The organism is Pseudarthrobacter sulfonivorans (genome assembly GCF_031454915.1).
Taxonomy (GTDB): Bacteria; Actinomycetota; Actinomycetes; order Actinomycetales; family Micrococcaceae; genus Arthrobacter; species Arthrobacter sulfonivorans_C.
The window spans coordinates 115,343-171,826 of sequence record NZ_JAVDRS010000006.1 but is presented as its reverse complement, the minus strand read 5'-3'; the positions used below and the strand labels follow the sequence as shown (position 1 = coordinate 171,826).

General features: G+C 65.4%; 53 protein-coding genes, 3 tRNA genes, 1 pseudogene and 1 riboswitch (2 of these 58 only partly in view). Of the genes and pseudogenes, 17 read left to right on the top strand and 40 right to left on the bottom strand.

Translation table 11 applies throughout. The features are described from left to right. On the top strand, positions 1-100 hold the 3' end of the coding sequence (locus J2808_RS14685) for a sodium/solute symporter (RefSeq protein WP_309817982.1). It extends 1,367 nt beyond the left edge of the window; 100 of the gene's 1,467 nt are visible here — the last part of the coding sequence; the start codon falls outside the window, past its left edge; the stop codon is at positions 98-100. 22 nt (positions 101-122) lie between these two features. Here the strand turns inward: J2808_RS14685 and J2808_RS14680 are convergent, their stop codons facing one another. The 6 genes from J2808_RS14680 to rpsB form a co-directional block, all read right to left on the bottom strand. Then, complete coding sequence (locus J2808_RS14680) at positions 123-707, bottom strand: DivIVA domain-containing protein (RefSeq protein ID WP_309817980.1); 585 nt, start codon at positions 705-707, stop codon at positions 123-125. A 93-nt stretch (positions 708-800) separates the two neighbouring features. Then, positions 801-1,724 (bottom strand): phosphatidate cytidylyltransferase, encoded by a 924-nt coding sequence (locus J2808_RS14675; protein ID WP_309817978.1) that lies wholly within the window; start codon positions 1,722-1,724, stop codon positions 801-803. Beyond that, a complete protein-coding gene (gene frr, locus J2808_RS14670) occupies positions 1,724-2,281 on the bottom strand; it encodes a ribosome recycling factor (protein WP_190988619.1) in 558 nt (185 codons plus the stop codon). The genes J2808_RS14675 and frr overlap by 1 nt, the downstream gene beginning before the upstream one ends. Positions 2,282-2,408: 127 nt before the next feature. Then, positions 2,409-3,146 carry a UMP kinase gene (gene pyrH, locus J2808_RS14665; RefSeq protein WP_309817975.1) on the bottom strand — a complete coding sequence of 246 codons (738 nt, stop codon included), beginning with the start codon at positions 3,144-3,146 and terminating at the stop codon, positions 2,409-2,411. Positions 3,147-3,273: 127 nt separating this feature from the next. Next, positions 3,274-4,110 (bottom strand): translation elongation factor Ts, encoded by an 837-nt coding sequence (tsf, locus tag J2808_RS14660; RefSeq protein ID WP_309817972.1) that lies wholly within the window; start codon positions 4,108-4,110, stop codon positions 3,274-3,276. 128 nt (positions 4,111-4,238) lie between these two features. Then, positions 4,239-5,132: a 30S ribosomal protein S2 gene (gene rpsB / locus J2808_RS14655; RefSeq protein ID WP_309817970.1), complete on the bottom strand. Its 894-nt coding sequence runs from the start codon at positions 5,130-5,132 to the stop codon at positions 4,239-4,241. A 405-nt stretch (positions 5,133-5,537) separates the two neighbouring features. Between rpsB and J2808_RS14650 the strand changes: the two genes are divergently transcribed. Further along, entirely contained in the window at positions 5,538-6,053 is a 516-nt protein-coding gene (locus J2808_RS14650; protein ID WP_309817968.1) for a M23 family metallopeptidase, read from the top strand. On the opposite strand, the gene J2808_RS14645 is transcribed toward J2808_RS14650, so the two are convergent. The 6 genes from J2808_RS14645 to J2808_RS14620 all read right to left on the bottom strand — a co-directional run bounded on the left by J2808_RS14645 (position 6,039) and on the right by J2808_RS14620 (position 11,406). Beyond that, positions 6,039-7,229, bottom strand: a complete 1,191-nt coding sequence (locus J2808_RS14645; RefSeq protein WP_309817965.1) for an acyl-CoA dehydrogenase family protein — start codon at positions 7,227-7,229, stop codon at positions 6,039-6,041. The genes J2808_RS14650 and J2808_RS14645 overlap by 15 nt on opposite strands. Positions 7,230-7,384: 155 nt before the next feature. Further along, a tRNA-Ile gene (locus J2808_RS14640) sits at positions 7,385-7,458 on the bottom strand. Positions 7,459-7,599: 141 nt separating this feature from the next. Continuing rightward, positions 7,600-8,796 (bottom strand): glycosyltransferase, encoded by a 1,197-nt coding sequence (locus tag J2808_RS14635; protein WP_309817962.1) that lies wholly within the window; start codon positions 8,794-8,796, stop codon positions 7,600-7,602. A 140-nt stretch (positions 8,797-8,936) separates the two neighbouring features. After that, positions 8,937-9,845, bottom strand: coding sequence for a DMT family transporter (locus tag J2808_RS14630; protein WP_309817960.1), 909 nt, complete (start codon positions 9,843-9,845; stop codon positions 8,937-8,939). Further along, positions 9,845-10,495 (bottom strand): CDP-alcohol phosphatidyltransferase family protein, encoded by a 651-nt coding sequence (locus J2808_RS14625; RefSeq protein ID WP_309817957.1) that lies wholly within the window; start codon positions 10,493-10,495, stop codon positions 9,845-9,847. Before J2808_RS14625 ends, J2808_RS14630 begins: the two co-directional genes overlap by 1 nt. 56 nt (positions 10,496-10,551) lie before the next feature. Next, complete coding sequence (locus tag J2808_RS14620; RefSeq protein WP_309817954.1) at positions 10,552-11,406, bottom strand: phage holin family protein; 855 nt, start codon at positions 11,404-11,406, stop codon at positions 10,552-10,554. A 188-nt stretch (positions 11,407-11,594) separates the two neighbouring features. On the opposite strand from J2808_RS14620, the gene J2808_RS14615 reads away from it, so the two are divergent. The 3 genes from J2808_RS14615 to J2808_RS14605 all read left to right on the top strand — a co-directional run bounded on the left by J2808_RS14615 (position 11,595) and on the right by J2808_RS14605 (position 13,620). Further along, complete coding sequence (locus tag J2808_RS14615) at positions 11,595-12,818, top strand: multidrug effflux MFS transporter (RefSeq protein ID WP_309817951.1); 1,224 nt, start codon at positions 11,595-11,597, stop codon at positions 12,816-12,818. Positions 12,819-12,912: 94 nt separating this feature from the next. Continuing rightward, entirely contained in the window at positions 12,913-13,092 is a 180-nt protein-coding gene (locus tag J2808_RS14610) for a hypothetical protein (RefSeq protein ID WP_309817949.1), read from the top strand. A 120-nt stretch (positions 13,093-13,212) separates the two neighbouring features. After that, positions 13,213-13,620 carry a hypothetical protein gene (locus J2808_RS14605; protein WP_309817946.1) on the top strand — a complete coding sequence of 136 codons (408 nt, stop codon included), beginning with the start codon at positions 13,213-13,215 and terminating at the stop codon, positions 13,618-13,620. A 51-nt stretch (positions 13,621-13,671) separates the two neighbouring features. Here J2808_RS14605 and J2808_RS14600 read toward each other — a convergent pair. The 6 genes from J2808_RS14600 to J2808_RS14575 form a co-directional block, all read right to left on the bottom strand. Next, a tRNA-Asn gene (locus J2808_RS14600) sits at positions 13,672-13,747 on the bottom strand. Between the two features lie 125 nt (positions 13,748-13,872). Continuing rightward, positions 13,873-13,945: transfer RNA gene (locus J2808_RS14595), tRNA-Asn, on the bottom strand. Between the two features lie 67 nt (positions 13,946-14,012). Continuing rightward, positions 14,013-15,965 (bottom strand): DNA primase, encoded by a 1,953-nt coding sequence (gene dnaG / locus J2808_RS14590; RefSeq protein ID WP_309817944.1) that lies wholly within the window; start codon positions 15,963-15,965, stop codon positions 14,013-14,015. A gap of 52 nt (positions 15,966-16,017) precedes the next feature. After that, entirely contained in the window at positions 16,018-17,316 is a 1,299-nt protein-coding gene (locus tag J2808_RS14585; protein ID WP_309817941.1) for a deoxyguanosinetriphosphate triphosphohydrolase, read from the bottom strand. After that, positions 17,300-18,478 carry a tRNA dihydrouridine synthase DusB gene (dusB, locus tag J2808_RS14580; protein ID WP_309817938.1) on the bottom strand — a complete coding sequence of 393 codons (1,179 nt, stop codon included), beginning with the start codon at positions 18,476-18,478 and terminating at the stop codon, positions 17,300-17,302. Before dusB ends, J2808_RS14585 begins: the two co-directional genes overlap by 17 nt. A 53-nt stretch (positions 18,479-18,531) precedes the next feature. Further along, a complete protein-coding gene (locus tag J2808_RS14575; protein WP_309817936.1) occupies positions 18,532-19,995 on the bottom strand; it encodes a YibE/F family protein in 1,464 nt (487 codons plus the stop codon). A 113-nt stretch (positions 19,996-20,108) separates the two neighbouring features. Here J2808_RS14575 and J2808_RS14570 point away from each other — a divergent pair, with 113 nt between their 5' ends. The 3 genes from J2808_RS14570 (at position 20,109) to J2808_RS14560 (ending at position 23,245) form a co-directional block, all read left to right on the top strand. Then, the gene (locus J2808_RS14570; RefSeq protein WP_309818319.1) at positions 20,109-20,840 is read left to right on the top strand and encodes an alpha/beta hydrolase; all 732 of its coding nucleotides are present in this window, start codon (positions 20,109-20,111) and stop codon (positions 20,838-20,840) included. Beyond that, positions 20,837-21,661 (top strand): DUF1295 domain-containing protein, encoded by an 825-nt coding sequence (locus tag J2808_RS14565; RefSeq protein WP_309817933.1) that lies wholly within the window; start codon positions 20,837-20,839, stop codon positions 21,659-21,661. The genes J2808_RS14570 and J2808_RS14565 overlap by 4 nt, the downstream gene beginning before the upstream one ends. 129 nt (positions 21,662-21,790) lie before the next feature. Next, positions 21,791-23,245, top strand: a complete 1,455-nt coding sequence (locus tag J2808_RS14560) for a short-chain fatty acid transporter (protein ID WP_309817930.1) — start codon at positions 21,791-21,793, stop codon at positions 23,243-23,245. 102 nt (positions 23,246-23,347) lie between these two features. Here J2808_RS14560 and J2808_RS14555 read toward each other — a convergent pair whose 3' ends face one another. The 3 genes from J2808_RS14555 to J2808_RS14545 form a co-directional block, all read right to left on the bottom strand. Then, entirely contained in the window at positions 23,348-24,376 is a 1,029-nt protein-coding gene (locus J2808_RS14555) for a GNAT family protein (protein WP_309817927.1), read from the bottom strand. A gap of 2 nt (positions 24,377-24,378) precedes the next feature. Continuing rightward, complete coding sequence (locus J2808_RS14550) at positions 24,379-25,764, bottom strand: glycine--tRNA ligase (RefSeq protein ID WP_309817924.1); 1,386 nt, start codon at positions 25,762-25,764, stop codon at positions 24,379-24,381. 224 nt (positions 25,765-25,988) lie between these two features. Continuing rightward, complete coding sequence (locus J2808_RS14545; protein WP_309817922.1) at positions 25,989-26,954, bottom strand: DMT family transporter; 966 nt, start codon at positions 26,952-26,954, stop codon at positions 25,989-25,991. Between the two features lie 33 nt (positions 26,955-26,987). Here J2808_RS14545 and J2808_RS14540 point away from each other — a divergent pair, with 33 nt between their 5' ends. Continuing rightward, entirely contained in the window at positions 26,988-27,221 is a 234-nt protein-coding gene (locus tag J2808_RS14540; RefSeq protein WP_164201264.1) for an RNA-binding S4 domain-containing protein, read from the top strand. A 106-nt stretch (positions 27,222-27,327) separates the two neighbouring features. Here the strand turns inward: J2808_RS14540 and J2808_RS14535 are convergent, their stop codons facing one another. Next, a complete protein-coding gene (locus tag J2808_RS14535; protein WP_309817915.1) occupies positions 27,328-27,978 on the bottom strand; it encodes an alpha/beta hydrolase in 651 nt (216 codons plus the stop codon). A 149-nt stretch (positions 27,979-28,127) separates the two neighbouring features. Between J2808_RS14535 and J2808_RS14530 the strand changes: the two genes are divergently transcribed. Genes J2808_RS14530 through J2808_RS14520 form a run of 3 tightly spaced genes read left to right on the top strand, consistent with a single transcriptional unit; the run spans position 28,128 to position 30,754 of the window. Continuing rightward, a complete protein-coding gene (locus J2808_RS14530) occupies positions 28,128-28,922 on the top strand; it encodes an SGNH/GDSL hydrolase family protein (protein WP_397428068.1) in 795 nt (264 codons plus the stop codon). 11 nt (positions 28,923-28,933) lie between these two features. Beyond that, positions 28,934-30,154, top strand: a complete 1,221-nt coding sequence (locus J2808_RS14525) for a winged helix DNA-binding domain-containing protein (RefSeq protein WP_309817909.1) — start codon at positions 28,934-28,936, stop codon at positions 30,152-30,154. Positions 30,155-30,202: 48 nt separating this feature from the next. After that, positions 30,203-30,754 (top strand): hypothetical protein, encoded by a 552-nt coding sequence (locus J2808_RS14520; RefSeq protein ID WP_309817906.1) that lies wholly within the window; start codon positions 30,203-30,205, stop codon positions 30,752-30,754. Between the two features lie 33 nt (positions 30,755-30,787). Here J2808_RS14520 and metX read toward each other — a convergent pair whose 3' ends face one another. Further along, on the bottom strand, positions 30,788-31,903 hold the full coding sequence (gene metX / locus J2808_RS14515) for a homoserine O-acetyltransferase MetX (protein WP_309817904.1): 1,116 nt from the start codon (positions 31,901-31,903) through the stop codon (positions 30,788-30,790). A 13-nt stretch (positions 31,904-31,916) separates the two neighbouring features. Continuing rightward, positions 31,917-32,031, bottom strand: a riboswitch (SAM riboswitch). A gap of 66 nt (positions 32,032-32,097) precedes the next feature. Then, positions 32,098-33,435, bottom strand: a complete 1,338-nt coding sequence (locus tag J2808_RS14510; RefSeq protein ID WP_309817902.1) for a bifunctional o-acetylhomoserine/o-acetylserine sulfhydrylase — start codon at positions 33,433-33,435, stop codon at positions 32,098-32,100. Positions 33,436-33,640: 205 nt separating this feature from the next. Between J2808_RS14510 and J2808_RS14505 the strand changes: the two genes are divergently transcribed. Beyond that, positions 33,641-34,279 carry a VOC family protein gene (locus J2808_RS14505; RefSeq protein WP_309817899.1) on the top strand — a complete coding sequence of 213 codons (639 nt, stop codon included), beginning with the start codon at positions 33,641-33,643 and terminating at the stop codon, positions 34,277-34,279. 217 nt (positions 34,280-34,496) lie between these two features. Here the strand turns inward: J2808_RS14505 and J2808_RS14500 are convergent, their stop codons facing one another. Beyond that, complete coding sequence (locus J2808_RS14500) at positions 34,497-35,270, bottom strand: CPBP family intramembrane glutamic endopeptidase (protein WP_309817897.1); 774 nt, start codon at positions 35,268-35,270, stop codon at positions 34,497-34,499. Positions 35,271-35,364: 94 nt separating this feature from the next. Here J2808_RS14500 and J2808_RS14495 point away from each other — a divergent pair, with 94 nt between their 5' ends. Next, positions 35,365-36,045, top strand: coding sequence for a histidine phosphatase family protein (locus J2808_RS14495; protein WP_309817892.1), 681 nt, complete (start codon positions 35,365-35,367; stop codon positions 36,043-36,045). Between the two features lie 18 nt (positions 36,046-36,063). Here J2808_RS14495 and J2808_RS14490 read toward each other — a convergent pair whose 3' ends face one another. The 5 genes from J2808_RS14490 to tdh all read right to left on the bottom strand — a co-directional run bounded on the left by J2808_RS14490 (position 36,064) and on the right by tdh (position 41,608). Further along, positions 36,064-36,852: a DeoR/GlpR family DNA-binding transcription regulator gene (locus tag J2808_RS14490; RefSeq protein WP_309817889.1), complete on the bottom strand. Its 789-nt coding sequence runs from the start codon at positions 36,850-36,852 to the stop codon at positions 36,064-36,066. Positions 36,853-36,962: 110 nt separating this feature from the next. Beyond that, a complete protein-coding gene (gene hutI, locus J2808_RS14485) occupies positions 36,963-38,174 on the bottom strand; it encodes an imidazolonepropionase (protein ID WP_309817887.1) in 1,212 nt (403 codons plus the stop codon). An 11-nt stretch (positions 38,175-38,185) separates the two neighbouring features. Next, positions 38,186-39,304 carry an NAD(P)/FAD-dependent oxidoreductase gene (locus tag J2808_RS14480; RefSeq protein WP_309817885.1) on the bottom strand — a complete coding sequence of 373 codons (1,119 nt, stop codon included), beginning with the start codon at positions 39,302-39,304 and terminating at the stop codon, positions 38,186-38,188. Positions 39,305-39,344: 40 nt separating this feature from the next. Beyond that, positions 39,345-40,553 carry a glycine C-acetyltransferase gene (locus J2808_RS14475; protein ID WP_309817881.1) on the bottom strand — a complete coding sequence of 403 codons (1,209 nt, stop codon included), beginning with the start codon at positions 40,551-40,553 and terminating at the stop codon, positions 39,345-39,347. 8 nt (positions 40,554-40,561) lie between these two features. After that, positions 40,562-41,608, bottom strand: coding sequence for an L-threonine 3-dehydrogenase (gene tdh / locus J2808_RS14470; RefSeq protein WP_309817879.1), 1,047 nt, complete (start codon positions 41,606-41,608; stop codon positions 40,562-40,564). A gap of 139 nt (positions 41,609-41,747) precedes the next feature. Between tdh and J2808_RS14465 the strand changes: the two genes are divergently transcribed. Continuing rightward, positions 41,748-42,659 (top strand): LysR family transcriptional regulator, encoded by a 912-nt coding sequence (locus J2808_RS14465; protein WP_309817878.1) that lies wholly within the window; start codon positions 41,748-41,750, stop codon positions 42,657-42,659. A gap of 12 nt (positions 42,660-42,671) precedes the next feature. Here J2808_RS14465 and J2808_RS14460 read toward each other — a convergent pair whose 3' ends face one another. The 5 genes from J2808_RS14460 to J2808_RS14440 form a co-directional block, all read right to left on the bottom strand. Next, positions 42,672-43,298 carry a hypothetical protein gene (locus J2808_RS14460; RefSeq protein WP_309817876.1) on the bottom strand — a complete coding sequence of 209 codons (627 nt, stop codon included), beginning with the start codon at positions 43,296-43,298 and terminating at the stop codon, positions 42,672-42,674. Positions 43,299-43,488: 190 nt separating this feature from the next. Beyond that, positions 43,489-44,997 (bottom strand): Asp-tRNA(Asn)/Glu-tRNA(Gln) amidotransferase subunit GatB, encoded by a 1,509-nt coding sequence (gatB, locus tag J2808_RS14455; protein WP_309817873.1) that lies wholly within the window; start codon positions 44,995-44,997, stop codon positions 43,489-43,491. Further along, positions 44,997-46,553 (bottom strand): Asp-tRNA(Asn)/Glu-tRNA(Gln) amidotransferase subunit GatA, encoded by a 1,557-nt coding sequence (gene gatA / locus J2808_RS14450; protein ID WP_309817872.1) that lies wholly within the window; start codon positions 46,551-46,553, stop codon positions 44,997-44,999. Before gatA ends, gatB begins: the two co-directional genes overlap by 1 nt. Positions 46,554-46,555: 2 nt before the next feature. After that, a complete protein-coding gene (gene gatC, locus J2808_RS14445; protein WP_056348187.1) occupies positions 46,556-46,852 on the bottom strand; it encodes an Asp-tRNA(Asn)/Glu-tRNA(Gln) amidotransferase subunit GatC in 297 nt (98 codons plus the stop codon). Between the two features lie 145 nt (positions 46,853-46,997). After that, complete coding sequence (locus J2808_RS14440; RefSeq protein WP_309817864.1) at positions 46,998-48,512, bottom strand: CitMHS family transporter; 1,515 nt, start codon at positions 48,510-48,512, stop codon at positions 46,998-47,000. Positions 48,513-48,676: 164 nt separating this feature from the next. Here J2808_RS14440 and J2808_RS14435 point away from each other — a divergent pair, with 164 nt between their 5' ends. Next, the gene (locus J2808_RS14435; RefSeq protein WP_309817861.1) at positions 48,677-50,461 is read left to right on the top strand and encodes a sensor histidine kinase; all 1,785 of its coding nucleotides are present in this window, start codon (positions 48,677-48,679) and stop codon (positions 50,459-50,461) included. Beyond that, entirely contained in the window at positions 50,454-51,116 is a 663-nt protein-coding gene (locus J2808_RS14430) for a response regulator (protein ID WP_309817856.1), read from the top strand. The genes J2808_RS14435 and J2808_RS14430 overlap by 8 nt, the downstream gene beginning before the upstream one ends. Before the next feature lie 20 nt (positions 51,117-51,136). Here J2808_RS14430 and J2808_RS14425 read toward each other — a convergent pair. From J2808_RS14425 to ligA, 5 genes and pseudogenes are all read right to left on the bottom strand, one after another. Then, positions 51,137-52,512, bottom strand: a pseudogene (locus tag J2808_RS14425) (HNH endonuclease signature motif containing protein). 89 nt (positions 52,513-52,601) lie between these two features. Then, complete coding sequence (locus J2808_RS14420; protein WP_309817853.1) at positions 52,602-52,985, bottom strand: RidA family protein; 384 nt, start codon at positions 52,983-52,985, stop codon at positions 52,602-52,604. Between the two features lie 47 nt (positions 52,986-53,032). Then, positions 53,033-53,536, bottom strand: a complete 504-nt coding sequence (locus J2808_RS14415) for a GNAT family N-acetyltransferase (RefSeq protein WP_309817851.1) — start codon at positions 53,534-53,536, stop codon at positions 53,033-53,035. Positions 53,537-53,562: 26 nt separating this feature from the next. Then, a complete protein-coding gene (locus tag J2808_RS14410; RefSeq protein ID WP_309817849.1) occupies positions 53,563-54,381 on the bottom strand; it encodes an inositol monophosphatase family protein in 819 nt (272 codons plus the stop codon). Then, positions 54,378-56,484, bottom strand: the 3' portion of a protein-coding gene (gene ligA, locus J2808_RS14405) for an NAD-dependent DNA ligase LigA (RefSeq protein WP_309818317.1). The gene runs 152 nt beyond the window's last position; only the last 2,107 of its 2,259 coding nucleotides appear in the window; its start codon lies off the right edge, out of view — the gene reads right to left on this strand; it ends in the stop codon at positions 54,378-54,380. Before ligA ends, J2808_RS14410 begins: the two co-directional genes overlap by 4 nt.

Sequence of the window (56,484 nt, the reverse complement as noted above, 5' to 3'; positions counted from 1 at the left end):
GTTGGTCTCCCGCGGGACGAAAGACCGGATTCCCAAGACCATGACCCGGGTCATGACGAGGCTGCACACGCCTGAACGGCCGTTGGTCACCGAACGCTGAGAAATGCCGCGCCGGAAAACTGTCAGTCGATGGCTGCCATGAGTTCCACCACGCGGTCCAGGAAGGCGTCAACCTGCGTTTCCTCGTAACCCTCCTGGCCCTCCGCCGGGCGGAAGACGGCGCGGCGTACACTGTCCACGCTGAGCGGCTTGTCCTCTTCGAGGTAGCCGATCAGGTCATAGCAAAGTTTGTCCACGTCCGGGATGTTGTAGCTGCGGGCCTTCTTTTTGGCGGGCCGGCGGAACCGTTCGCCGTCCGGCCGGTGCAGGCGGCCACGGAGGATACCGGACAGGTTGCCGATCTCCCGCAGCCAGGCCTCTTCGCCGCGCGCTGCAATCAGTTCATCCCGTTCGCGGCGGGCAAACGCGTCCTCCAGACGGTCCAGCGCTGCGTCCACCACGGCGGCGGCGTAGCCGCCCTTAACCGGATCAAAGGAGACGGCACGGACATCGGCACTGCTGACGGGAGAAATGGCGGCTTCGGGCGTCTCGAGCGCTACCTTGGCGCGCTCGAGAAACTGGTCCACCTGCCTGGCGTTGTAACCAAACTCGTTGCCCCGCACGCGCTCAAACGACGCGGGAATTTTCCGTTGAAAATCCAATGCCACTGTTGTTCCTTTGTTGCTCTTCAGCTGGGTCAGGTTATGCACCAGTCTATTGGCGCTGCCGGCGTGCCGGCGGAGTGGTTCAGTCGAGGGTGCTCAGGCCCCCGAGACCATCGCGAAGAGGACAAACGCCACGGGTGAGGCAAAAACGATGGAGTCCAGCCGGTCCATCACACCGCCATGCCCGGGAAGGATACTGCTCATATCCTTGATGCCGAGTTCACGTTTGACCATCGACTCAGCCAGGTCTCCCGCAGTGGACGCCGCGACGAGGCCCACGGCCAGGATCACGCCCACCCACCAGGGTTTGTCCAAAATGAAGATGCAGGCCAGGATTCCGATCAGCATTGCCCCGGCGATTGATCCGGCGAACCCTTCCCAGGATTTTTTCGGGCTGATCTTCGGGGCCATAGGATGCTTGCCCAGGGAAGCGCCCACAAGGTAGCCGAAGGTATCATTCGAGACCACCAGCAGGAGCATCACTGCAACCTGCCAGGCTCCGGCCGGAATTGTCCCGCCCGGCCAGAGTCCCACCGGGGTGGCGATACCGGTGGCATGCAGCGGCAGGGCGGCGAAGCTGATGAAAAACGGCACCCAACCGAGCGCGAACACGCCCGCGAAAATGCTGTTCGCTGAGCCGGCAGGGCCTTCAACCGATCGCCACAGGAGCACCGCAACGCAGCTCAGGAGCATGGTGAAAAGCAGGCTTTCCACGCCGCCGAAATACGCGGCGAAAGGCATTGCGACAGTCCCCACCATGACCGGGACAATAGGCATCCTGGTCCCGTTGGCCTCCAGGGCGCGGAAGATTTCCCACACGCCGAAGACGGCGAACCCAGTGGTGACGGCAACGAACCCGAGCGGCAGGAAGAGCAGGCCCCCGAGCACGCCGATCAGCATGGCCAGCCCCACCACGATGGCTGCCGGAAGATTCCGGCCGGCTTTGGGGGTCGGATTGCTCCGCGGCTGCTTTACCTTAGTGCGCGCCCGTTGTGCGGGTGCCTGCTCTGCCTGGCCCATCAGACTTCGAGCAGCTCTGCTTCCTTGCGCTTGAGCAGCTCGTCGATGCCGTCCACATGTGACTTGGTCAGCGCATCGAGTTCCTTTTCCGCACGGCTGCCTTCGTCCTCGCCGGCTTCGCCGTCCTTGACCAGCTTGTCCAGAGTTTCCTTCGCCTTGCGCCGGATGTTCCGGATGGAGATCTTCGCGTCCTCGCCCTTGGTCTTGACGATCTTGACGTATTCCTTGCGGCGTTCCTGGGTCAGGTCCGGAATGGTGATCCTGATGACGTTGCCGTCGTTGGAGGGGTTGGCGCCCACCTCGGAGTCACTCAGGGCGCGCTCGATATCGCGCAGAGCGGTCTTGTCGAACGGGGTGATGAGAATGGTGCGCGCGTCCGGGATGGCGAAGGATGCGAGCTGCTGCAGCGGAGTGGGTGAGCCGTAGTAGTCCACCAGCACTTTGTTGTAGAGGCCCGGGTTTGCCCGGCCGGTGCGGATCGACGCGAAGTCTTCCTTGGCTACCTCTACTGCCTTGTCCATCTTCTCTTCGGCTTCGAGCAAGGTTTCTTCGATCACGGTCTCTCCTCAGAATTCAGTGCAGTCCGGCTGCCGGTTCCATGCACAATCTTGGTTCAGTGTTCCTGGTTCCATCAGTGTCCCCACCAGCGGGGATGGAACCGTGCTGAAATCATCCTAGCCGTAGCTAGGGGGTCACCAGGGTACCCAGCTTTTCGCCCAGGATGGCGCGGGTAACGTTCCCTTCGCCTTCCATCCCGAAGACCACCATGGACAGGTTGTTGTCCTTGCACATGGTCATGGCGGTCTGGTCCATGACCCGGATGTCACGGCGCAGGGCGTCGTCGTAGCTCAGGGTGTCCAGACGCTCGGCACCGGGATCCTTTTTCGGGTCGGCGGTGTAGACGGCGTCCACGCCGCTCTTGGCCATCAGGACAACGTCTGCATGGACTTCCAGGGCCCGCTGGGCCGCGACGGTATCGGTGGAGAAATATGGCAATCCAGCACCCGCGCCAAAGATGACAACGCGGCCTTTTTCCATGTGGCGGATGGCACGGCGCGGGATGTAGGCCTCGGCAACCTGGCCCATGGTGATGGCGCTCTGGACCCGGGTTTCAACCCCGGCCTGCTCCAGGAAATCCTGCAGGGCCAGGCAGTTCATGACCGTGCCAAGCATGCCCATGTAGTCCGCGCGCGAGCGGTCCATGCCGCTTTGGGACAGCTCGGCCCCGCGGAAGAAGTTTCCGCCACCAACCACGATGGCAACTTCGACGTCGGGAACGGCGGCGGCAATCTGCTTTGCGACGCCGCGGACAGTATCAGGATCAACGCCCAGTTTTCCGCCGCCGAAGACCTCACCTGAGAGCTTCAGGAGGACGCGGCGCCGGTTCTTTTCTGGCTGGCTTGAAGTATTGACGGCTTCCATGGGTGCCTTCCCGTTGTTGAACTCTGAAAAAGGTTATCGTGCTGGGTGGCCAAAGGTCTCATCGGCCCTTGCCGGGTGCATGCAAAAGGGGCGGCCACCGAAGTGGCCACCCCTTTAGCGGATTCGACTAGGAGCCGACGCGGAAACGTGCGAAGGACGTGCCCTTGACGCCGGCCTCTTCGAGGACCTGCGCCACAGACTTCTTGGCGTCCTTGGCGAATGCCTGGTCAACCAGGACCTCGCCCTTGTAGAAGCCCGTGACACGGCCTTCCACAATCTTCGTCATGGCGGCTTCAGGCTTGCCCTCAGCCTTGGCAGTCTCTTCAGCGATACGGCGCTCAGACTCGACCAGGTCGGCCGGAACGTCTTCGCGGGTCAGGTAGTTCGGGGACATCGCTGCGATGTGAACTGCAACGTCGTGTGCGGCGGTGGCGGCGGCGTCGCCTTCACCTTCGACAGCGAACAGGACGCCGACCTGGGCCGGAAGATCCTTGGAGGTCTTGTGCAGGTAAGCATCAACAGTGCCACCCTCGATGCGGGAGATCCTGCGGACAACAACCTTTTCGCCCAGGATTGCGCCCTCTTCGACGACAACCTCGGACAGCGGCTTGCCATCGACTTCGGTGGCCAGGAGGGTGTCGAGGTCGGCAGCGCCGGACTCCACAGCCACGGCCAGGACCTTGTCGGCCAGCTGGATGAACTTGTCAGCCTTGGCAACGAAGTCGGTCTCGCAGTTGACCTCGATCATGACGCCGACGCCGTTGCTGACCTTTGCGGCCACCAGGCCTTCAGCGGTGGAGCGGCCTTCGCGCTTGGTAGCGCCCTTGAGGCCCTTGATGCGGATGATCTCGATGGCCTTCTCGGCGTCGCCGTTGGCTTCGTCGAGAGCCTTCTTGACATCCATCATGCCGGCGCCGGTGCGCTCGCGCAGAGCCTTGATATCAGCGGCAGTGTAGTTCGCCATGTGAACCCCTCTGTCTAGAAAATTTATGTGGTGTACGGACCGACAGGACAGCGGCTCACCGGGTGAGCCGCCATCCTGTCAGTGGTCCGGCGCTGCGGGCAGCGCCGGAGAATCCGGATTTACTTGTCTTACTTGTCCGCGTCGGCGGCGGGAGCCTCGGCAGCTGCCGGTGCTTCCTCTGCAGCCGGAGCAGCAGCTTCCTCTGCAGCCGGAGCGGCTTCTTCTGCTGCCGGAGCTGCAACAGCGGCTTCGGCCTTGCTGCCTTCGAGGAGTTCGCGCTCCCACTCAGCCAGCGGCTCTTCCGGAGCCTCGGTGGTGCCGGTTGCACGCTGGTTGCGGGCGATGAGGCCCTCGGCAACGGCGTCGGCGACAACGCGGGTCAACAGGTTTACGGAGCGGATGGCGTCGTCGTTGCCCGGGATCGGGAAGTCGACTTCGTCAGGATCGCAGTTGGTGTCCAGGATGGCCACAACCGGGATGTTCAGCTTCTTGGCCTCGTCAACAGCGAGGTGTTCCTTCTTGGTGTCCACGATCCAGAGCACGGAAGGTGCCTTGGTCAGGTTGCGGATACCGCCAAGGTTGGTTTCCAGCTTGGTGAGTTCACGGCGAAGGAGCAGCAGTTCCTTCTTGGTGTACGCGGAACCGGCGACGTCGTCGAAGTCGATCTCTTCCAGTTCCTTCATGCGCTGGATGCGCTTGGAAACGGTCTGGAAGTTGGTCAGCATACCGCCGAGCCAGCGCTGGTTCACGTAGGGCTGGCCAACGCGGGTAGCCTGCTCAGCAATTGCTTCCTGGGCCTGCTTCTTGGTGCCGACGAAGAGAACGGTGCCGCCGTGTGCAACGGTGGCCTTCACGAACTCGTAGGCGCGGTCGATGTAGGACAGCGACTGCTGAAGGTCAATGATGTAGATGCCGTTGCGCTCCGTGAAGATGAATCGCTTCATCTTCGGGTTCCAACGGCGGGTCTGATGTCCAAAGTGGACGCCGCTGTCAAGCAGCTGGCGCATAGTTACGACGGGCATGCCGACGCTCCTTCCGGCAGGTCATTCATGAGAAAGCCTTCCGGCCCTCTTACCCTGCCAATAGTTGACGGTTGATTAGCTTGGCCCAAGGCGGGCCGCGCTCCTGGCATCCATTGCGACTCTCATCAGGACCGCGAAGGCCCTGACCGCGAGAGGCACAATCCTCCTCAAACAAAGCCGGGGCTTTAGATTTGGAGGTCTGGATGCGCGTAGTCAGTTGCTGCTCCCCCGCATTCCTGAATGAGGCGTGCCGACGCAAATGCGTTGAGGGCACAGCAAACTGCTCCACCAAGTGTACTACAGGCGCCGATAATCGCCGGACAACATCGGGGCCTCCGGGGCACGTTTTCCACATGGCCGGAGCGGGCACTCCCGGTGGCCGGTTCGGACCGGAATGCTGGGCTGATGAAAGCAGTCGCAGTGCTTGCCGCAATCCTCCTGCTACCGGCCGCCGCGGCTCCCCAGGCGACGGCTCCGCACCCCGCCTGGGACTGGCCCCTCTCCCCCAGGCCCGCGGTGATGCGGGCGTTCGACCCGCCGGACAAGCCGTGGATGAGCGGTCATCGCGGCGTGGACCTTGAGGCAACGCACGACGGCGCCCCGGTCACCTCGCCCGCGTCCGGCACGGTGAGTTTTGTGGGCATGGTGGTGGACCGCCCCGTAATCACCATCAATCACGGGGGCGGACTGCGCAGCAGCTTTGAGCCCGTAGCGAGCCCCCTGAAAGCCGGAGCGGTGGTGGCCAAAGGCGACATCATTGGGACGCTGAAGCCCGGTCACTGCGGAGCACTGCACTGCGTCCACTGGGGCCTCAGGAGGGCAGATGACTACGTCAATCCGCTGGAGTTCGTGACGGACCTGCGGCCGTCCATCCTGCTGCCGGTCACCGGAGCGGCTCCGGCAGCCCTAGACGATGGCTGAGATCCCGGTGATGGCCCGGCCTGTCACCAGGGTGTTGATCTCGTGAGTTCCTTCGTATGAGTAGATGGCTTCCGCATCGGCGAAGATCTTGGCCATTTCGAAGTCGGTCACGATTCCGTTGCCACCAAGGAGACTGCGGCCGATCGCCACGCTTTCACGCATCCGCGCAGTGGTGAATGCCTTGGCCAAGGCGGACTGTTCATCCCTGGCCTGGCCGGCGTCCTCCAACTGGGAAAGCCGGACCATCATGCCCATCGAACTGACGGCGTTGCCCAGGATCTGCACCAGCTGGCTCTGGACCAGCTGGAACGATGCCAGGGGGCGGCCGAACTGGTGGCGTTCCACGGCGTAGCGGCGGGCCACATCGAAGGCGGCGAGCTGCTGGCCCACCGCCTGCCAGGCCACGGCCAGCCGGGTGACCTTGAGGACCTTGTTGGTGTCGCGGAAGCTGTTGGCGCCCGCGAGCTTGAAGAAGTCGGGAACCACCACGTTGTCCAGGACGATGTCCGCGTTTTGAACGGTCCGGAGGGAGATCTTGTTTTCAATCTTGGTGGCACTGAAGCCGGGCAGCGTTGTATCAACGAGAAAGCCCTTGACCTGGTTGTCGCCAAGGTCCCTGGCGTAGATGACCACCCAGTCAGAGAAGGTGGCGTTGCCGATCCACCGCTTGGCGCCGTTGAGGATCCAGCTGTCGCCGTCGCGCTGCGCCGTGGTGCGGGTGCCGCCGGCCACGTCGGAGCCGCCCAGGGGTTCAGTGAGTCCGAAAGCGCCGATCTTCTTCAATGAATAAATGTCCGGGAGCCAGGCTTCCTGCTGTTCCTGGGAGGCAAGGGCCTCGATGGAGCCGGTGAAGAGTCCGTCGTGAACACCCAGGAAGGTGGCAATGGAGGTGTCGGCACGCGTGGCCTCGGCGTGGACCAGGCCGGCAAACAGGTTGGAATAGCCCTGGCGCCGCACAGGACTGACCAGGTCGATTTCGGCCAGCTTAGGAATGAGGTCCAAAGGGAATTCGCCGCGGTTCCAGCAGTCCACGGCGATGGGCCGGACTTCGCGGGACAGAAATCCCCGGATCTCGGCCAGGCGGTCCTGCTCCTTGCCCGTGAGCAGCTGCTCGAAGGCAAAGAAATCGCCATCGGCGTACGGAAGGTTGTTGATATCAACAGGGGCTTTGGACATGTGGTTCCCTCGCAAAGATCAGCATTAGCGGTAAGTTACTGGTGAGTAACATATCGCAGTTTCCGGCGGAACAAAAGAAACCGCGGCCGACGGTCAACGTCAGCCGCGGTTTCGCGGTTCTTGTGTTGTGATGCTTTCGTGCTTTGGCGCTTCGGTAGGGCTACTCGGACTTGAACCGAGGACCTTAGGATTATGAGTCCCGCGCTCTAACCAGCTGAGCTATAGCCCCAAGCCCCGTGAGGCCGTGGTCCACGGAGGACTTCGGTTTCAGCAGGGCAAAAACACTCTAGCAAACCGGGGCGCGTCCTCAGACCACAGTTTCTGCCAATCGGGCCGCGGCAGCCACTGCCGGCTGCCGGGTCAGCGGACTTCAGACCACTTTGTCTTCGAAGCTTGCCCCGCGGTAGAGGTCCTCGAAGGTCTGCAGTGTGCCCTCGATGCTGTGCGGTTCCACCATGCGCCGGCTGGCCTGGCCCATGGCCGCCCGCTCCGTAGGAGGCAGCTGCAGGATCCGGGTGATCTTCGCTGCGAGGTCGTCGCTGTCGTTGGGAGTGAACAGGTAACCATTCTCACCGTCACGAACGAGGTGCGGGAGGGCCATAGCGTCCGCGAGCAAAACGGGCGTCGAGGCAGACATGGCTTCCAGGGTTACCAGGGACTGCAGCTCGGCGGTACCTGGCATGCAGAACAGGTCCGCCCTGATGTAGGTCTCCCGGAGGTCGTCATCACTGGCCAGGCCCAGGAACTTCACCCGGTCCTCGAGTCCAAGCCGTTTCGCCTGCGCTTCAAGGGCATGGCGGACTTCACCGCCGCCTACAACCTCCAGATGGACATTCAGCTCCGCCGGGGTCTTGGCGACAGCGTTGATGAGCACGTCCACGTGCTTTTCCTCCGCCAGCCGGCCCACAAAGACCACCGTCGGGTTGGCGTTCGGCTCGATGACCTCACCGGGCTGCAGCTCGTAGGCAGCAGCATCGATGCCATTGGAAAGCGGCAGCACCTTGCGCAGGAAGGCGTGCTGGTGCATGGCCTTTGCGGCCAGGGGCGTGGGTGTGGTGACAACGTGGGCCTGGCCCATGACCTTGCCCATGTCCTTCCAGGAGATCTTGCCGATGATGTCCTTGAACCACTGCGGGAACGGCAGGAAAGGGTTCAGGTTCTCGGGCATGAAGTGGTTGGTGGCCACAATCCTGATCCCGCGCTTTACGGCCTCGTACAGGACGTGCTCGCCGATCATGTAGTGGCTCTGGATGTGCACCACGTCAGGCTTGACCCGGTCGAAGAGGAGGCTGATCTCTTTTTTGATTTCCCAGGGAAAGCAGATGCGGAAATACTCGTGGGTGAACACGCCATGCGAGCGGAGCCGGTGCACCGTGGCCTCGGAACGGAACTCGGTAAAGCTCGCGCCGTTGTCCGCACGGCAGGCCAGCACATTCACGTGATGGCCGCGGCCGGTCATGCCCTTCGCGAGCCGGTAGCTGAACTGGGCGGCCCCATTGATGTGGGGCGGATAAGTATCCGCGGCGATCAGGATCGTCAGGGGGCGCTGGTCAGAGGGCGTTGTCACGTGGAGAGCTCCTGAAGGTCACGGTGCGCAGCTGACGCTGATGCACCGGGTGGCCGCGTCGCGATAGCGCGGGGCCTCTTAGAATCGGCTGAATGAAAAATCGGCTGGTGAGTGGAAGTGGGTAGTCGGTGGAAGCATGGCTAGTGGGACGCCCTGCCCGCCGCCTTCCGCGCATCTTTCTTGCGCTTGGTGACCTCGGGGTGGTGCCTGGAAAGGGCGATCACCCCCACGATAGCAAGGGAAGCCGCAGTAGCCATGGCAATCGCCATCACGGCGTGGACGTCAGGGCGCAGCTCGCCCAGGATTACGATGCCGATAGCGATTCCGACGATCGGATCAATAACTGTCAGACCGGCAATGACCAGGTCCGGCGGGCCGCCTGAGTAGGCGCTTTGGACAAACCAGGACCCGAGCCCGCCGGCCGCCGCTATGGCCACCACCGAGTACCACTGCACATTGAGCAGGACCAGCCCGTTCGGATCCAGCAGGTGTTTGCCGATGATGCGGGTCAGCACCGCCACAAAGCCGAAGAGAACACCGGCACCGAGGATGTAGACGAAGGCACTCATGCGGTGCCGGAACATCACCGCCAGGGTGCCGAACACCCCGACTGCCAGAGCCAGCAGCAACACGATGGTGAGCTCGTCTTCCTGGCTTACGTGGTGGTTTTCCTGCGTCACGTTCACGGCCAGGAGGACGAACAGCGCGGAGCCGGTCACACACGCCGCAATGGACACCATGGTGGCCCGGTTGATGGTGATGTCCTGGTCGCGGGCATTCACCACGGTGGTGATGACCAGGGCGATCGCCCCGATCGGCTGCACCACTGTCAGCGGTGCGGACACCAGCGCCACCGCGTTCATTGCCATCCCAAGGCACAGCAGGAGCAGCCCGAACACCCACCGCGGATTGCGGAGCAGCCGCAGGAAACCATTGGAACTCAGCGCGAGCCCGCCAGTATCGGCTTTGACCGCACTCCCCTGTTTTTGCGCTCCCAGGGCCAGGCAGAACGCCCCAAGCACCGCCAGCAGGACCGCCACCCATACCATCAGGCGCTACCGCCGTCGTGCTGTGCGCCATTGTGGTGAGCGCCGTTGTGTGACTGCATTCTGCCTTTTCGCAGAATGGCCCAGAAATAGTTGTAGGCGGCAACCCAGTGCCCTGCGAGTCCGAGTCCCAGCACGATCCAGGCGGCAATGAACAGCGGCCCTTCGAAGGGAGTATCCAGTCGCGACAGGACCAGCAGGGGTGTACCCAGAAGCAGGAGCCCGGTGCGGACCTTGCCTACCCTGCTCACTGGGAGGTCAGGATGGCCGCGGAAATAGAAGAGGGTCAGGACCAGGAGCACGGCGTCGGGCACCAGGAGCGCTGCCAGGTAGAGCCAATGGACGACGCCGGCGATCACCAGGGTGACTGCCACCGTGATCAGAGCAAGCCTGTCAGCAAGCGGGTCCATGACCCGGCCGAGTTTGGACGCCTGGTCGAAACGGCGTGCCACGTAGCCGTCAATCCAGTCGGTGCCCGCCATGACCGCCAGGACAACAACGGCGATGCCGTACTCCTTCTGCGCGAGGACAAGCCAGATGAAGAGCGGCACGCCCATGAAGCGCAGCACCGTCAGGGCATTGGGGATGGTGAAGACGCGGTCGTGGTCGATCTGGGGGCGGCCGGGACGCGCGCCAGCGCCGATGAACCTCACTCCGCTCCCCTCCTTACAGCACAGCCCTAACAGAACAGCGTGAACGTGTCGGTTGGTTATGGATTCCGTAGAAGCCTGCGCAGCAGCACTACGAAGACGGTGGCTGAAGCAGCGAGGGCGGCAAGGGGCTTCCAGCGGACACCGGCACCCTCAGTGGAATCCGAGAACGCTGCGAATTTTTGCCCGGCCGCGTTCTTGCCGTGCTCGAGAACGGCCTTGCCCTCGTCGAGCTTTTCCCTGGCCGCGCCCACGAGGAACCTGACCTGGGGTTTGATATCGAGCTCGGTGTCCAGTTCGTCACGGACTTCGGCGAGGTGCCGCCGGCGCTGCTCCAGCCTGCGGTGAAGCTCGGGCTCGGACGCGTGCGGGAATTCCACCTTGTGAGCCTCTTCCTTGGCTGCCTTCTCTGCCTTGGCCTTCGCCGCGGCTTCGTCCTTGGCTGCCTTGGCGGCTTTGGCCTCAGGACTGGCCGGATCAAGGAGGGCGGCGTTGAAGTCTGAGCCTTCCTTGGCAATCCCGAGATCGTACTTGATACCCCGGATGGTCTCCTCCGGCAGCAGTGGCATTGCCTTCTTGAATTTGCGGAGGCCGATCAGCCCACCGATGAGCGCGATGACCAGGAACACGGCGCAGACGATCAGCGCGGCCAGCCAGGCCGGCATGATGGTGGCCAGGCCCATGATGGCAGCAACAATGAGGCCGACCACCAGGAACGCTACGAAGACCAGCGCGACGGCGAAGAAGGCTGCCGCTACCCCTACCTGGACACCCTTGCGCTTGAGCTCTACCTTGGCGAAGGCGATTTCGTCGTTGAGTTGGCGGGGCGCCAGGCGAAAGAGTAGTTTCAGCGTCTTGGGCAGTGCGGTGATACGCAATCCCTGGCTGGTCCGCCCGGTGTGACGTCCGCTCATCGGTTCCCGCCTTACTTGTTGCTGGTCTGCTGGTTGGTCGATCCGGCTTGGTGTTCTGCGGGAGAGTGCGCCAGCACGGTCCCGCCCCCAAAGCTATCATTCAGGTTCAGGCCAAACTTCCGTGCTGGCCGTGCGGCGCGCCTGCAGCACCCCAAAAGAGTGACTTGCCGGGCCTAGGATTGGTCTCCGTGACCACTCACTCTAATCCGGGCGATTCGCTGAGCCGCCGCCGGAAATTGCTGTACATCTTCCTCCTCGGTGCCCTCACCGCTTTGGGACCCTTCACGATCGATCTGTACCTGCCGGCGTTCCCGGCCCTTGAAGCCAGCCTGGGGGTGTCAGAAGCACAGGTCCAGCTGACCCTGGCGGGTACCACGGTGGGTTTTGCCCTGGGGCAGCTGGTGGTGGGCCCTCTCAGTGACAGGTTTGGCCGGCGCCTGCCGCTGATCCTGGCCACCGCTCTGCACATTGCTTCTTCCCTGGGGGCGGCCCTGTCCACCGATATCGCCACCCTGGGTTTCTTCCGCGTGCTGATGGGCGTAGGCGCCGCCGGCGGCGGCGTGGTGGCCATGGCAATGGTGCGCGATCTGTTCTCCGGCTATGCCATGGTGCGGATGTTCTCACGGATGGCACTGGTCAATGGCCTGGCACCGATCCTCGCGCCGGTCATCGGATCGCAGCTGCTCCTGGTGATGCCCTGGCCCGGCATCTTCGTGTTCCTGGCCTGTTACGGCACCGTGGTGATCGTTGCCGCGCTTTTCCTGGTCCGGGAAACCCTGCCGCCGGAAAAACGCGGCCAGTCCGGCATGACTGCCGGGCAGCGCTACAAAGTCCTCTTCACTGACCGGATTTTCGTGGGGCTTCTGGTGGTGGGCGGGATGAATTTCGCCGGCCTCTTCACCTACCTGTCGGCCTCGCCCTTCCTGTTCCAGGACATTTTCGGTTTTTCGCCGCAGGAGTATGGCCTGCTCTTCGGGATCAATTCCCTGGGCATCGTGGCCGGCGTACAGATCAGTTCCCGGCTCATCAGGCACGTCCCGCCGCAGTGGATCCTGGCCTGTTCCACGGCCTGGATGTTCCTCATGGCCCTGCTGATCGTAATTTTCGACCAGGCTGGCCTGGGCCTCTGGGGCGTGTTGGTCCCGCTCTGGTTTTACATCATGGGTACGGGCTTCACCTTCCCGTGTGTCCAGGTCCTGGCACTGTCCAGCCACGGAGCCCAGGCCGGTACGGCTGCCTCCCTCCTGGGGGCCGCGACGTTCATGATGGCCGGCCTCATCTCCCCGGTGGTGGGGTGGCTGGGGATCACCAGCTCCTCTCCCATGGGCGCCGTGCAGGCAGCATGTATCTTGGTGGCGATAGCGGGTCTTTGGCTTATCGTGAGGCCACGCACAGTCCCGCCTATCCAGTGAGCAGGATCACGTACGCGGAGAATCCAGTGAATGGGGTCAGACCGGTCAGCCACCTCCGCGCACTAAGTCCCGAACCCGGCCGAAGGGCGACCCCATGAAACGCAAACCGCACCGCAACCCCCGGGGACTGTTCCTCGGGGCGGTGCTCGGCGCCGTCGCCGGCTATTTCGCCGGCCGGATGTTCGGCAGCCCTGCCGTGGGGATTATCCTCGGCGCCCTGGCAGGTTCAGCGCTGCTGTATCGGGTGAACCCCGGGCCGTGGAACCGGAAATAGGTTAACCCGCAGGGCTGGGCGCAACAGGGCTCGGGCAGGGCGCAGACAGAGCCGCAAACGGGCGGCGGCACTGCCCGCCTGCCACTGCCGTGGCGCACCCTCCCGCGATAAAATAAATCCGTGCCCAGCTGGCAGTACTCCTCGCCACTCCCGGCCACCTGGCAACGTTGCGACTCCGGCATCCTGCCACTGTGGTGGGAAAGGCTGTGCGCCCAGACGGGCCAGCAGTCCGCGGCCCTCTATGCCGCCGGGCTTTTCACGGAAGACCGACGCCGCCCAATCGCCCAGTGGTACAACCCCGGCTTCAGCGCAGCCCTCCTCGTAGCCCCGGAGACGTCCCCCGAATGGCCGGTGCAGCGCTTCGGCATCTTCTACGCGCCGCCGGGCGCGGGCTTCGCCCGGGTGCATTCAGCACCGCATGAATGGCACCCCCGCGAACCCCGCAAGTCCCCCACAGAGCACGAGGCCTTCCTCGCAGCCATCGCAGAGGCCGAGCGTTTCCTGCAAGTGGAAATGGACTTTGTCTGAAATCACCAAAAAATCCCCGCCCTCACACGGAGAACGGGGATTTTTTGGTGTTGGCTCCTCCTGCTGGACTTGAACCAGCAACCCTTCGATTAACAGTCGAATGCTCTGCCAATTGAGCTAAGGAGGAATGAAGCAGGTATGACATTAGCAAAGGTTTCCCGGCTATGGGAAATCGGCGCCGCTGCGGGCGGAAATACCCTCCCCGGGTATGAAAAAATCCCCGTTCCGGAGACCCGGAACGGGGATTGTGCGCTCCTCCTGCTGGACTTGAACCAGCAACCCTTCGATTAACAGTCGAATGCTCTGCCAATTGAGCTAAGGAGGAATGAAGCGGGTATTAGCCTAGCAAAGACCCCGCTGGGAAGTGAAATCGAGAGCGAGACCAGAACTATTTACGCGTCCGAGCGCAGTGCACGGCGTTCCATTTCCAGCATCATCAGCTCACGGTTGAGCCGTTGGTAGTCCTCGGGATTGGCCGCCGGGTCCAGCCGCTGCAACTGGCCCATCTTGTCCGCCTTCACCCGCGTGATCTGGAGCTCGAACAGCCGCGACAGGATGTCCCGGCAATATTTCTGCACGGCTTCGGCGGTGCTGGCCGGCAGCGGCACCACGGCGAGTTCGGACACCAACGGACGCAACGGTTCGGGGACCTCGTTCATGACCTGCTCCACCCAGCGCACGGGATCGCCGATCAATCCGGGACCCGAGGCGCGCATGGCGTCGTGAACGGCCTGGAATGCGGGCGTCACGAACCGCGCAGCCGAGAAGCGCTCCCAGATGCCGCCGCCCAGGAGTGCGGGCTCCTGCAGCGCCACCTCCAGCGCCTGCCGCTCCATGGACGCCACCGGATCGCGTGGATCGGGACGGTGATAGGAAGGAACTGCGCCCGACGCCGGTCCGGCAGCGACGCCGGGTCCGCCGGCCTGGGCGGAACGAGCAAGGCCGTGGGCACCGGCCGGAGCCTGCGCCCCTGGCTGTGTTCCCGCCTGTGTCCCGGCCGCCTGTGGTCCGGCAGCAGCGCGTTTCATAGCAACGGCCACTGCCTGGCTGACCTCTTCAACGGACATGCCAAGCCAGCCAGCCAGTTCCCGCGCATAGGCAGGCCTGATGGCGGCGTCGCGGATCTGGGCCACCACGGGAGCAGATTCGCGCAGCGCGGCCACCCGGCCTTCCACGGTGTCCAGGTTGTGGCGCTTCAGTGTCGCCTTGATGGCGAATTCAAACAGCGGACGGCGGCTGTTGATCAGGTCCCGGACGGCGGCGTCGCCCTTGGTCTGGCGAAGGTCGCAGGGATCTGCGCCGGTGGGGTCCACGGCCACATAATTCTGGGCCACGAACCGCTGGTCCTCCTCGAAGGCCCGCAGCGCAGCCTTCTGACCTGCGGCGTCACCGTCGAAGGTGAAGATGACCTCTCCCCCGGTGCCGTCGTCGGACAGGAGGCGCCGGGCGATCTTGATGTGCTCGGCGCCGAACGCCGTGCCGCAGGTTGCCACCGCCGTCGGGATTCCCGCAAGGTGGCAGGCCATCACGTCCGTGTAGCCCTCCACCACCACCAGCTGGCGGTCCTTGGCGACGTGTTTCTTGGCGAGGTCGATCCCGTAGAGCACCTGGGATTTTTTGTAGAGCGTGGTTTCGGGGGTGTTGAGGTACTTGGGACCTTGATCGTCCTCGTAGAGTTTGCGTGCGCCGAAGCCGATGGTGTCCCCGGCAATGTCGCGGATCGGCCAGATCAGGCGGCCACGGAAGCGGTCGTAGATTCCCCTGTTGCCTTCGGAGAACATCCCCGTCAGTTTCAGTTCAGCGTCCGTAAAACCGCGCCCGCGCATGTGCTTCAGGAGCGCGTCCCAGCCCTGCGGCGCGTAGCCCACACCGAACTGTTCCGAGGCGGTCCGGTCGAAGCCGCGGTTGTAAAGGAAGTTCCGGCCTTCTGCGGCGCCGGGCGTCAGCAGCTGGGCGCGGAAGAACTCATCGGCGATCTTGTGGGCGTCCAGGAGCCGCTGGCGCTTGCCCACTTCCTCACGGTTGGGGCCGGTGCCGCCGTCCTCATAACGCAGCTCGTAGCCGATGCGGGCGGCCAGCTTTTCGACTGCCTCGTGGAAGGATGTGTGGTCCTGTTTCTGGACAAACGCGATAACGTCGCCGTCTTCGCCGCAGCCGAAGCAGTGGTACCTGCCCACCTGCGGGCGGACGGTGAACGACGGCGAGCGTTCGTCGTGGAAAGGGCACAAACCCTTATAGGTCCCCAGGCCGGCACCCTTGAGCGTGACGTAGCCGTCAACCACTTCCTTGATGTCCGTGCGCTGGCGAACTTCGTCAATATCTTCACGTTTGATCAGGCCAGCCACAAAGCCATCCTAGTCCCGGGATACGACGGCGGAAGGCGCCTCGTGGCGTTCCTCACCAAAGCGACGGCAGGCTGCCCACAAGCCGCTCGTACATGGCCAGCGCCGACCCATCGGTCAGCGACGCCACCTGGTCGATAACTACCCTCAGCCGGGCGCCGTCGTCGGCCGCGTCCCGCCAGTCAGCCGCGAACATCGGCTCCAGGTGGCGGTCACCCGTGGCGTTGAGGGCGGTGACCAGGGCATGCAGGACTTCGCGCTGGCGCTCATAGATGGGCTGGCGGTGTTCGGTGGTCATCACGAATGTGGTGGCAAGACCCTTCATCACCGCGATCTCCATGACCGTCTCATCCGGGACCATCAGCTCCGCGTTGTACCGGGTCAGGTTCTCCGGGCCGTAAAGGGCACGGGTGGTTTCCAGGGCGCTCTGGCAGAACCGCCCGATCAGCTGGCTGGTCATGTTCTTCAGGGCGGCCATGGACTTGCGGCTGCCGTCGGCCTCCCGGACCCACACATCGGTGGCCTCCAGCCGGGCCAGGGCGGCGTCGATCGCGGCGGGATCATTGTGTGGGAGGTACCACTGCTTGGCGTAGCCCACCACGCGGGCGCGGTGGTCAGGGTTGTCCATCCAGCGCAGCTGGAAGTGCCCGGCCACGATCGCGTCCTCGACGTCGTGCACGGAGTAGGAAATATCATCGGCCAGGTCCATGACCTGGGCCTCGAGGCAGGACCGGCGCGCCGGAGCGCCTTCCCGGAGCCAGTTGAAGATGGGCAGGTCGTCCTCGTAGGCGCCGAACTTGCTGGTGCGCTGCCCGTGGATCACCGGCGCGTCCAACGCCGACCAGGGGTATTTCGACGCCGCGTCAAGGCTGGCGCGCGTGAGGTTCAGTCCTGCCGGGCGGCCGTCGGTGGCCAGCACTTTGGGTTCGAGCCGGGTGAGCAGGCGAAGGGTCTGGGCGTTGCCTTCGAATCCGCCGATGGCGTGGGCCACCTCGTTGAGGGCGGACTCACCGTTGTGCCCGAAGGGCGGGTGGCCCAGGTCATGGCTCAGGCACGCCGTGTCCACCACGTCCGGATCACAGCCCAGGGCACGGCCGAGTTCCCGGCCCACCTGGGCCACTTCGAGGCTGTGGGTCAGGCGGGTCCGGACGAAGTCGTCCGTGTCCGGCGCCACCACCTGGGTCTTGGCGCCGAGCCTGCGCAGGGCTGAGGAATGCAATACCCGGGCACGGTCCCGCTCGAAATCGGACCGGTAGGTGTTCTTGGGCGGTTCCTCCACCCAGCGGGCAGAATCCTGTGCCTCGTAGCCGGGCAGGGCCGGTGCCGTGGTGCGCGTTTCAGCCACCGGAAACATCCAGCTCCGCGGCGGAAATGTCCTGGGACTGTGCGGCGTTCAGTGCTCGGGATTCCAGCCAGTCCTTGGGCAGCGCCGGAGTTTTCGGCGACCCGGCGCGGCCGCGGGGGCCCTCGGCGTCAATGCCGGGGTACGGCGACGCGGAGTCCAGTTCGTCCAAAGCAGCCCGCAGTTCCTCAAGGCTATTCACCAGCGTCATCCGGGTGCGGAGCTCACCACCCACCACGTAGCCCTTGAAGTACCACGCGATATGCTTGCGGATCTCACGCAGGGCCTTGCCTTCGTCGCCGAAGGTTTCCACCATCAACTCGGCATGCCGGTAGACGCTCTCGGCCACCTTGCCCAGGTCCGGTTTGTGGCGGACGTCGCTTCCCTCGAAGGCAGCCATCAGGTCACCGAACAGCCATGGGCGTCCCTGGCAGCCGCGGCCCACCACCACGCCGTCCACGCCGGTGTCCCGGACCATCCGGACGGCGTCTTCCGCGGACCAGATATCCCCATTGCCCAGGACAGGAATGTCGGGCAAGGCTTCGCGCAGGCGGGCGATCGCTGTCCAGTCGGCCTGGCCGGAGTAGAACTGCGCGGCCGTGCGGCCGTGGAGTGCGACGGCGGCGACACCGGCATCGCGGGCGATCCGGCCAGCGTCGAGGTACGTCAGGTGGTCATCGTCGATGCCCTTGCGCATCTTGATGGTGAGGGGGACGTTGCCCTTGGACGCTTCCTTGACGGCGGTCTGGACGATCGAGGTGAAGAGGTCGGTCTTCCAGGGCAGGGCGGACCCGCCGCCGCGCCGGGTCACTTTGGGGACGGGGCAGCCGAAATTCAGGTCGATATGGTCCGCGCGGTCCTCTTCAACCAGCATCCGCACTGCCTGGCCCACGGTAACCGGGTCCACGCCGTACAGCTGGACGGAGCGGACTTTTTCGTCGTCGTCGTGCGAGATGATGCGCAGCGATTCGGGCGTGCGTTCCACGAGGGCACGCGAGGTGACCATCTCCGCCACGTACAGGCCGCCGCCGTACTCACGGCAGAGTCTGCGGAAGGCGGAGTTGGTGATGCCCGCCATGGGAGCCAGGATCACGGGGGTGTCCACCGTGATGTTGCCCAGCTTCAGGGGCGGGAGTTCCAGCTTGGGGGCAGGAGGCGTTGCGGTAACAGTCACCTGTCCATTGTCGCAAAGGCGGGCAAATCGACGGGACTGGCACCGGTGCAGCGTCAGCCGCGGTCCGCGCGGCGGCCTCTGCGGGTTTCAGGTGCCCCTGGACTGGCCCCGCTCTCCGCCTCATCCGGTGCGGCATCCTCCAGCGCGGCGCGGCGCGACCGGGTGCTGGCGACTGCCGCTGCGAGCGCACCCGTATCTCCGACGTCGTCGGGGTTTACCGGGGCCGTCCCGTCGGCACCAACCGGCGCACCCGCCGTCCGGATGCCGGTGGCCTTGACCACCAGCACGGCGATAAGGGTGGTCACCGGAATGGCCAGCACCAGCCCAACGGAGCCCACAAGCGTCCGGATGACTTCCTCGGAAAGCTCGGCGCTGGTCAGGGTGTCCCCCAGCGGACGGTTGTAGAGCATCACGATGATCAGGATGGGCAGGGCTGCGCCCGCATAGGCGAACGCGATGGTGTACACAGTGGAGGCGATGTGGTCCCGGCCGATCCGCATCGCGGAGCTGAACAGCTTGCGGGCGCTGGTGCCGGGTGCCAGCTCGTAAAGCTCCCAGACGGCGGACGACTGCGTGATGGTGACGTCATTGAGCACACCCAGCCCCGAAATGATCAGGCCGCACAGGATCACCCCGGAAATGGAGATGTTGGCCGAGGTATTAATCAAGGTGGTGGCATCGTGGCTGCCTACCCCGGCGAGGTTGGCAGCGTCCGTGGCCCAGGCAGCCAACAGCGCCGTGATTCCGAGCCCGAACATAGTCCCCAGCAGCGCCGTCGAGGTCCGGGCCGAGAAGCCGTGGGCAAAATACAGGACCCCGATCATGATCACCGTGGATCCCACCAGGGCCAGCAGTAACGGAGGCTTCCCTTCCACCAGCGCGGGCAGCATAAAGCTGGCCAGGACGAAGTACGCACCCACCAGCCCCAGGAGTGCCCGGAGTCCCCGCCAGCGTGCCACGGCAATCACTACCAGGGCGTACAGGAGCGCCAGCATCACGATGGGCAGCGTCCGTACGAAGTCAACAAAAATGTAGGCTGGCGACCCCTGCGACGCTGCGGCGCCCTGCGCATTGGACAGGTTCAGGTACCTGATCTGGTCCCCCGGCCGCACCCCGTGGGATTTTGCCACCTCGGGGTTGATCACCACTTTGACGGGGCTGCCGCCTTGGTCCGGCTGGGTGAAGGCAAACATGCACTCTGAACTCTCCGGGGCGGGCTGGCCGGTGGCGTCCGGGGACGGGCCCGCCGCGGTGGAGCCCTGCATACAGCTTTCCTCCACCACGCTCTGGATCTTGCCGGTATCAAAAGTGACACCGGGCGCGGCCGAGTATGGACTGGCGAGGGAGATGCCCTCCTTGGACCCGGACGGCCACAGCATCGCCATTCCTGCCAGGGTCAGAAGCGTCAGCGGCACCAGCACGGCGGCAAGTATCCGGTTCGCCTTCCGGCGGGCGGCAATCGCTTCTGCTGTTGGCTCCGAATGACCTGTGGAAGCGTGGGAGTGACCGGATCCCATCAGCAGCTAATCCTCATACCTTGAACTCTACGTCCGGCACCTTAGGGTTGATAAATGGTAGGGAGCGGGAGGAACCAGACGTGACGGACCGCAAGACCGAGGAGCACCGCAATATCCCTGGCAACGCAGGCGGAAATGCACGGCGAAGCAGGCAGCAGGCATCGATCACCGTCCTGGCAGCCAGCGGCACCACAAGGGGCGTGGCCCTGGTGCTGCACGGCGGCAGGGCGCACAGCTACGAGCCGGTGGAGCCCCGGCAGCTTAGCCCCCTGCGGATGATCCCCTTCGCCCGCCACCTGCACCGGGCCGGGAACGACTACGGGCTCGCGGTCTGGTCGTTGCGGAACAGTGTGCGCGGCTGGAACGGGCAGGACATGTCCGCGCTGCACGACGCCCGCTGGGCCCTCCAGAAGATCAACGCCCAGCACCCCGGTATTCCCGTGTATCTCGTGGGCCACTCCATGGGCGGCCTCACCGCCGTCTGCGCGGCCGATAATCCGCAGGTTGATGCCGTGGTGGCACTGGCCCCGTGGCTAAGTCCGGAGACGCCGGCAGCCCGGGTGGCCGGGCGCAAGGTCCTGATCGTCCACGGCACCGGAGACCGGATGACCAGCCCGGCGCAGTCCTTGAAATTTGCCCGCCGCGCCGCAGGTCCGGCGGCGTCGATGCAGTACGTTTCGCTCCAGGGCGCCGGACACTTCATGATCCGGAGGGTCCGCATGTGGCACTCTCTGGCCACAGGGTTTGTGATGAAGGCCTTCGCCGAGCGCACCGGCTTCACGTATAAGGCGTCCGGCACGCTGGACAAACTTCTGCCGCCTTCCGCCACGCAGGTAAACCTGTGAGTCCGTTTCCCTGGCAGGAGTTTGCCGCTTCGCTGCCGTGGACGGCGTTGGCTGTTGTTTTGGTGCTGGCGGTGACTTTCGCCGTGGCCGTCAGGCAGGGCAGGCACTCGGTGATGGACGTCGCCTGGGGGCCCGGTTTCGTTGTGGTGGCCGTGGTTTCGTGGTTTCTCTCCGCCGGCCCGGGCGACGACACCCGGCGCCTGCTGCTGGTCCTCCTGACTGCTCTCTGGGGGCTTCGGCTCGGAATCCACATCGGCTGGCGGGCCCGGGACGGGCATGAAGACCCGCGCTACACAAACATGTTGAAGACGGCTCCGGGGTCCCGGAACACTTATGCGCTCCGCCGTGTCTACCTGCCGCAGGGCGTGGTGATGTTTTTTGTGTCCCTGACGCTGCAGGTGGGGATGTTCGCCACCGGCACCCTGGGCTGGGTGGCCGTCCTGGGCATCCTGCTGTGGGTGACCGGGTTCGTGTTCGAAACCGTGGGCGACTGGCAGCTGGCCCGGTTCAAAAAGGACCCGGGCCGCCGCGGGACCGTCCTCAACACCGGGTTGTGGCGGTACACCCGGCACCCCAACTACTTCGGCGATGCCGCCCTGTGGACCGGCCTCTTCCTCATTGCCGCAGATTCCTGGCCGGGCGTCCTCACCATCCTGTCGCCGGCCCTGATGATCTGGACCCTCGCGGCCAAGACCGGGAAACCCCTGGCCGAGAAGGCGATGTCAGGCCGGCCCGGGTACCAGGAGTACCTTGAGTCGACGTCGGGGTTCCTGCCGTGGCCACCGCGCCGGCGCGCAGCGGGCGGATCCGGATCCCAGTAGGAGACGCCGCGTAGGCGGCGGCCAGGAGGCCCCGCCTAGTAAGGCGCCACCCAGCAGGCGGCGGATAATCAGTCCGCCGCATGGCTAGACTCCTTGAGGTATTAGTCAACTCAATGGAGAGGTATTACTGTGGCAGACGCAGTCCTGACCAACCGCGGGCTTGAAGAACGTGGGCTTGCCCGGGTAGCGCAGCGGATGGCCGGGTGGACCGAGAAATGGTTCCCGGACGCTTACATCTTCGCCCTGGCCGGCGTTGTCCTCATTGCCGTCGCGGCGCTGGCCATCGGCGCTTCGCCCCAGTCCATCGCCGATTCCTTCGGCAACGGCTTCTGGGACCTGACCGCCTTCACACTGCAGATGGCGATGGTTGTCCTCACCGGCTACGTCGTGGCAACATCCCCGCCCGTGGCCAAACTCATCAACCGGCTCGCCCTGATGCCCGCAACAGCCCGCTCGGCCGTGAGCTTCGTGGCGCTGATGTCGATGTCCGTCTCCTTCCTCAACTGGGGCCTCAGCCTGATCTTCGGCGGCCTGCTGGCACGGGCCATTGCCAGGCGCAGGGACCTGACCGTTGACTACCGTGCCCTCGGTGCAGCCGCATTCATGGGCCTCGGCGCCGTGTGGGCCTTGGGCCTATCCTCCTCGGCCGCGCAGCTGCAGGCGACGGCGGCCTCCCTGCCGCCGGCGCTGCTGAAAATCACCGGCGTGCTTGACTTCGGCGCCACCATCTTCACTTGGCAGTCCCTGGTGACTCTGGCGATCCTGGTGGCACTCACAACGGTGATCGCGCACTTCTCGGCACCCCAGGGCGGTGCCATCCGCACTGCCGAGGATCTCGGCGTCGACCTCGACGACGAGCCTGCGCCGGCGGCGCCGCGCTCCCGCCCGGGCGAATGGCTTGAGTACAGCATGATCCTGCCGATCCTGGCCGGACTCCTGACCTTGGGCTGGCTGATATCGCAGTTCCTGACCAAGCCGTTCCTGACGGTGGTCAGCAGCCTCAACGGCTACCTGCTGGTTTTCCTGATCCTCGGCCTCGTGTTGCACGGGACTCCGCGGAACTTCCTGCAGGCCGTCAACAAGGCCGTTCCCGCAACCGCCGGCATCCTGGTCCAGTTCCCGCTCTATGCCGCAATGGCAGCCATCCTCACCAGGGCCACCGGCCACGGCGATATGACCCTGTCCTCACACTTGGCCGGGTTCTTCTCGGACATCGGCGGCGGCGGCGCGTTCGCCGTCGTCATCGCCCTGTACACGGCCCTGCTGGGCCTGTTCGTTCCCTCGGGCGGCGGCAAATGGCTCGTCGAGGCGCCGTACGTGATGCAGTCCGCCACCGACGTCCAGATGAACCTCGGCTGGACCGTCCAGATCTACAACATCGCCGAGGCGCTGCCCAACCTGATCAACCCGTTCTTTATGCTGCCGCTGCTGGCAGTGCTGCGGCTGCGTGCCCGTGATCTGGTGGGGTTCACGTTCCTGCAGTTTGTGTTCCACCTGCCGGTGGTGCTGCTGCTGGTCTGGCTGCTCGGGATGACGTTTGAGTTCGTCCCGCCGGTGTTCCCGCCAGGAACAACCGTCCCATAAGAACCTGCGGCAGTCTGTTAACTGAGTAGCGCCAGTGCCGTTGTGAGCATTCACAGCGGCACTGGCGCTACGTGGTTCAGGGCCTAATAACGCCGGGACAGGTCAGTCTGAGACCACCAGCGTGTCGGTCCCCTGCTGGTGCGCCTTGCCGCTTTCCAGCAGGGGCTCGACGGCGGCGCGCAGCGCTGTCATCGAATCGTCCAGTTCCAGCATGACCGGGTGCTGGTAGGCGAGGAGCGCGAGCAGGTCGCGGACCGCCGCCGCGGCGTCGTCGGCATCCAATGCGGGTTCGTGGCCCACAAAAACGTCAGTCGCCTGGTTTTCCTGGGCGGGGGCTGCCGCCGTCGGGTCCTGGGCCGGCTCGGCGTAGCTGACGGCAAAGGCCCGGATGCGGCCCTTTTTGCTGGGGGCAACCCCGGCACCGAAGGCGGATGCCGGCTCGGCGCGCAGCACAATTGCACCGTGGGCTCCGGTGAGGTCGTCCAGGAACAGCTTCTGCACCTGGCCTACCGACAGCACGCCGGGCGAATCCCAGCCGTGGATGGACGTGTAGTACCGCCCCACCACGTCAGTCAGCTCAACCGAACCGGTGGCGAGGTCCATGACCACATCGGAGCCGGCGTTTTCGTCATTTGCCGGCCGCCCGCCGTCGTCCTTGGCCGGGAACACCGGCAGTTTGAGGGCGCCGGGCTCCACCACGACCAGCCGCGAGCGCTGGATGGGCTTCAGCCCGAACTCCTCCGCGAACGCGGCCCCGGGGCTGCCGGGCTGCACCTTGGCGCGCAGCTTGAAGACGCCCGACGGCGCCTGCTCGGCTTCGCGGCGCAGCATGGTCAGGAGCGTGGCACCGATGCCGGCTCGCCGGTGGTCCCGCGCCACTTCGATGTAGACCCACAGCCGCTCGGGGTGCAGCGATGCCTCGTAGACCACACCGGCCGCGACGGGGATTCCGACGCCGTCAATGACGTCCTCGGCCACGACGCAGCGGCGCCACGGGGTACCGTCCTTGCCCGTGGAAGACACAGCCAGGGCGCCGCGGAACTGCCGGGCCTGTTCGGTCTCCGGGCCGCCCCAGATTTCGAGCAGCGTCAGGTCATCGCCCTCACGCCATTCACGGTATTCGATGGCCATGCTCAGGCGCCGATCAGGCGGGCGGCCAGGTAGCCTTCCACCTTGTCCAGGGAAACACGTTCCTGGCTCATGGTGTCCCGCTCACGGATGGTCACGGCCTGGTCCTCGAGGGTGTCGAAGTCCACGGTGATGCAGAACGGGGTGCCGATCTCATCCTGGCGGCGGTAGCGGCGGCCGATCGCGCCGGCGTCGTCGAAGTCGATGTTCCAGTTCTTACGCAGCTGGGTGCCCAGGGCCTTGGCTTTGGGCGAGAGGTCCTCGTTGCGGCTCAGCGGCAGCACGGCCGCCTTGACCGGGGCGAGGCGCGGGTCAAGGCGGAGGACCGTGCGGACGTCGACACCGCCCTTGGCGTTGGGTGCTTCGTCTTCGGTGTACGCATCCACCAGGAAGGCCATGAACGAACGGGTCAGGCCGGCGGCCGGCTCGATCACGTACGGGGTGTAGCGCTCGTTGGTGGCCTGGTTGAAGTAGCTCAGGTCCTGGCCGGACGCCTTGGAGTGCGTGGAGAGGTCAAAGTCGGTGCGGTTGGCGATGCCCTCGAGCTCGCCCCATTCCGAGCCCTGGAAACCGAAGCGGTATTCGATGTCCGTGGTGCCCTTGGAGTAGTGGCTGAGCTTTTCCAGCGGGTGCTCGAAGAAGCGCAGGTTCTCCTCGCGGATGCCCAGGCCGGTGTACCAGGACATGCGCTCCTTCATCCAGTACTGGTGCCACTCTTCGTCCGTGCCGGGCTCAACGAAGAACTCCATTTCCATCTGCTCGAACTCGCGGGTGCGGAAGATGAAGTTGCCCGGGGTGATCTCGTTCCGGAAGGACTTGCCGATCTGGCCGATGCCGAAGGGCGGCTTCTTGCGGGACGTGGTGAGCACGTTGCTGAAGTTCACGAAGATGCCTTGGGCCGTTTCCGGGCGCAGGTAGTGCATGCCTTCCTCGTTGGCCACCGGGCCGAGGAAGGTCTTGAGGAGGCCGGAGAATTCCTGCGGTTCGGTCCATTCGCCACGGGTGCCGCAGTTGGCGCAGGCGATGTCCTTCAGGCCGTTCTCGGCGGGGCGGCCCTTCTTTTCCTCGTACTCTTCCTCGAGGTGGTCGGCGCGGTAGCGCTTGTGGCAGGAGAGGCACTCCACCAGCGGATCGGAAAAGACCTCAACGTGGCCGGAGGCTTCCCATACCTGGCGGGGCAGGATGACCGAAGAGTCCAGGCCCACCACGTCCTCACGGCCGCGGACCATGGACTGCCACCACTGGCGCTTGATGTTTTCCTTCAGCTCGGCACCGAGGGGTCCGTAGTCCCAGGCAGAACGCGAACCACCGTAGATCTCACCGGCCTGGAACACGAATCCCCTCCGCTTGGAGAGGGAAATGACCTGGTCGAGGACGGACTTTGGTGCCATGGTGGAACTCCAATTTCTACAGGGCCGCTGGGTGCGGTCCGCGGTTTAGCTTGGCCCCGGCGCACAGGGGTGCGATCCCGCTGGGTGCGGACGGGGCAGACGAAGGAAACAAGGTGCAGAGGACTGCGTGTCCTAGCCTACCGGCCGCGGCCCCGCGACGGCGCTTCACCGGCTGAAGGTGGTGGGCCCGCCCTGGCTTCGGCGCGCCCGTCGCTGCGTGCGCGCTACCGCCGGAAGGAGCCGCGGGGCCAGGGAAGGGTGGCCACCAGGATGGCGGCGAGGGTCAGGATGGTCCCCAGGACGGTGGGCAGCGCCACCACGGAGCCTGGTGCGGGAATCACGACGTCAAGGACCAGGGAACCCACCAGTTGGCCGGCAATCATGCCCAGGCCCGTGACCAGGACTCCCAGGCCCCGGACCAGCACGGCGGCCAGCCCAATGAAGATACAACCCATGGGCCCGCCAAGGTAGTACCACCACTCTCCCGGCAGCGGATTGCCCGCACCCGCGACAGCAACTTTGATGCCCCACACAATCCACAGGAGGATGCCGCCGGCAACAAAGTTCACCAGCGTCGCCGCGATGGGCGTGCCGTAGTGGAGGGTTGCGGTCCCGTTCATGGCTTGCTGGAAACTCATCAGGAATCCCGCTGCCAGCGGCAGCATTATTGGCAGCAGCAGCAACCCGACGTCGGCGGCGCTGCCAAAGCGCGGGGACACGGCCCAGGCCACGGAAATGATGGTCAGCACGCTGCCGATGATGCGGACTCCCGTGATGCCGCGCTTGCCGCCCGGACCGATCCCGAGCCGGTCCACGAGGAGGCCACTGAGGGTCTGTCCGGTGACGGTGGCCACGGTGAACAGCGCAACGCCGAGCAGGCCCACTGTGGTGGACTGGGCAAAGACGAAGAAGGCACCCACACCGCCGGCGAGGACGTAAAACCGGGGAAAGCTGCGTTTCCTGAGCGCAGGGACAATGCGCACCAGCCCGGCCCGGCCCTTGGGCAGCAGCAGCGCGATGGCCGCGATCAGGATCAGACCTGTACTGAAGCTCACTACCGCTGCGGCGATGCCGTCGTCCAGCCGGACCCCGAGGGCCCCGTTGATGCGCCCCTGGACGGGAATTGCCAGCCCCGCACCGACTGCCAGCGGAAGGCCGGCCAGCAACGGCAGCCGTGGGGTGTGGGTCATTGAATTCACCTTACGTCAGGCATTATTGCTTGTATGAGCAACCAGGACATTGAAGAGATCCCCATCCGTGACAGCATGATCCGCCTTGGCCAGCTCCTGAAGCTCGCCAGCCTGGTGGAAGACGGGGTGGAAGCCGCCGAGCTCATCAAGAACGGACTCGTCAAGGTCAACGGCGAGATCGACGAACGGCGCGGCCGCCAGCTGCACAACGGCGATACCGTCACCGTGAACGGGCAGACCGTGAAAGTCGTCGCACCGGAAGCCTGATCAACCGGAGCCTGATCAACCCGGGCACAGGCATGCAGGAATTACACCGGACGGCACCACAAACGCGGCCAGCGGCAGTTAGCCGCCGGCCGCCGTCGTACGTTCCTTACTTGTTCAGCACCTCGTGGGTCAGGAACTCGGAGACGTGACCGATCTCCTGCTGGTTGATGCCGTGCCACATGCCCGTGTAGAGCACCTTGGTGAGGTGGACGTGCTTGCGGACCCAGTCCATGGTGTATTCGATCTTGTCCGGCGTGATCACCGGGTCCTGCTGGTCGCGGCCCCAGAACAGCGGCACCGATCCGTCCAGTTCCTTGTCCCGGAAGGCGGGATCGCCGTCGGCGTTGATCACAAAACCGGAAAGCCCGACGACGGCGGCGTAGTCTGCGGGCCGGTACCGGAGCAGCGTGGTGGCCATGGCCATTCCCATGGAGAAGCCGAGCAGCGTCACCGACGGGTGGCCGGCCTTGACGGAGTCGATCCACTCCTGCACGTAACCGGCGGCTTCTTTCACGGCGTCGAGGGAGTACTCGACCGACGCGGTCAGCGGGAACCACATAAACCCCGGCCCGGTGGGCAGCGGCGCCCTGAGCGAGGCAACAACAAATTCTTCGGGCAGCATATCCGCCAGGCTCAGCAGGTCCTGTTCGTTGGCGCCATAGCCGTGGAGCAGCACCAGCAGCGGCCGTCCGGAGCGCTGGTCCTCGGGGCGGGACCACATAACAACAGGGGCGGGAAATACTTGGGCGTCAGTCATGGTTCCCATTCTTACAGTTACCCGCCGGTAACTACCTACGGTGGCGTAGCTTACGAACGAACAGGCAGGATAGGACCGTGACTGACTCGAAAGCCCTGCAGAACCCGGACACGGCCGCGGAATCCCACCCGTGGAGCCGCTATGTAGCCATGGGAGATTCGTTTACGGAAGGCATCGGGGACCCGGAACCTTCGAGCCCCGGCGGCTACCGTGGCTGGGCGGACCGCGTGGCCGAGGAGCTGGGCCGCGGCCAGGACGATTTTGCCTATGCCAACCTGGCCGTCCGCGGGCGGCTCCTGCAGCAGATCGTGGACCAGCAGCTCGCCCCGTGCCTGGCGCTCAAGCCGGATCTCGTAACACTCTCGGCCGGCGGTAACGACCTCATCAGGCCCGGCGGCGACCCCGATGCCCTCGCTGAAAAACTCGATTCGGTGGTCCAGATCCTGGCAATGGGCGGCGCCACGGTGGTGCTGTTCAACGGTCCGGACACGGGTTCCTCCGTCCTTGGCCGGATCCGCAGCAAGGTGGCCATCTACAACGAGAACCTCCGCACCGTTGCGGCACGCCACGACGCCATCATCGCCGACATGTGGTCGCTCAAACAGCTGAATGACCCGCAGATGTGGGACGAGGACCGCCTCCACTTTTCGCCGCTGGGCCACCACACCATTGCTGCCATGGTGCTCGATTCGCTCAATGTGAACCACACCCTGGAGCCGCTGCTGCCCAAGCCCGTGCCGCAGCGCACCTGGCGCGAGGCCCGCACCGGGGATCTGGTGTGGGCCCGCACGCACTTTGTCCCGTGGGTGGTGCGCCGGCTCCGCAACCGCTCCTCAGGCGACGGCATCACGGCAAAACGCCCGACGCCGGGCCCGGTGTTCGGTCCGGGCGTCCCCTTGGGTTCCGGCGAAGGTCCGCTGGGTACCGCTGACGCGCGCCGCTAGCCGGCCGGACGGTGAATGTTGATGAAGCAGTACCACGCAGGCTGACCGCCCAGTTGCTGCGCGGGCCCGGGGTGCGGTCCCCTGAGGACGCCGTCCGCCACCTCCTCGCCATCCAGGCCCAGGAATTCCCGTACGCCCGGTGGAGCCTGGCCCAGCGCACCCGCCGGGACTCACCTCGCCATGTGCTTCTTCCGCCGGCGTCCACTGCAGCAGACGCCGCCACCGATCCCGTCTCCGATCCAGTCACCGCCACCGCAGCGGAGGTGGAGCAGGCGGTATCCGACGGTCGCATCCTGCGCACGCACATCCTGAGGCCCACATGGCACTTTGTGCACCGGGACGACCTTCGCTGGCTGATGGAGTTGTCTGCGCCGCGGCTTCAGCGGTTCAACGCCGGCACCTACCGGCGCACCGGGATCGACGCAGCCAGGGCCGACCTGAGCGGGCAAGTGCTGGCCAACGCCGTTGCCGGCGGAGTCCACCTCACGCGCGACCAATTGGCAGAGCAGCTGCAGGCCGCCGGGTTCGCAGCCTCCGGACTGGAACTTGCCTACGTGATCATGCATGCCGAAATCAGCCGGGTCCTGACCAGCGGTTCGCCCGTGCGGAGCCCCGGCGGCGCCCTCAAGCAGACCTATGCCCGCTTTGATGAGCGCGTCCCGGCAGGTCCGGCTGAGCCGATGACCCGGGAACAGGCCCTCGGCGAGCTGGCCCGGCGCTACTTCACCAGCCGGGGTCCGGCCACCGTCAAGGACTGCGCCGACTGGTCCGGACTCACCATGACCGAGGTCCGTCGCGGCGTGGCGCTCCTGGAAAGCGCACCGGCGGCACTGGAGACCGCGGTGAATGACGGCGTCGTGCACTATTTTTCGGCGGGTACGGGTGGTGGGGGTGGTAGTAGCCCAGACACCGCTCCCCGGATCGATCTGATCCAGTGCTACGACGAATACGTGATGGGCTATTCCGCCACCCGGCACTACTTTGGCGGCAGCGCCCCGACGTTCCCCCTGGCCGGCGCGCCGATGCATGTGGTGCTGCTGGACGGGCGGATGGCCGGCTCCTGGCGGCATACCCTGTTCCCCGGCCGCTGCGAGCTGGAGATCCGGCTGTTCGATGCGCCGAACGCGGGCCCGGTAAGGGGCGAGGCTGTGAAGCGGGCAGTGCAATGCGCCGTGGAGCGGTACGGGACCTTCCTGGGAATTCCGGCCGTCTGGGTGAATCCGGGGACTTAGGCCGGCCGGGGCTTAAGCTGGAGTGACACATATGAGAGGCGCTACACCGTGAACAGCTTGTTTTTCTGGATCATCATTCTGTCGTTCCTGATACCGATGGCGATGCGGATGTACCGGAAGTCTGTCAACAAACGGAACCAGGGCCAGGGGTTCCCCGGCGGCTACCCCGGGCAGTTCCCCGGCAACGGTTTCCCCGGACACGGCCAAAACCCCGGACAGCAGAACCGGCAGCCCCGCGACGGCTACACGCAGCAGGATTACATGAACGGCGGCTTCCGCCAGATCATGAGCCCGCAGCCCCTGCCGCCGAGCCAGCCGCTGCCTCCCATGCAACCCGTTCCGCCCATGGATCAGCAGTACCCCGGGCAGCAATTCCCCGGCCAGCAGTTCCCGCCGTACGGGCAGCCGCAGCAGTACGGGCAGCCGGACCAGCACGCAGAAGCACCCAAGGCTCCCGCTGCCCCGGCAACTCCCCCGCCGCCGTCGGCCCCGCAGGGTTTCCGCGCCCGGAAGCTCGCCGAACTGGACCAGCAGTACAGCAATGGTGAGCTGGCCATGGAGGAATACATGAAGCGCCGCTCCGAGATCATGAACGGCTAAGAACCGCCCGGAACGTAGAACCGTGTCCAGAGCCTAAATCAGGAAGGTGCTCCGCAGCTGGCTGCCGAGCTGGCCGATTTCGGTCAGGAAGCCGTCGTGGCCGATCGGGGCCTCGATGACGTGGACATCCACCTCGCCGGGGAGCGCGTCGGCCAATTCGCGTGACTGCGACGGGAAATAGAGGCGGTCACTGTCTACTGCCGCCACGAAGAACCTGGCGGTGGTACGGCTGAGCGCTTCGTCCAGCGAACCCCGCCCGCGGCTGACATCGTGGCTCATCAAAGCATCGGTGAGCGCGATGTAACTGTTGGCGTCGAAGCGGCTGACGAGCTTTTTGCCCTGGTGATCCAGGTAGCTTTCCACCTGGTAGCGGCCGCGCTCCCCCAGCGCTGCAGCCCGAAGCGGCGATTCCGGGAGCTGGGCCGAGCGCCCGAAGCGGCCGTCGAGTTCCTCCGCCGAGCGGTACGTGATGTGGGCGATGCGCCTGGCCAGTGCGAGGCCGTCCTCGGGCAAAGGTCCGCCGTAGTAGTCGCCGTCGTTGAAATTAATGTCCTGGCGGATGGCGAGAGTTTGTGCCTGGGCAAACGCGATCTGTTCGGCCGTGCTCGCCGCCCCGACGGAAATGACGGCGCAGCGCTGCACGCGTTCCGGGAAGCTGACCGCCCACTCCAAGGCGCGCGCGCCGCCCATGGAGCCGCCCAGCACGGCGAACCAGCTGTGGACGCCCAGCTGGTCAGCCAGCCGCGCCTCAGCCGCCGTCGTGTCGCGCAGCGTCACCAGCGGAAAACGGGAGCCCCACGGCGCTCCATCCGGGGCTTCCGCCGACGGCCCGGTGGAGCCGTAGCAGCCGCCCAGAATGTTGATGGAGACCACAAAGAACCGGTCAGTGTCCACTGGCGCACCGGGCCCCGCCAGCTGCTCCCACCAGCCGGGCTCGTCACTGTCGCCGCGTGTCACATGGGTGCTGCCGGTCAGGGCATGCTCGATCAGGACAGCGTTGGAGCCGTCCGCGTTCAGCGTTCCCCACGTTTCGTACGCAAGGGTGACATCGGGCAGGTAACCGCCGGCTTCGAGCTGCAGGCTGCCGATGCTGGCGTAGCGGACCACGCCGTTTCCGGGAGCTGCTGTTCGGGAGATGGTGATCGTCATGGAAAGGACCTCTTCTACGCGCTTGCCTGCCGTCAATTGACCGGCAGGCCAGGTCCTCACCCGGGGCACCCCGCCACGGAAGAGGGTTGCCGGCCAGCAAGCCGGGGCTGTCGCTGGCACTCATGACCTGCTTCGAGTGTACGAAACAGCCCCGGCGTATGGCTAAGCGTGTGACTGGGTGTGACTTCGCGTGATTACTCCCGGGCAGCGCCCTCGGCGGCACCCTTGGCCGCCCGAAACCCGGCTTCGAGATCGGCGATGATGTCATCAATATGTTCGATGCCCACCGACAGGCGGACCAGCCCCGGCGTCACACCGGCGATGCCCTGCTGCTCGGCCGAGAGCTGGCTGTGCGTGGTGGACGCCGGGTGGATGACCAGCGAGCGGACGTCCCCGATGTTGGCCACATGCGAGTGGAGCTCCAGGGCGTCCACGAAGCGCTTGCCTGCTTCCGCCCCGCCGGCCAGGTTGAACCCGACCACCGCGCCGGTGCCCCTGGGGCCGTATTTGCGGCCCCGCTCGTACCACGGGCTGGACGGCAGGCCGGCGTAGGCGACCGATTCGACGTCGTCCCTTGCCTCAAGCCACCGCGCAACCTCCACGGCGTTGGACACGTGCCGTTCCACCCGCAGGCTCAGCGTCTCCAGCCCCTGGGCAATCAGGAAGGCGTTGAACGGGGACACCGCTGAGCCGAGGTCGCGAAGCAACTGGACGCGCGCCTTCAGAATGTAGGACAGGTTGGCGCCTAGCGCCCCTCCGGCGCCAAGATCCCGGGCATAGACGAGCCCGTTGTACGTCGGATCCGGGGTGTTGAAGCCGGGGAACCGTTCGGGGTCCTTGCCGAAGTCGAAGTTTCCAGAGTCCACAATCACGCCGGCGATGGCCGAGCCGTGCCCACCCAGGTACTTGGTGGCTGAATGGACCACAACGTCGGCGCCCCATTCGAGCGGGCGGATCAGGTACGGCGTGGACAGGGTGTTATCCACGATCAGCGGCACACCGGCATCGTGGGCAGCCTGAGACACGCCTTCGATGTCCAGCACGTCCTGGCGCGGGTTGGAGACCACCTCGGCAAAGAAGAGCTTGGTGTTGGGCTGCACGGCGTCGCGCCACTGGTCCAGGTTGTCCGGGTCCGCCACAAACGTCACGGAGATGCCAAACTTCTTCAGTGTGTGCGCCAGGAGATTGTACGTTCCGCCATAAAGGCTGGGGCTCGCCACCACATGGTCCCCGGCCTCGGCAATGTTCAGGATGGCAAAGGTTTCCGCCGCCTGTCCGGAACTCAGCAGCAGGGCCGCCAAGCCGCCCTCCAGGCTGGCAATGCGCTGCTCCACCGCATCCTGCGTCGGGTTGCCGATACGGGTGTAGATCGGCGCGAGCTCCGCGAGGGCAAACCGGTTGGCGGCGCTTTCCGCGCTGGGGAAGACGAACGACGTCGTCTGGTAAATCGGGAGGGCACGGGCGCCTGTGGCGCTGTCCGGCTCCTGGCCAGCGTGGATCTGGCGGGTTTCGAAAGACCATCCGTTCGACATTCAGGGCTCCTTTGACGAGGCGTGGCACTGCGCATGTGCGTTCAGTCTAGGAAGGGCCCCGGGCCGGAAACAGGATTGTGACGAAGGAGGTCAGCAGGCTGTTTTCAGACTTGTCATGCCTGCGTGACAACGACCTGCCGAAACAAAAAACGGGGTAAGGCTGCCCTTAGCTGAGAGGCGGATCACAAAGTGCCAAGATGATGGCATGCGCATGGATCACGTCTCTTACGCCTGTGAACAAGATGGCCTCGTTGCCACCACCGAACGTATTTCGTCTGCCCTCGGCGTCGAAGCCGTAAAGGGTGGAGTGCATCCCCGTTTCGGAACCCGGAACATGATCATTCCCCTTGCCGGCCACAAATACCTGGAAGTTGTGGAGGTACTGAACCACCCCGCCTCGGACAAGGCTCCCTTCGGGCAGGCTGTCCGGGCACGGTCCGAAGCCGGCGGCGGCTGGATGGGCTGGTGCGTCGAAGTGGACGACCTCGCCCCATTCGAAGACCGCTTGGGCCGTGCCGCCGTCAACGGCAACCGCAAGTTCCCTGACGGCCGCGAACTGATCTGGAAGCAGATCGGCATCCTTGGCCTGATCGCGGACCCACAGGTTCCGTACATGCTCAAATGGGAAGGCGACCCCGCCCTCCACCCGTCCAACGCCTATGAAAGCAACGTCAAGATGAGCTGCCTGACCATCGCAGGTTCGGCCGCCCGTGTGACGGAATGGCTGGGTGAACCCGTCGAGAAGCCGCTTGAAGACGTTGCTGTTGACTGGGTTGCTCCGCACGGAACGCCGGGCATCCTGTCCGTCACCTTCGAAACTGCCACCGGCGCCGTCACCATCTGACGGTCCTGCTCTGACCTATTTCCGACCTCCCGGGCAATGTCGCCCGGACCAATCTTCGGCCGCCATCAGCGGGTGTCAATGACGCCACCCGCTGACGGCGGCCGAATCGCTTTAACCCGGTCCGGCCAGTTCTCCGCCAGCGCCAGCGCAGCTGCCTCAACTCATCAGGCAGCCGCGGCAGCCCGCCGCCTCGGCCCGGCCCGTCTGCACAGCAGTATCAGCCCAGGCCCACAGCCCTGCCAAAAAGGCTGAAGCCCACAAAGGCCACGATGTCCAGCAGTGCGTGGGCTATCACCAACGGCATCACCCGCTTCGTCCTGGTGTACAGCCAGGCGAACACCACCCCCATCACAACGTTGCCGATAAACGGCCCTAAGCCCTGGTACAGGTGATAGGTGCCCCGGAGCAGGGAACTGGTGACAATTGCCAGCGGCACGCTCCAGCCGAACGTGCCGAAGCGGTCCAGGAGGTAGCCCACCACAATGACCTCTTCCACCACGGCATGCCGCACGGCGGAGAGAATCAGGACAGGGATGGTCCACCAGTGGGCATCGAGCGCGCTGGGAATGATGGCAGTGGTGATCCCCAGGGCCCGGCCTGCGGCGTAGAGGCCCAGTGACGGAATCCCTATCAGCGCCGCGAGGCCAACGCCCTGCAGCAGGTCGCGGCCCGGCCTGGCGAAATTGAACCCGAGCTTTTGGAAGGCCGAACTGCCGTGCGTGCCCACGCCCGACTGCCGCTGGTCCGTGAGGAAGTAAATGACCAGCAGCACAGGCACCAAGGCAAAGACAATGTCCAGCAACTGGTAGGTGAGGTCGAAGTATTCGCGGGAGCTCCGCGACTGGTTCAGTGTGGAGGTTCCCTCCGCCAAGGGGGCCCGCGACATCTTGTCGAGCAATTGAACCACTGAGTACACGGCGGACTGGCCGAGGGACAGTCCCAGCACAATCCAGACTTCGATGCGCAGACGACGGCGGGAGGGAACCAACATGGTTCCATCTTGCCTGCTGTGTCTGGTTCCTTGCTGGTTATTGCCTGGCCAGCCCGAATTCACCCGGGTCACCGGGGACTTATGCTTGGGGCTTATGAGCGCGCCAGGGAAAATCATCATGATCCGGCACGGCCAGTCCGCGGCCAATGTGGATACGTCCATCTACAACAGGATCCCGGACTACCGGATTCCACTGACTCCCCTGGGGCTTGTGCAGGCCACCGCGGCCGGCGAACGGATCCGCAGGGAGCTGGACGGCCGGCAGGTCTGCGTCTACGTGTCACCCTATCTTCGGGCCTACCAAACCTTGGAGGCACTCAACCTTGGGGACCTCACCGAGCGTGTGATCGAAGAGCCCCGCCTCCGCGAACAGGACTGGGCCAATTTCCAGATCAGCGGCGAGATCGAGGACCAGAAGGAGCTCCGCAACGCGTACGGCCATTTCTTCTACCGGTTCCGGGAGGGCGAATCAGGCTCAGACGTCTACGACCGGATTTCATCCTTCATGGAAACGCTCTACCGTCATTGGTCCAAACCGGACTACGCCCCGAACACGCTGCTGGTAACCCACGGACTGACCATGCGGCTATTCTGCATGCGCTGGTTTCACTGGTCGGTGGAGTACTTCGAATCCCTCAACAACCCGAACAACGCCGAGGTCCGGACCCTGGTGCGCACCGAACTGGACAAGTATGAACTCGATATTCCCTTCACCCAGTGGGTGGAGCGACGGGTGGACGAAACCGTCCTGGATGCGCCGCCTGTGATCTACTAGCCCTGCTCATGAGGTGTACTAGTGCGGCGCCACAATCACTTCGGTGCCCTTGGCTTCGAATGCGGCCTTGTCCGCCGCGGAAATACCGGAATCGGTAATGAGCCGCGTGAAGGCGTAGCCGTCCATCGTGGCGAAAGCCCGGACCCCCACCTTGGAGGAGTCGGCCAGCACATAGGACACCCGCGCCCGGCTGGCCAGCAAGGCGTTCACTGACGCTTCGCCCTCCCCGGTATTAGTGGGGCCAACCTCGGGGTCGATGCCGTTGACGCCGATGAAGGCGATGTCCAGGACCACCTTCTGCATGATGATGTCAGTGTAGGGGCCTACCAGTTCATAGGAGCGCGGGTTGAGGATGCCGCCGGTGACCATCACTTTGATGTTGGGCCGGACAGCCAGCTGCGACGCGATGTTGATGGCGTTGGTCACCACGGTCAGCGTGGGCTGGTTCGCCGGGGCGTTGAGGTCTTCCCGGGTTGCCAGGATCTGCGCCAGTGCGGTGCTGGTAGTGCCGCCGCAGAGCCCGATCACGGCGCCCGGCGAGATCAGCGCCGAAGCAGCCTGGGCTATTTGCTCCTTGGCCTCGGCATGGTCGTCACGGTTGTAGCGTCCGGGGAGGTCATATGCCAGGGCGCCGATAGTGGCACCGCCCCTGGTCCGCGTCAGCAGCCGCCGGTTGGCCAGGCTGTCCAGGTCCCGCCGCGCCGTTGCCGGGGAGACGCCCAGCTGGGAGACGATCTCCTCCACCTCCACCTGGCCGGTTCTTGCGAGGATATCCAGAATGGCCGTCAGGCGGTCGGTGCGGGTCATGGGGGCCTCTCAGCGTCAAACAATCACCAAAATGTGACGTTTTATGATCATAACAGAGACGATCGATCAGATAACGTCACTTTGGGCTGTCCGACGCTGATGGCGCGCCGCTACCGGGCCCGGACGCCTGCCCGCCACACCGCGTAGGTGAGCGGCATGCCCGGACGGTAGGCGAGATGCGTGGCAGACGGGGCGTTCAGCATCTGCAGATCCGCGCGGTGCCCGACGGCGAGGGATCCCACCGCACGTTCGCCGTCGGCGTCCTTCCCTGCTTCCCGGTGCAGCGCGAGCGCGCCGCCGTACGTGGCGGCACGCACGGCTTCGTGGACACTGAGGCGCATCTGCAGCACCGCAGTAGCCACGCAGAACGCCATGGAGCTCGTGTAGGACGTGCCCGGGTTGGCGTTGGATGCCAGCGCCACCTGCACGCCGGCATCCAGCAGTTCCCGCCCCGGAGCCAGCGGCTGCCTGGTGGACAGATCGCATGCCGGAAGGCAGGTGGCCACGGTCCCCCGGACGCCGGTACCGGACCCCGGCTTCCAACCGGACCAGCTGTCCGCGAGCGCCGCGACATCGCCGGCCGACAGATAGTTTGCATGGTCCACACTCGCCGCACCCAGCTCCACCGCCAGCTGAACGCCGGGGCCAGCGCCGAGCTGGTTGCCGTGGACCCGGATCCCCAGGCCGGCAGCCCGGCAGGCTTCCAGGACCCTGCGGGACTGTTCAGCGGTGAAGGCTCCTTCCTCGCAGAACACATCTGCCCAGCGGACGTAGGGCCGGACGGCGTCCAGCATCGGGCCGCAGACGAGGTCTGTGTAGGCGTCCGCATCGGAGCCGGCAGGGACCAGATGCGCGCCAAGGTAGGTCACTTCATCGGCCACCGTGGAGGCGATCCTGGCGCTGCGCGCCTCGTGCTCCACATCCAGGCCGTACCCGGTTTTGGTTTCGAGGTAGGTGGTGCCCTGGGAGACGGCCTCGGACACGCGGGCCATGGCCAGTTTGGTGAGGTCGTAGTCCGAGGTGCGCCGGGTGGCGTCCACCGTCACGGCGATGCCGCCGGCCGAGTAGGACTCCCCCGCCATCCGCGCCTCGAACTCCGCGGTCCGGTCCCCGGCGAAGACCAGGTGCGTGTGGGAATCCACCCAGCCAGGAAGCACCGCCCGGCCACCGGCGTCTACGGCGTCGTCGGCTGCAGGCGCATCCGCCGCGGAGCCGAGCCAGGCGATCCGCTCACCCTCGACCACTACGGCGGCGTTTTTCAGGACCCGGTGCTCCAAGTCCTGGGTCATCAGCTCGGCGATGTTGGTTATTAGGGTACTCATACAACCATTCTTCAGCGCCGGATGGACCAGCGTGTGGCGGCCAACGCCTCCGCTGTCCGGGATTCCGGACGGACGCTTGCATCAGTACTTGCTCCCGGGCCCTGCCCTGCAAGGATCTGGGCAGCGGCCAGTTCGGCCATGGCGGCCGAGGTCTGGAAGCCGTAGCCGCCCTGTCCGGCAAGCCAGTAGAACCCGGGGGCCTCAGCATCGAACCCTGCCACCGGGACTCCGTCGGCCGCCTCGGTCCGGAGCCCCGTCCATGCGCTCCGGACGCCTCGGATCCCAAGGGTGGTCACCTGGTTGAGTATCCCGATCAGGCGCTCGATATCGCCCGGCCGCGGCCGCGCATCTTCGGGACCGCTCGGGACCGTCTCCGACGGCGAGATCAGCACCCCGGCGCCCTCCCTGCGGAAGTAGAACGAGTCGTCTGCTGCCGCCACCATGGGGCTGTACTCAGGAAGGGAATGTTCGACGTCGACAATCGCCGCGGTGCGCCGGTACGGCTGCAGCCCGAGCTTCTCCACGCCGCTGATGACGGCGAGTTCATCGGCCCACGCGCCCGCTGCATTCACCATAACGGCCGCCTGGAACGCCTCCTGCCCGGCGCCGATCTCCCAACCGGAGCCGAGCCGCTGGGCAGAGTGGACCCGGGCGCCCGTGATGATGTCCGCACCGGCGGCTTCCGCCCGTGCCCGGTGGTCGGCGAGCAACAGCGGGGCGTCGCAGCCGAAGGACCCTGTGTCCAGGCCTGCGGCGGTAAACGATTCCGGCACCAGGGCAGGGCACAGGTCCAGCGCCTCGGCGTGAGTAATGGACTTCATGTGGCCACTTGCCTCAGCACGGACGGCGTCCTCCGTGCCGATGAGCATAAAACTGCGCGGCGACAGGACCGGTGCGGGCAGTTCCGCATCCCGGGCCGCCATGAGTTCCAGCGTCCGGATTGTCAGGTCCTGGACAATGGGCGGCCCGTAGCTGGGAATCAGGTTCCGGGCCGAGCGGGAGGACGTATGGTACGCCAGCTCCTGCTCCGCCTCCACCAGCGCAACGCTGCACCGGCCTGCGAGCGCGGACGCCAGGGACAGGCCCGCGATGCCCCCGCCGACGATCAGGACGTCATAATGTGATGCCATGGCTCCATCTAACCATTACCGGTTGACGCGCTGCCGGGGTTCAGCCTGCTACTGCGGCACGGCTGGCGACGAAGGCACCCACGCAGGCTTCGACGTCGTCCGCTGAATGCGACGCCGAAAGCTGAACACGGATCCGGGCAGCACCACGCGGGACCACCGGGAAGCTGAACGCGGTGACAAAAACGCCGTGCTGGAGCATCTGGTCCGCCACCTTGGCTGCCATTACGGCATCGCCGAACATTACCGGGACAATCGCGTGTTCGCCGTCGAGGAGATCGAAGCCTTCTTCGGTCATCCTGCGGCGGAAAAGCCCGGCATTCTCAAACAGCCTGGTCCGCAGCTCGCCGGAATTCTCCACCAGGTCCAGGGCTTTGATGGTGGCGGCGACGATGGCGGGTGCGAGGGAGTTGGAGAACAGGTAGGGGCGTGCCTTCTGGCGGAGCATGGCCACCACTTCAGTGCGGCCGGACACGTAGCCGCCGGACGCGCCGCCGAGCGCCTTGCCAAACGTTCCGGTGTAGATGTCCACGCGGTGCGACACCCCGGCATGTTCGGGCGTGCCGGCCCCGGTGGCACCCATGAACCCTACGGCGTGGGAATCGTCCACCATCACCAGGGCGTCGTGCTTCTCGGCGAGGTCGCAGATGGCTTCAAGGGGCGCCAGGTAGCCGTCCATGGAGAACACGCCGTCTGTGACGATGATCTTGCGCCGGGCGGGCTTGTCCTGTGTCGATGCCTCCACAAGCTTGGCCTCGAGGTCTGCCATGTCCTGGTTGGCGTAGCGGAACCGCTGGGCCTTGCAGAGCCGGATTCCGTCGATGATGGAGGCGTGGTTCAGGGCGTCGGAGATGATGGCGTCCTCAGGCCCGAAGAGGGATTCGAAGACGCCGCCGTTGGCGTCAAAGCAGCTGGAGAACAGGATGGTGTCCTCGGTCCCGAGGAACCTGGAGACCCGGGCTTCCAGTTCCAGGTGCAGGTCCTGGGTCCCGCAGATGAAGCGGACACTGGCCATGCCGAAGCCACGGGTGTCCATGGCCTCCTTGGCGGCGGCGATGATGTCCGGGTGATCTGCCAGGCCCAGGTAATTGTTGGCACAGAAGTTCAGGACCGTGGCGCCCGGCTGGCCAATCTGGCCTGCCGTCACGTGGCTGGACTGCGGGGAGTTGATGCTGCGTTCGGTCTTGAAGAGCCCGGCCGTGCGGATTTCGTCCAGCTCGGCCTGCAGCTGGTCTTTGATGGAGGTATACATGGTGCTCCTTAGAGTTCGGTCCAGTCGAGGACAACTTTTCCGCCAACGCCGGCGCGTGCGATATCAAAGCCTTTTTCCCAGTCTCTGGCGGGGAGCCTGTCCGTCACCACAGCCGAGATACCGGCGTGCAACACCGGGTTGGAGGAGAGCATGGCGCTCATGGCATACCAGGTCTCATACATTTCCCGGCCATAGATGCCTTTGAGGGTCAGCATGTGCGTGACCACTTTGCCCCAGTCGATGGTGATGTCCTGGCTGGGCAGGCCGAGCATGGCGATGCGGCCGCCGTGGTTCATGTTGTCGATCATTTCAGGCAGGGCGGTGGGGTGGCCGGACATTTCCATGCCGATATCGAAGCCTTCGCGCATCCCCAGTTCACGCTGCGCGTTACGGACACGGGTCTTGGAGACGTCGATGGCCAGGTCCACGCCAAGCTGCCTGGCCAGGTCCAGCCGCGGCCAGGACACGTCGGTGATGGCGATCTTCCGTGCCCCGGCATGACGGGCTACGGCGATGGCCATCAGGCCGATGGGGCCGGCTCCGGTGATGAGGACGTCCTCGCCCACCAGGGGAAAACTGAGGGCGGTGTGCACGGCGTTGCCGAACGGATCGAAGATCGCGCCGAGCTCCGGGGTGATGGAGGGATCGTGATGGACCCAGACGTTGGTCTCGGGAATGACCACGTATTCAGCAAAGGCACCGTCCCGCTGCACGCCCACGCTGACCGTGTGGATGCACATCTGGCGCCGGCCGGCACGGCAGTTGCGGCAAATTCCGCAGACCACGTGGCCCTCGCCGGACACCCGGTCCCCCACCTTGACGTCCCGGACGTCCTCGCCCGTCTCCACCACCTCGCCATAGAACTCGTGGCCGGCGATCAGCGGTGCTTCGATCATTCCCTGGGCCCAGGCGTCCCAGGACTGGATGTGCAGGTCCGTCCCGCAGATGCCGGTGGTCATGACCCGGATCTTGACGTCGGTGGGACCGGCTTCGGGCTCGGGGCGGTCAACCAGCTCGAACCCTGCGTGGGCGCCGGACTTGTAGAGGGCCTTCATTGGCTTCCTGACTCTTGGCGGTCGCCCCGCTTCCTGCGCGGCGGAATTCTTTCCTTCATTAGAGCCATACAAACGCATTAGCACAAGCAGTATTTTCTCAATCGACGATGAAGCATTGTCTAATGCATAGACTGGGTGGATGGAAATACATCAGCTGGAAATCCTCCGTGAGCTCGGTGCCCTGGGCAGCGTGAAGGCAGTGGCCGAGACACTCATGGTGACGCCGTCCGCTGTGTCCCAACAGCTGTCCCTGCTCCAGCGCAACGTGGAGGTCCCGCTCACCCGGAAGGAGGGGCGGAACCTGGTGCTCACCGAGGCCGGCCAGGTGCTGGCCGACGCCGGGGCCGCCGTCGTCAGTGCCATGGCGGATGCCCGCACGGCGATCGGCGCGTATCACGGCTCGCCGGTGGCCCCGGTGACGGTAAGCGGCTTCCACAGCGCGGGCCAGGCACTGTTTGCCCCGCTCGCACGGCTGCTGGATGGGCCCGGCCAGCCCAGGATCCAGCTCTCCGACGAAGACGTGGCGCAGCAGGACTTCCCGGCGCTGACCGCACGCTACGACCTTGTGCTGGCGCACCGGATGGACCACAGTCCGCGGTGGCCGGAGGAACGGGTGGCCGTGATCCCGCTGGCTCACGAACCGCTGGACGTTGCCCTCCCGGCGGACCACCGCCTTGCCGGCCAGGACACCGTCACAGCGGCCGACGTCGTGGGGGAACCTTGGGTGACCAGCCACACCGGCTACTCCCCCGCCGATGTGCTGTCCGCCTTAGCGGCCGTCTCCAGCAAGGAACTGAACATCGTCCACCGGATCAACGACTACTCCACCGTCGCAGCTCTGGTGGCGGCGGGTGGCGTAGTGGGCCTGCTGCCGCGGCATACCGCCCGGCCCGTGCTCAATCCGGGCATTGTGCTGCGGCCGCTGGAGGGCATCAGCACCCGGCGCCGGATCGACATCCTGGCCCGGCCGGAGAACCTGAAACGGCGTTCGGTGGTGATGGTGTGCGAGGCGCTGCAGGCTATTATGACCCGGCTTGTGGAGGACAGCTGACCGGGAGCCAGTTCATCGGTCCTTGAGCTTACCCAGACCGTGGCCGTGGCCTTTGCCGTGGCCGTGGCCTCTGCCCATTCCCATCCCCTTGCCCGGACCGGTCGGGGCGCCTTCCACAACCTGGCGGGCGGTGACGCCGTTGCCGCTCTTCACGCCGGAGATCCTGACGGACTCACCCCTGGCGATTTCCCCGATGGCGACCTCTGCTGGCCTGAGCCGTTTGCCGTCGCCGCCCTTTGCCGGCGAGCCGTCTGCGGCGGGCGGCGGGAACTTGATGATTTTGGTTTCCGAGTTGACCGCGTAGGTCTGCGTGAAGCCGTCCTCACTTTTCACAGTGACCGAGGAACCATTGACGGAGTCCACCGTGCCCTGTTGGGACAGCCGCGTTTCGAAGGTTCCGTCCGCCTTCTTCACCACGCTTTCGCTGTGCAGGTGCTGCGGGCGCTGGGCCTTGTCCGCCTTGCCCGGTTTCCCGGCGTTCCCTGATTGCCCTGATTGCCCTGGCGCAGACTCCGTCGGAGACGGGGATGGCGACGGTACATCCGTGGCCGACCAGCCGATGGCCGTGCCGGTCAGCGCCAGCGCCACTGCGCCGGCCAGCAATGCCTTGCGCAGCCTCCACGGCTCCCGAACTGACATGCAGACCTCCCACGGCACGCAGAGCACCGGAGCCCTGGACCTTCAGTGTAGAGCCGCGGCACCTTGCTGAACACGGGTACTTTACGGCCCTGAAAAGTGAGTACTTAAACGCCAAACTGGGTAGCTCTAAGTGTCGTTATGAGGGTTCAAAACGGCACTTAGCGCTACCCAGTTGGGTTAGAACGGGTCCTTAGCCTTCTACGCCGAGCTTCTCCAGGATCAGCTCGCGCACGCGGGCGGCGTCGGCCTGGCCGCGGGTGGCCTTCATGACCCCGCCGACGATCGCACCGATGGCCTGCAGCTTGCCGTTGCGGATCTTGTCCGCGACGTCGGGCTGCGCGGCCAAGGCGGCGTCGATGGCTTCCAGCAGGGGACCGTCGTCGGACACAACGGCAAGGCCGCGCTTCTCGACGATTTCCGCCGGGGTGCCCTCGCCGGCGAGCACGCCGTCCAGGACCTCGGTGGCCATCTTGTTGTTGATCTTGCCTTCGTCCACCATCTTGCTCAGCTCAACGATGGTGGCGGGCTGGACGCCCAGCTGCCCGGGATCAACGTCGGCGTTCTTGGCGCGGCCAACGATCTCGCCCATCCACCACTTGCGGGCCACGGACGCCGAGGCGCCGGCGGCGATGGTTTCCTCGATCTCGTCCATAACGCCGGCGTTGACCACGTCGCGGAATTCCAGGTCCGAGTAGCCCCAGTCCGCCTGCAGGCGCTTGCGGCGGGCCGCCGGCGGCTCGGGCAAGGTGGCGCGGAGTTCCTCCACCCACTCACGGGACGCAACAATCGGAACCAGGTCCGGCTCCGGGAAATAGCGGTAGTCGTCGGCATCGGACTTCGCCCGGCCCGACGTCGTCGTGCGGGTGTCCTCGTGCCAGTGGCGCGTTTCCTGGATGACCGGCTCGCCGGCGTCCAGGACGGCAGCGTGCCGCTGGATCTCGTAGCGGACGGCGTGTTCGACGGCGCGCAGCGAGTTGACGTTCTTCGTTTCCGAGCGGATGCCGAAGCGTTCGCGGCCGTACGGGCGGAGCGATACGTTGGCGTCGCAGCGCACGTTGCCGCGTTCCATCTTCGCGTCGGACACGCCCAGGTTCTTGACGATCTCCCGGACGGCGGCGACGTACGCCTTGGCCAGTTCCGGGGCGCGGCTGCCGGCGCCCTGGATCGGTTTGGTGACGATCTCCACCAGCGGCACGCCCGAGCGGTTGTAGTCCACCAGGGAGAAGTCGGCACCTTGGATGCGGCCGGCGGCCCCGCCCATGTGGGTCAGCTTACCGGCGTCCTCTTCCATGTGGGCACGCTCGATCTCCACGCGGAAGATGGTGCCGTCGGAGAGCTCGATGTCCAGGTAGCCGTCGTACGCGATGGGGTCTTCATACTGCGACGTCTGGAAGTTCTTGGGGGTGTCCGGGTAGAAGTACTGCTTCCGGGCAAACGTGCAGGACTCGGCGATCTTGCAGTTCAGGGCCAGGCCGATCTTGATCGAGGACTCGATCGCGACCCGGTTCACTACCGGCAGCACGCCGGGCATGCCCAGGTCCACCTCGTTGACGTTCGTGTTCGGCTCGTCGCCGAAGACGTTCGGGGCGGAGGAGAACATCTTGGTCTTGGTGTTGAGCTCCACGTGGACCTCGAACCCCAGGACGGGATCGTACTTCTCCATGGCCTCTTCGAAGCTCAGGGTTGCGTCGGTGTTCATTATTTTGCCTCCTGGGTTTCGATCGAAGCAGCCAGTTCCGGGGCCTGGGCCAGCAGCGGGCCGCCCCACTTGGCCTCCAGCAGCGACTCGAGGACAGCGCCTACGCGGTAAAGGCGGGCGTCCTGACGTGCCGGGGCCAGGAGCTGGATGCCGACGGGGAGGCCGTCCTCGTCCGCAAGGCCGCCGGGCAGGGTCAGGCCGGGGACGCCGGCCAGGTTGGCGGGGATGGTGGCGACGTCGTTGAGGTACATCGCCAGCGGGTCGTTGAGCTTCTCACCGAGCTTGAAGGCCGTGGTGGGGGCCGTGGGCGAGATCAGGACGTCGGCGACCGTGAACGCGGCGTCGAAGTCGCGCTGGACCAGTGTGCGTACCTTCTGGGCCGAGCCGTAGTAGGCGTCGTAATAGCCGGCGCTCAGGGCGTAGGTGCCCAGGATGATGCGGCGTTTGACTTCGTCGCCGAAGCCGGCGGCGCGGGTGGCTCCCATCACGCGTTCGATGGTCATGGGCCCGTCCTCGGGGAGGACGCGCAGGCCATACCGGACGCCGTCGAACTTCGCCAGGTTGGAGGAGGCCTCCGACGGCATGATCAGGTAGTAGGCGCCGAGGGCGTACTGGAAGTTGGGGCAGGACACCTCAACGATTTCCGCGCCGGCTTCCTTGAGCAGTTCCAGGGAGTCGTTGAAACGGTTCTCGACGCCGGCCTGGTAGCCCTCGCCGTGCAGTTCCTTGATGATGCCGATCCGCAGGCCGTCCACATTGCCCACGCGGGCAGCCGCCACAAGGTCCTCCAGGGGATCCGGCAGCGAAGTGGAATCGAACGGATCGTGCCCGCCGATGACCTGGTGCAGGAGTGCCGAGTCCAGCACGGTGCGCGAGACCGGGCCGATCTGGTCCAGGGAGGAGGCCATGGCGATGGCGCCGTAGCGCGAGACGCTGCCGTAGGTGGGCTTGACGCCAACCGTGCCCGTCACAGCGCCGGGCTGGCGGATGGAGCCGCCCGTGTCAGTGCCGAGCGCCAGCGGTGCTTCGAAGGCGGCGACGGCGGCTGCCGAACCGCCGCCGGAACCGCCCGGGATCCGGTCCAGGTCCCAGGGGTTGCGGGTGGGGCCGTAGGCGGAGTGTTCGGTGGAGGAGCCCATCGCGAACTCGTCCAGGTTGGTCTTGCCCAGGATGGGCATTTTGGCGGCGCGAAGACGCTTGACCACTGTGGCGTCGTACGGGCTGTGCCACCCTTCGAGGATTTTGGAGCCGGCCGTGGTGGGCTGGCCGATGGTGACGATGAGGTCCTTGACCGCGATCGGCACGCCGGCGAGTTCGTGAAGTTCCTCGGCTGCGGCGCCGCCGGCGGCGCGGATGGCGTCCACTTCGGCCGCGACGGCTAGGGCCTCTTCCGTGTTGACGTGCAGGAACGCGTTCACGCCGCGTTCGCCGCCGTCGACAGCTGCGATCCGGTCAAGGAACGCCTGGGTGACCTCGACGGAGGTGACCTCGCCTGCGCGGAGCTTCCTGGCCAACTGCGCAGCGGAGGAGCGGATGAGTTCGTTGTTGTCAGTCATGTTTATGCCTCATCCAGGATTGCCGGGACCTTGAAACGGTTCTCGTCGGAATCCGGAGCTCCCGAGAGTGCCTGCTCCGCGGTGAAGGTGTGGCCCACAACGTCCTCGCGGAACACGTTGGTCAGCGGGATCGGGTGGGAGGTAGCCGGGACGTCATCACCGGCGGCTTCGCTCACGGATTTCACTGAATCAACGATGACGGCGAGTTCGCCGGCCATCCTGTCCAGCTCTTCAGCACTCATCTCGATGTGAGCGAGCTGCGCGAGGTGCGCAACATCGTCACGGTTGATCGCAGCCATGGATCTCCCCTGCAAGTTCGGATTGTTTTCCGAACCAGTCTAGTGGGGAAACGTCAGTGCCCGTCTGACGACCCCCAGCGGGCGTCAGACGGGCACCTCGGTGCCGTGGTCCCGGCCACAAGGGCCAGCCACAGGCAGCATAAGACTAACCGATACCGATGGCTCCGGTCAGCATTCCCACCGCCAACATGACGAGGCAGACCACTGCGGCCCGCCACAGGACCTTTTTGTGGTGATCACCCAGGTCCACCTTGGCCAGGGAGACCAGGAGCAGGATGGCGGGAACCAGCGGGCTCTGCATGTGGAACGGCTGTCCGGTGATGGAGGCGCGGGCCATCTCGGCGCTGCTGATGCCGTAGTGCGCAGCAGTCTCGCTGAGGACCGGCAGCACGCCGAAGTAGAAGGCGTCGTTGCTCATGAAGAACGTCATGGGGATGCTGAGTACGCCGGTGATGACGGCCATGAGCGGGCCCATGCTGGACGGGATGATCTGTACCAGCCACGCGGACATGGCCTCAACCATGCCGGTGCCGGTGAGGACGCCGGTGAGGACTGCGGCAGCCATGACCATGCTGACTACGGCGACGATGGACGGTGCGTGGGCCACGATCTGAGCAGCCTGGTCCTTGACATGGGGGAAGTTCACCAGCAGGGCGATGGCGGAGCCCACCATGAAGACGTACGGCAGGGGCACGAGGTCCGCGATGAGCATGCCCATGACTGCCACGGTGAGGCCCAGGTTGAACCACTGCAGCTTGGGGCGAAGGGTCGCGCGGTTGGGGTCCAGGGCGGTGCCTGCCATGCCGGCGTCGCTGTCCTCCACGGAGTCTTCGGTGCGTTCCAGCACCGCGACGCCCGTCGTGGTAGCGGTGCCTCCGAGGGCGGGGCCTCCCGTTGCGGGTACAGGTGCGGGACCGCGGCCGGAGCCTCCGCGGCCGAAGCCACTGCCGGAAGTGCTGTTGCCGCCTGCAGGAATGCCGCCGTCGAACGCTTCAGCGGTAAAGGGTTCTGCCGAGGACGGCACGCCCCAGATTTCCGGCGCTGTGGCGCGGAGCCGGTTGCGCTCCTGCAGTCCGAGGACCCAGGCGAAGACCAGGACGACGGCAAGGCCGGCGATGAGTGACGGGATCATGGGGACAAAGACGTCGTTGACGTCGATCTTCAGGGCGCTGGCGGCGCGGGCGGTGGGGCCGCCCCAGGGCACGATGTTCATGGTGCCGTTGGCCAGGCCTGCCACACAGGTGAGGACAACGGGGCTCATCTTCAGCCGGAGGTAGATCGGCAGCATGGCTGCGGTGGTGAGGATAAAGGTAGTGGAGCCGTCGCCGTCGAGGGAGACTGCAGCGGCAAGGAGGGCAGTACCCAGGACCACCTTGGCGGGGTCATTGCCGAGCTTGCGCAGGATGAACCTGACCAGCGGATCGAACAGCCCGACGTCGATCATCAGGCCGAAGTAGATGATGGCGAACATCAGCAGGGCGGCCGTTGAGGTCATGGACTTCATCGAATCCATCACCATGTCGCCAATGCCCAGTCCGGCGCCTGCGAACAGGCCAAAAACGGTGGGGACGATGATCAGCGCCAGCACTGGCGTCAACTTCTTCGTCATGATCAGCACCATGAATACCGCGATCATGGCGAATCCAAGTAATACCAGCACGGCCGGCTCCTTCTTTGTGAACAGCGGCACAGCGGTGTGACGCGTGCTACAGACTGTAGAGTGGCCGCCGTCACGGCAATGCCTTTGGCTCAATTGATTGGCATACTGCTTATTCGGAGCATTTTGCGCATTGTGCTCACGCACGCCGCCACGGAAGGAGGACCATGCCACGTCCCACGCGTACGCCGCCGATGCGGTTCTCCACGCAGACCCTGTTACTGCAGCTCGGCGTGGTCCTGCTGGTGGTCCTGTTAACCTCGGCCGTCCACGCCTGGCTGACCTACGAGCGGGTGGGCCGGGAAGCCGAACATCAGGCGCTGACCCTTGCCCGTGCCGTCGCGGCCGACGCCTCAGTACGGGCCGACGTTCTGGCCATCAGTGAGCGCGAGGGCACTCCCCCGCCGGCCGAACTCCGTGCCGGACCGCTGATGGCGGCCGCCGAGGCAACGCGGCTTCGGACCGGGGCACTTTTTGTGGTGATCACCGACGAAACCGGCCTGCGCCTGGCCCATCCCGATCCCGAACGGCTGGGTGAAAAAGTCAGCACCGACCCGTCCGAGGCACTGGCCGGCCAGGAAATCACCACCCGGAATACCGGCACGCTGGGCCCGTCGGCCGGCGCCAAGGTGCCGGTCTATGCGCCCGGCACTGACAGGGTGGTGGGTGAGGTCAGCGTGGGCTATTCGATGGAAACCGTGGGCCAGAGCCTGCAGCGCGACATCGGCCCGGTGGCCCTGACCGCGGTGGGGGCGCTGCTGGCGGGCGTGCTGGCTTCTTTCCTGCTGCGGCGCCGGCTCCAACGCCTCACCATGGGCCTGGAGCCTGAGGAAATCAGCACGTTGGTCCACGACCAGGTGGCCGTCCTGCAGGGCGTGGACGACGGCGTCGTTGGCGTTTCCGCCGATGGCAGGATCAGCGTCTTCAACGCAGCCGCGCAGCGCCTCCTTGACCTGCCGGACCTCGCCGGAACGCCGTGGGCCGACGCACCGGTGCCCGGCCGGCTCCGGGCCTTGACCAGGGCTGATGCTGTGGAGGCCGACGCCATCGAGCTCGTGGCTGGAGGGCGCGTTTTGGTGGCCAGCGCGCGCAAGGCCCTGCACCGCCGGGAGGACCTGGGCTGGGTGGTGATGCTCCGGGACCGCACCGAACTGCAGCAGCTCACGCGGCAGCTCGACGCGGTGGGCACCATGTCCACGGCCCTGCGCGCCCAGCGCCACGAGTTCGCCAACCAGCTGCACACCATCGCCGGCCTGATGAGCATCGGGCAACACCAACAGGCCCGCGACTATCTGGCCGGACTGGCCGCCACGGGGCCGTTGAAGTTCCCGGTGGACCAGGCCGAGCTCCTCCAGGATCCCTACCTCCAGGCCTTTGTGGGCGCCAAGGGCGTGGAGGCCGACGAGCGCGGCGTCACGCTGCGAATCGGGCCGGAAACCCTGGTCCGCGGCCAGGTCACCGAGCCGCAGGACGTGACCACCGTGCTGGGCAACCTGATCGACAACGCAGTTAAAGCCGCCGTGGCAGGATCCGCCACGGACCGCTGGGTGGAGGTGGAGATCCTGGACGAACCGCACGACGACGGCGGGACGCTGCACATCGTCGTCGCCGACTCCGGCGACGGGCTGGCCCCCGGGACGGACGCGGAGGCTGTCTTCGCCGAGGGCTTCACGACGGCGGCGCCGCCCGCCCCGTTGGACGGTGCTGTTCCACAAGGTGCTGACCCGCAGGGCGGTGGCCAAGGCCTGGGCCTGGCGCTGGCCCGCCAGCTGGCCAGGCGCCGCGGCGGGGACATCAGGGTTCTGGAAACGGGCACACAAGGTGGACCCGGGGCAGTCTTCATGGCGTCCCTGCCGCGCACCACGGCCGGAATCGGCCCGGCGCCCACGGACGGAACTCAAACCGGGGCCGCTGGCCGAATCAACACAGCAGGAAGGGAAGAGGATGCCTGAGGATTTAAGGGTGCTGATCGTGGACGACGACTTCCACGTTGCCAAGCTGCACGCCGCCTATGTGGACTCGGTTGCGGGGTTCCTGGCGCTGGCGCCGGTTGGTACGGCGTCGCTGGCGCTGCAGACGATCCATAGCCTCCGCCCCGACCTGGTGCTGCTGGACGTGTACCTTCCCGACGCGTCGGGGCTTGACCTGCTGCAGCAGCTGGACGTGGACACCATCATCCTCAGTGCAGCGTCGGACGCCGACTCGCTTCGCAAAGCGTTCCGTCGGGGAGCCCTGGGATACCTGCTGAAGCCGTTTACGTCCGAATCGCTCTCGCAGCAGCTGCGCTCCTACGCCCGGTACCGCAGGCTGCTGGGCCAGCCCGGAGTTCTGGACCAGGGCTCAGTGGAGCGGGCCAAGCGGGCGCTGATTCCCGGGGACGTGACACCGTCCGCCAAGCCGCGGTCCGCTACAGAAGCGGCGGTGCTGGAGTCCCTGGTTGCCGGCGAGCAGTACTCGGCGGCCGAGGTGGCCACGCGGGTAGGGGTTTCCCGGGCCACGGCGCAGCGGTACCTGTCAGCATTGGCCGACGACGGTGCCGTGGACATCCAGCTCCGGTACGGAACCACCGGGCGTCCGGAACATCGCTACGGGCTGCCTGCGCAGTAGCCGGTTAGGGCAGTAGCCAGTTAGGTGGGCACCAACGTGTCATCCTGTCGGCTGTCGCTCGCGTTAATGATGTCTGGCCAGTGGGGTGGTTCCCGGTCGGGTTGTTCGCTTTGGTAGTGCCGGCCAGTGGGTGAGATCCAGCCGGGTGGTTCGTCCTTGGTGGCAGCGGTTGGTTCCCAGAGGGTGCTGTGTTTCAGCCTGTGGTGCTTGGGGCAGGGCTGGCCGAGATTCGAAATCCCGGTGGTGCCGCCGTTGGCCCAGGCCAAGACGTGGTCGGCTTCGTTGTCCAGGGACGGGTTGCTGCAGCCCGGGAACGGGCACTTGCCATCCCGCAGACGCAGCCACTGCCGCAGTGCTTTGGGGACCCGGTAACTGTCGCGGCCGATCTCCAACGGGGCCCCGTCGCGGGGGTCGGTCAGGACGCGGTGGAAGGACCCGGCACCGTCGGCCACGAGGGCGCGGGCCATGGACGGCGGGATCGGCCCGTACCCGTCCAACATGGCGGGTTCATCGGTCAGGCCCATCAGCGCGAACACCGGCACCGTAACCAGAACCTGTGCCGTCGGCGAGGGGATGCCATCGGCATTGTCCCCGCCGAGGAGCCACGCCGCGACGTTGTCCGCTCGTAACTGCGTGGGCGTTCTGGCCTCCGTAGCGCCCTGCAGGGCCCGGGCAGCGGCGGTTGCCCGCGCCCAAATCCCGGATGCCTGATCCGCGGGCAGGTAGGCCGAGAGCCAAGCCATGCCGTCCCGGTCCGGAGAATACTCAACCCGACGGTCCAAAGCACTCTTGGCATGGCGTACGTCGATGCTGACCGGGTGGTGCCGTTCGCGCCAGGTCCGGACCTTGGCCCGGAACCGGCCCGGGACCATTCCACCGGCAGGGCCCGGGCCGGGTTCGGCGCCTCCGGATCAAGGAAATGCGCTTCCAGCGCTTGGGCGACGTCGGGGTCCAGGTTGATTGTTTCATCGACCATGATCCGGGCGTGCTGCCACGAAATCGTCCCTGTCTCAAGAGCGGCAAGCGTGAGCGGCAGGACAGTACGTAAGCGGTGGGCTTCGCCCAGCAGCCCGCCGGCCGTGCGTTCGCTGACCGTCAGGGCGCACGAGACCTCGGCCACGATTCTCATTTCCTGACCGGTGTGGTCTTCCGGCGACACCGGCGGCCCCGCAATTGCCCGGGCGGCCTCGCCGTAGCCGCCGGCGGCATGGACCTTCACCGCGGCGGCCATCGCCTCCAACCCCGCCGCCCCGGACAACACTGTCAGACACGCCTCAGCCTCCCAACGAGCCAGATCACCCGCAGGAATTACCGTCGGCCCCCGGAGCACACCGGCCAGCTGCAAAGCAGAGGCCGCGATGGCGTCCATGATCTCCGCAGCCGCTGTGCTATTCATATCTCCAGCATCACAAAGCGGTCCGGCAACAGCACGAAGGCGGCACCCCTATGTGGATAACCTGCCGGCAGCCAGCTTCGATTTTCCCTTTAGCTGGCGCTTTTCTGGGCGACCAGCTCGATCTCCACCAGCATCTTCGGGTCCAGGAACGGCAGGACGTGAACCAGCGACAGAGTGGGGCGGATGTCGCCGAAGACTTCGCCGTGGGCACGGCCGGCCTCTTCCCATTTGCTGATGTCGGTCAGGTAGAGCTTGGACTGCACCACGTCCTCAAAGCTGAAGCCGGCGTCGGCCAGGACGGTTCCGAGCTTCTCGAGGATGAACTGGGTCTGGGTGTAGAAATCCTCGCCCACAATGCCGTCTTCACCGCTGGCGGCAGTGGCCGAAATGTAAAGGGTGTTCTCCACCTGGACGGCTCGGGAGTAGCCAAGGGTCTGTTCCCAGACGGAGCCGGTGCCGAATGTTTTGCGCATGGTGGGCCTTTCACTGCTGATAATGAGTCGGCACCACTTTAGGGCGGCTAGACGTCGAGCCGATAAACCAGCAGCTTTATGTCGGTGCCCGGAATCAGCCAGTCGCGGTCCGGAACGCGTCGGAAACCTGTCTTGCGGTACAGGCCATGGGCGCTCTCCCACGTCCCTCCGGTGGTCAGCGCCACCCCGTTGATCCCTGGGAGCGACCTCGCGTGCTCGATGATCGCTTTCACCATGGCCTGACCCGCCCCGCTGCGCTGGACGGCAGGGTCCACCACGAGCATGCGGAACTCCAGTTCATCCTCAAGTGCTATGTCGGCGAACGGTTCGCCTGCGAGCGCCAACGTCACGGACCCCACCACCTGCCGGTCACGCTCGGCAACCCAAATCGTGGCCTTCGCCGCACGCGCCGCGACCTCCTGGATCTGCTGCATGTACGGGTGGTCTGCGCTGTCGAAGTATCCGGCAGCGAGGTAGGAGTCCGTGGTGATCCTGGCGATGGCGTCGAAGTCTGCCTCGACGGCGGGTCGGATGGTTATTTGCGATTGCACCTGACAATGCTAGTGCCGCTACTGGGTCAGAGCGGAAACTTGCCGGCCAACTCCAGTGTCCCGGCGCAGGTCCAGGCCGCGAGCCTGTCTGCATCGGTGGGACCGCCGTCGAGGGGGCTGTTCAGGCGCGGACGACGCACCCAGCAGCCGGCTTCCTCAGCGATGAGCGCACCGGCCGAGTAGTCATGTTCGTTGAGCCCCCGTTCGCCGAAGGCGTCGTGGGTTCCGTCCGCAACCAGGCACAGGTCCAATGCAGCCGAGCCCAGCCGCCTGACGTCGGCGAACCCGTCCATGAGGTCGCCCAGCAGCGCGGCCTGTTCGGCGCGGATGCCGGGATCGTAGCTGAACCCGGTTGCCAGGATCTGGCCGGCGCGTCCCGCCACCGGTCCCTGGAGGCGGGTCAGCCGGCCGCCCTCTTCCAGCCACGCGCCGTGGCCGCGGGCAGCGTAGTAGATGCGGCCCAAAGCAGGGGCGTTAACGACGCCGGCCAGCCAGGCGCCGTCGGAATCCGCCACTGCCACAGAGGTGGCGTAGTAGACGATGTTCCGGATGAAGTTGGTGGTGCCGTCCAGGGGGTCGATGGACCAGCGATAGCCACTGGGAGCAGCGGGCCGAGTGGTCCCGTGTTCCTCGCCCGTGATGGTGTCCTGCGGCCGGGCTGCCGTGATGGCCTGACGGACGGCATTTTCCGCCGCCACGTCAAAAGCGGTGACCCAGTCACCGGCGTCGCCCTTGTTGCTGACGTCCAGGGCGTCGCCACTGCGGGATGCCAGCACCGCGGCGCCCGCGGCGGCCGCCTGGCGTGCCACCGCGAGCAGCTCCGCTATGAGGTTCGGGTGGTTCATTCAGTTACCCCTTCGGATTCGAGAGCTGCCTCTGACTCAGCAGAATCTTCAGATTCATCAGCGTCTTCAGGTCCGACACCGCCGGCCGTAGCCGCGGCGGGACCGTTCGCCAGGAGCTCCCGGAAGCCGTCCTCGTCCAATACAGGAATGCCGAGTTGCTCGGCTTTGTCGAGCTTGGTACCGGCATTCTCGCCGGCAACCACATAACTGGTGTTTTTGGAGACCGAGCCCGCGGCCTTGCCGCCCCGGATGAGGATCGCTTCCTTCGCCTCGTCCCGGCTGAAGTCGGGCAGTGAGCCGGTGACCACTATGGTCAATCCTTCCAGGGTCCGGGGCATGGACTCGTCACGTTCGTCTTTCATCCGGACGCCGGCAGCAGCCCAACGGTCGATGATCTCCAGGTGCCAGTCCTCGGCGAACCATTCCTTGAGCGCCGCAGCGATGGTTGGCCCGACGCCATCCACATGTGCAAGGTCTTCCTCGGAGGCCTTCCGGATGCCATCCATGCTGCCGAACGCCGTGGCCAGGGCCCGGGATGCCCGCGGACCCACGTGCCGGATCGACAAGGCCACCAGAACGCGCCACAGCGGCTGGGTCTTGGCCTTTTCGAGCTCCTTGAACAGCTTCTCCGTGGTGGCGGTGGGTTTCGACGGGGACTTGGCCGTGCCCTTGCTGTAGAAATACGGGACCAGCTCAAACTCACCGGTGGCAACACCCTTGGAGCGCTTCTCGCGCCGGATCCGGACATTAGCCAGATCCTCGTGAGTGAGATCGAACAGCGCCGCCTCTGAGACGAGCGGCGGAACATCCGGCTCGGCAGGCTGGGTCAGCGCGATGGCGGCCTCCCAGCCGAGGGCCTCGATATCGAATCCGCCGCGGCCGGCCAGGTGGAACACCCGCTCCCGGAGCTGGGCGGGGCAGGACCGGGCATTGGGGCAGCGGATATCCACGTCCCCTTCCTTGCCCGGGGCAAGCGGAGTTCCGCACGAGGGGCATTCGGTGGGCATCACAAAGTCGCGCACCGGCGGTTCCTGCTGTTCGCGCAGGGCGAGCACGGGACCGACAATCTCCGGAATGACATCGCCGGCCTTGCGCAGCACAACGATGTCGCCGATCTTTACGCCCTTGGCCTTCACGACGTCCTGGTTGTGCAGCGTGGCCATGCCTACCGTGGACCCGGCGACTTTCACGGGTTCCATCACGCCGAACGGGGTCACGCGCCCGGTCCGGCCCACGTTGACGGCGATGTCCAGCAGTTTCGTGTGGACTTCTTCCGGCGGGTATTTGTAGGCCACGGCCCACCGGGGCACACGCGTGGTGTAGCCGAGCGCGCGTTGTGTGGCGAGGTCGTCAACCTTGACCACAATGCCGTCGATCTCGTGCATCAGGCTGTGCCGTTTGTCGCCGTAGCGCTTGATGAACGCAAGCACTTCCTCGAGGCTCCCAAGAACCTCGAAGTAGGGGCTGACAGGCAAACCCCACTTTTCCAGCAGGGCATACGTCTGGGACTGGCTGAGGGTTTCCAGTCCTTCCCGTGCACCGATGCCGTGGACGAACATCCGCAGCGGCCGTTTGGCCGTCTCTGCGGGGTCCTTCTGCCGGAGCGAACCAGCCGCCGCATTCCTCGGGTTGGCCAGAGGTGCCTTGCCGGCCTCAATTAGCGCTTCGTTGAATTCCGCGAAGGCCTTGGACGGGATGAAGACCTCGCCCCGGATTTCCATCTCGGGCGGGAAGCCGGCGCCGGTCAGTTCCTGCGGGATTTCCTTGATGGTGAGCACGTTGTGGGTGATGTCTTCGCCCGTGGTTCCATCGCCCCGGGTTGCGGCCCGGACCAGTTTGCCGTCCCGGTACAACAGGTTGACAGCCAGCCCGTCGATCTTGAGCTCCGTGAGCCATGCGGGCCGGGCAGTGTCCCCGAGTTTGGTGATGCCGGCCTCGGCCTTGGTAATCCAGGCCTCCAGCTCATCCAAGGAAAAGACGTCCTCGAGGCTGTACATGCGCTGCAGATGTTCGACGGCGGCGAACGCCGCTGAGACTTCGCCGCCCACTTCCTGCGTGGGCGAGTCATTGGCAACGAGTTCCGGGTGCAGCGCCTCGATCTCC

Coding starts and splice junctions, on each gene's coding strand:
- J2808_RS14675 (WP_309817978.1), bottom strand. CDS start 1,724: ATGGGCCAGGCAGAGCAGGCACCCGCACAACGGGCGCGCACTAAGGTA.
- pyrH (WP_309817975.1), bottom strand. CDS start 3,146: ATGGAAGCCGTCAATACTTCAAGCCAGCCAGAAAAGAACCGGCGCCGC.
- tsf (WP_309817972.1), bottom strand. CDS start 4,110: ATGGCGAACTACACTGCCGCTGATATCAAGGCTCTGCGCGAGCGCACC.
- rpsB (WP_309817970.1), bottom strand. CDS start 5,132: ATGCCCGTCGTAACTATGCGCCAGCTGCTTGACAGCGGCGTCCACTTT.
- J2808_RS14650 (WP_309817968.1), top strand. CDS start 5,538: ATGAAAGCAGTCGCAGTGCTTGCCGCAATCCTCCTGCTACCGGCCGCC.
- J2808_RS14645 (WP_309817965.1), bottom strand. CDS start 7,229: ATGTCCAAAGCCCCTGTTGATATCAACAACCTTCCGTACGCCGATGGC.
- J2808_RS14630 (WP_309817960.1), bottom strand. CDS start 9,845: ATGGTATGGGTGGCGGTCCTGCTGGCGGTGCTTGGGGCGTTCTGCCTG.
- J2808_RS14620 (WP_309817954.1), bottom strand. CDS start 11,406: ATGAGCGGACGTCACACCGGGCGGACCAGCCAGGGATTGCGTATCACC.
- J2808_RS14610 (WP_309817949.1), top strand. CDS start 12,913: ATGAAACGCAAACCGCACCGCAACCCCCGGGGACTGTTCCTCGGGGCG.
- J2808_RS14585 (WP_309817941.1), bottom strand. CDS start 17,316: ATGTTTCCGGTGGCTGAAACGCGCACCACGGCACCGGCCCTGCCCGGC.
- J2808_RS14575 (WP_309817936.1), bottom strand. CDS start 19,995: ATGGGATCCGGTCACTCCCACGCTTCCACAGGTCATTCGGAGCCAACA.
- J2808_RS14555 (WP_309817927.1), bottom strand. CDS start 24,376: ATGGCCATCGAATACCGTGAATGGCGTGAGGGCGATGACCTGACGCTG.
- J2808_RS14550 (WP_309817924.1), bottom strand. CDS start 25,764: ATGGCACCAAAGTCCGTCCTCGACCAGGTCATTTCCCTCTCCAAGCGG.
- J2808_RS14545 (WP_309817922.1), bottom strand. CDS start 26,954: ATGACCCACACCCCACGGCTGCCGTTGCTGGCCGGCCTTCCGCTGGCA.
- J2808_RS14540 (WP_164201264.1), top strand. CDS start 26,988: ATGAGCAACCAGGACATTGAAGAGATCCCCATCCGTGACAGCATGATC.
- J2808_RS14535 (WP_309817915.1), bottom strand. CDS start 27,978: ATGACTGACGCCCAAGTATTTCCCGCCCCTGTTGTTATGTGGTCCCGC.
- J2808_RS14530 (WP_397428068.1), top strand. CDS start 28,128: ATGGGAGATTCGTTTACGGAAGGCATCGGGGACCCGGAACCTTCGAGC.
- metX (WP_309817904.1), bottom strand. CDS start 31,903: ATGACGATCACCATCTCCCGAACAGCAGCTCCCGGAAACGGCGTGGTC.
- J2808_RS14510 (WP_309817902.1), bottom strand. CDS start 33,435: ATGTCGAACGGATGGTCTTTCGAAACCCGCCAGATCCACGCTGGCCAG.
- J2808_RS14505 (WP_309817899.1), top strand. CDS start 33,641: ATGCGCATGGATCACGTCTCTTACGCCTGTGAACAAGATGGCCTCGTT.
- J2808_RS14500 (WP_309817897.1), bottom strand. CDS start 35,270: ATGTTGGTTCCCTCCCGCCGTCGTCTGCGCATCGAAGTCTGGATTGTG.
- J2808_RS14495 (WP_309817892.1), top strand. CDS start 35,365: ATGAGCGCGCCAGGGAAAATCATCATGATCCGGCACGGCCAGTCCGCG.
- J2808_RS14490 (WP_309817889.1), bottom strand. CDS start 36,852: ATGACCCGCACCGACCGCCTGACGGCCATTCTGGATATCCTCGCAAGA.
- hutI (WP_309817887.1), bottom strand. CDS start 38,174: ATGAGTACCCTAATAACCAACATCGCCGAGCTGATGACCCAGGACTTG.
- J2808_RS14480 (WP_309817885.1), bottom strand. CDS start 39,304: ATGGCATCACATTATGACGTCCTGATCGTCGGCGGGGGCATCGCGGGC.
- J2808_RS14475 (WP_309817881.1), bottom strand. CDS start 40,553: ATGTATACCTCCATCAAAGACCAGCTGCAGGCCGAGCTGGACGAAATC.
- tdh (WP_309817879.1), bottom strand. CDS start 41,608: ATGAAGGCCCTCTACAAGTCCGGCGCCCACGCAGGGTTCGAGCTGGTT.
- J2808_RS14465 (WP_309817878.1), top strand. CDS start 41,748: ATGGAAATACATCAGCTGGAAATCCTCCGTGAGCTCGGTGCCCTGGGC.
- J2808_RS14460 (WP_309817876.1), bottom strand. CDS start 43,298: ATGTCAGTTCGGGAGCCGTGGAGGCTGCGCAAGGCATTGCTGGCCGGC.
- gatB (WP_309817873.1), bottom strand. CDS start 44,997: ATGAACACCGACGCAACCCTGAGCTTCGAAGAGGCCATGGAGAAGTAC.
- gatA (WP_309817872.1), bottom strand. CDS start 46,553: ATGACTGACAACAACGAACTCATCCGCTCCTCCGCTGCGCAGTTGGCC.
- gatC (WP_056348187.1), bottom strand. CDS start 46,852: ATGGCTGCGATCAACCGTGACGATGTTGCGCACCTCGCGCAGCTCGCT.
- J2808_RS14435 (WP_309817861.1), top strand. CDS start 48,677: ATGCCACGTCCCACGCGTACGCCGCCGATGCGGTTCTCCACGCAGACC.
- J2808_RS14430 (WP_309817856.1), top strand. CDS start 50,454: ATGCCTGAGGATTTAAGGGTGCTGATCGTGGACGACGACTTCCACGTT.
- J2808_RS14420 (WP_309817853.1), bottom strand. CDS start 52,985: ATGCGCAAAACATTCGGCACCGGCTCCGTCTGGGAACAGACCCTTGGC.
- J2808_RS14410 (WP_309817849.1), bottom strand. CDS start 54,381: ATGAACCACCCGAACCTCATAGCGGAGCTGCTCGCGGTGGCACGCCAG.